Source organism: Streptomyces sp. NPDC058307 (assembly GCF_042880295.1).
Lineage (GTDB): Bacteria > Actinomycetota > Actinomycetes > Streptomycetales > Streptomycetaceae > Streptomyces.
The window spans coordinates 2,561-55,334 of the sequence record NZ_JBHVYZ010000057.1; the positions used below are offsets into that span (position 1 = coordinate 2,561).

Genomic DNA, 52,774 nt, shown 5'->3' on the forward strand with positions numbered 1-52,774 from the left:
GGGGGGGGGGGGGGGGGGGGGGGGGGGGGGGGGGGGGGGGGGCGGGGGCCCCGCGGGCTCGTCCCGGGGCGGGCGGGGGGCGCCGCCCCCCCCCCCCCCCCCGCGAGTCGCCCCCGGATCGGCCCCGGCGGAGCCCGCCCCAGCCACCGCGCGAGTCGCAGAGGAGCATGGCGCATGACAGTGATCGTCGACCTCAACCAGTGCCAGAGCTACGGCCAGTGCACCATGATGGCCCCGGGGGTCTTCCGCTTCAGCGGCGAGGAGTCACTGGAATACGATCACGTGCCGCCCGCCGCCGAGGAGGACGACGTCGCCCGCGCGGTGGCCGCCTGCCCCGTTCAGGCCATCACCGCCGAGTGGCCGAGCACCCTTGCGGGGGCGCGCGGACCGCAACGCGCCATGGCCGCGGGACGGGCCGGGCAGCCGCGCCGGATCGTGGTCGTCGGGGCCTCGCTCGCCGGGCTGCGCGCCGTGGAGGCGCTCCGCGACGAGGGCTTCACTGGGGACGTCACCGTCATCGGCGACGAGCCGTACGAGCCGTACGACCGGCCGGCGCTGTCCAAGGCGGTACTGACCGGCCGGCTGGACATCGAGCACGTGCTCATGGCCCGCCCCCGCGACACCGGCGCCCACTGGCTGCACGCGACCGCGGCCGGCCTGGACGCCGCTGGCCGCCGGGTGCTGCTGGCAGACGGCCGGACGGTGCCGTACGACCGGCTGCTGATCGCCACCGGGGTGCGCGCCCGGGAAATGCCCGGCCAGGACGCGGCGGTTCACGGTGTCCACCGGCTGCGCGGCAGGGACGACGCCGAACGGCTGCGGGCCGATCTGGCCGCCGGACCGCGGCGGGTCCTGGTCGTCGGGGGAGGCCTCATCGGTTCCGAGGTCGCCAGCGCGTGCCGGAGCCTGGGGCTGGCCGTGACGCTGGTGCACCGCGGCCCGTCGCCGCTGTCGGGTGCGCTCGGCACCATCGTCGCCGGTCATGCCGCCCGCCTGCAGCGGGACTGCGGGGTCGACCTCAGGCTGGGGACCACCGTCACGGCACTGGAGGCGGACGCGCGCGGGCGGCTGCGGCGCGCCCGGCTGTCGGACGACACATCCGTGGAAGCCGATGCCGCCGTGATCGCCCTGGGCGCGGTCGCCAATGTGGAGTGGCTGCGCGGCTCGGGGCTGGACGCGGGACCGCGCGGTGTGGTGTGCGACAGCGCGTGCCGGGTGCGCGGGACCGACGGCTCGGTCGCCGGGGAGGTCTTCGCGGCGGGCGACGTGGCCCGCTGGCCGCACCCTCTCTACGACGGGCAGCTGATCTCACTCGGCCACTGGGGCAACGCGGTGGCGCAGGCGCGGGCGGCTGCGCACAACATGACGTGCTCACCGTCGAGCCGCACTGACTACGCACCGCTTCCGGCGTTCTGGTCCGACCAGTTCGGCGCGAACATCAAAGCGGTCGGCCTGCCCTCGCTCGCCGACAGTACGGTCTTGACTCAGGGCACCTTCGCGGAAGGCCGATTCGTCGTCGCGTACGGGCGCCGCGGCCGGCTGATCGCGGCGGTCGCGGTCAACTCGCCGCGCGTCCTGGACGGTTACGCGGCGCTCATCGAGGCCCGCGCCCCGTTCCCGCCCCGGATCAACGCGGGCGACGGCCCGCCCGAACTGATTCCGCAGGACGCGGGATTCTCCGGTGCCGCGGGTGTCGCACCACGGTCCCTGGTGCCCTCGTCCCCGCCGCAATGAGGAGACCGACATGACGACGGCCACGGTTCACGACGCCACCGAGCTGTTCTCGTCGCTGCTGCAGCCGCGCAACCGCCCGGACCCGTACCCGCTGTGGGAGCGTCTGGCCCGCTATCCGGTGGCCCGCACCGCGGACGGCACCTACCTCGTCAGCGGCTATCACGACATCACGCGGCTGCTGCGCGATCCGCGCGTCAGCTCCAACCGGCACATCGAGCAGACGCCCAAGGGGCGCACCGTCGCGCGCGGCGCGGACGGCAAGCCCGCCGGCCGGCGGTTGCTGACCCAGGACCCGCCCGTTCACGACAAGCTGCGCCGGCAGATCATGCGGCACCTGATGCCCAGGATCACCGGCATACGCGGCCACATCGACCGCCTCGTCGCCCGCCTGCTCGACGCCCACGCCACGGACGGCCCCGGGCAGTTGGACGTGGTGGAGGACCTCGCCTATCCGCTGCCCGTCACGGTCATCTGCGAACTGCTGGGCGTCCCCCGGGAGGACGAGCCCGTCTTCCGCGAATTCGCCCGTCGGCTCACCCGGGGACTCGACCCCGCGGAGAGCCTGACCGAGCAGCAGCTCGACCAACTCCTGGGCGCCCGGCTGGCGATGCGCGACAACATGGTCGACCTGGTCGGGAAACGGAAGGCCAGCCCTCGTGACGACCTCGTGTCCGCCCTGCTCCAAGGGGGCGGTGAGGACGGCCCGATGGCCGTGCCGGACCTCATCTCGAACCTCGCGCAGCTGCTCGTGGCCGGGCACGAGACGACGGTGAACCTCATCGCCAACGGCGCGCTCGCCCTGCTCAGGCACCCGGACGTGCTCGGCCGGCTGCGGAGCGACCCCCGCACCGTCACGCTCCTGGTCGAGGAGGTGCTCCGGTACGACCCGCCGGTGCAGATGGTGGGCCGCAGCGCGCTGGCCGACATCGAGGTCGGCGGCACCGTCATCCCTCGCGGCTCCCGCATGCGTCTGCTGCTCGCCGCAGGCGACCGCGACCCCCGGCGCTTCGACGATCCCGGGGCGTTCCGGCCGGAGCGGGCCGGGAACGCCCACATCACCTTCGGGGGCGGCCTGCACTACTGCGTCGGCGCCGTGCTGGCCAGGACCGAGGCGCAGGTGGCGCTCACCGCGCTCGCCCGGCGCCTGGACGGCCCCCGCCTGGTGGCGGACCCGCCCCCTTACCGGGACAACGCGATCCTGCGCGGCCCCGACCGGCTCCTGGTGGCGTTCGAGAGCCTCAGGCGGTGATGTGCCCTCGCTTCGGAGCCGGCGGCCGTGAGGGAGCGGCTGTCAGCGGACGGGGTCCGGCGAGTCCGAGACCACACGGAAGCGGTTGATTTGGGCCTCGTGGCGGGCCCGGAACTCCGGTGCGTCCACCCCGGTGCCCTCCGTCGCGGCGAGGCACAGCACACCCACCTTGCCCTGGTGCCGGTTCCCGTGGACGGCCTCGGTGGCCAGGCCGACCTGCTCCAGCGGGTACGTCCGCGACAGCGACGGATGGATCCGGCCCCGGGTGATCAGCCTGTTCGCCTGCCACGCCTCGTAGTAGTTGGCGAAGTGCGAGCCGATGATGCGCTTGACCTTCATCCACAGGTACCTGTTGTCGAACTCGTGCAGATAGCCGGTCGTCGAGGCGCAGGTGACGATCGTCCCGCCACGGCGGGCGACGTAGACCGAGGCGCCGAAGGTGTCACGCCCCGGGTGCTCGAACACGATGTCCACGTCCTCCCCGCCCGTCAGCTCCCTGACGTGCTGGCCGAACCGCCGCCATTCGCGGGGGTTCTGCGTTCCGTCCTCGGACCAGAAGCGGTAGTCCTGAGCGCTTCGGTCGATGACCGCCTCCGCGCCCATCTCCCGGCAGATCTCGGCCTTTTGGGCGCTGGAGACCACGCAGATCGGGAAAGCACCGCCGGCCAGGGCGTACTGGGTGGCGTACGAGCCGAGGCCGCTTGCCGCACCCCAGATCAGGACGTTGTCCCCCTGCCGCATGTTCGCCCCGTTGCGGGAGACGAGCTGCCGGTACGCGGTCGAGTTGACCAGACCCGACACGGCGGCCTCCTCCCACGTCAGGTGGGCGGGCTTGGGCATCAGCTGATTCGCCTTGACCAGGGCGACTTCGGCGAGTCCGCCGAAGTTGGTCTCGAACCCCCAGATCCGCTGCTCGGGGTCGAGCATCGAGTCGTCGTGCCCCGCGGGGTCCTCCAGCTCGACGCTGAGGCAATGGGCCACCACCCTGTCGCCCGGGCTCCAGCGCCGCACGCCGGGGCCCGTCCGCAGCACGATCCCGGCGAGATCGGAGCCGACCACGTGGTACGGCTGGTCATGCCGGGCCGCGAGCCCCCCGGTGCGTGCGTACCGCTCCAGGAACGTGAAGGTGGGGATGGGCTCGAATATCGCACTCCACACCGTGTTGTAATTGATGGAACTCGCCATGGTCGCCACCAGGACTTCACCCGGACCCGGCGCCGGCAGGGGAACCTCCGTCAGATGCAGCGATTTGGTGGGATTACGATGCGCCACCGGAACACCGTCGAACATGTGCTGCTCCTCCTTCAGCAACACAGCCGCTCGATAGAACTCCGGTAAAGGAAGTGACGCAATGTCGTCTGGACCGGCTTCCGGCGATTCAATGGCCTCCACGAACGCACGGTCCACGAGTTCCCCTTCCACGAGTATTCACTGTTGCGCAGGCTAGGCATCTTGCCGAGCGCGGGCAACCCCTCACCGGGCGCTCCGGGCGGCGTTGCGGAAACCGGATGGGAAACTCCTCCGGAATGGAAGACTCAGTTACTCGGCAATGGCGGGCCGATGGCCGACCGCTCTTTACGCGGCCGCCGGGAGCCGGGAAGCATGAACGCCCTCGGCGATCGGGAGGGTGACCGAATGAGCCTGGCCTACGAAGCGAAGGCGCCGATCGGCTGGGCGGACCGCTTCTTCATCGGTGGACAGTGGGTGGCGCCGTCGTCCGCCGCCATGATCGACGTGATCGACTCGGCGACCGAGGAGCTGTACTTCAGGGTCGCGGAGGCGCAGGCCGCCGACATCGCGCGAGCCGTCGCGGCGGCGCGGGCGGCCTTCGACGAGGGCCCCTGGCCGCGGCTGACGCCAGTGGAGCGGGCCGGTTACCTGCGGGCGGTCGGCGCCGAACTCCGGCTGCGCGGCGAGGACATCGGCCAGGTCTGGCCGCGCGAGTCCGGGGTGCTGCACACCTATGCTGCGTACGCGGGTTCCGGCGCGGACGCCACCTTCAAGCGGTATGCCGCGATGGCCCGCACGTTTCCGTTCGAGGAGCCGGTCAAGCCCACGGCCGGCGGCGAGTTCGGCCTGATCGTCCGCGAGGCGGCCGGCGTGGTCGGCGCGATCGTCCCCTGGAACGCCCCGATGGGGCTGATCAGCAACAAGGTCGCTCCCGCGCTGCTGGCCGGCTGCACGGTGGTCCTGAAGCTGTCGCCCGAGGCACCGGGGGAGGGCTACCTGCTCGCGGAGGCCGCCGCGGCGGCCGGGCTGCCGGCCGGCGTGCTCAACGTCGTCACCGCGGACCGCGAGGTGTCGGAACTGCTGGTGCGCGATCCGCGGGTGGACAAGATCACGTTCACCGGGTCGACGGCCGCGGGCCGGCGTATCGCCTCGCTCTGCGGCGAGCGCGTGGCACGCTGCACGCTGGAGCTCGGCGGCAAGTCCGCCGCCGTGATCCTCGACGACATGGACCTGGTGACGGCCGCCCGCAGCCTCTCGCGGGCCGAGTGCGTCCTGTCCGGCCAGGTGTGCTCCTCGCTGACCCGGATAGTGGTCACCCGTCGGCGGCACGACGAACTGGTCGAGGCGCTCGCCGGCATGTTCTCCCAGGTACGGGTGGGCAACCCGTTCGACCCGCAGTCGCAGATGGGCCCGCTGGCGACCAGCCGGCAGCGGGACCGGGTCGAGAGCTACATCGCCAGGGGCATCGCCGACGGTGCCACGCTGGCCACCGGCGGCAGCCGCCCCAAGAGCCTGGTCCGGGGCTGGTACGTCGAGCCCACCGTGTTCGGCAACGTCGACAGCCGCTCGGTCATCGCCCAGGAGGAGATCTTCGGCCCGGTGCTGTCCGTCCTGCCCGCCGAGGACGAGCAGGACGCGATCCGGATCGCCAATGACACCATCTACGGCCTCAACGCCTCGGTGTTCACCAACGACGTCGACCGGGCCCGCGAGGTCGCGAGGCAGCTGCGGTCCGGGACCGTCGGCCACAACGCGGTCCGCAACGATTTCGGCATCGCCTTCGGCGGGTTCAAGCAGTCCGGCATCGGCCGCGAAGGCGGACGCGAGGGACTGCTGCCCTTCCTCGAGACCAAGACGGTGATCCTGGAGGGCCGGCCGACCGGGTACGAGGACACAGTGCTCTGAGGACGAATCCGCCCGCCAGGGGCGCCTGCCACGGGCTCAGCAACGGCCCTGTCCACTCATCGCACTCGAGAGGTTACGCAGCCATGGGTCACACGTTCACGCTGGTCCTCGACCGGAAGATCACGGATGAGGAATCCGAGAGCATGAAAAAGGCCGGGTGCGACGGTGCGGAATTTACGACCGGCGCACACCCGACGAACGCCGACATCCTCGTGACGCGACTGGACATCGATACGGAGGCGGCGTCACTCGCGGAGGCGATCCAGTCGGCCCTCGACGCGGTGAAAACGGTACCGGACCTCAGCGCGCCCGGCCTTTTCGTCCCGCCGCAGCGAAATGCCGCCCCGGGCCAGGACGAGAAGAATTCTGCGGCACCCCCGGAACCGCAGAAGTAGAGCGTGCTTCGCCTCCCGCGACAGGCATTCCGCGGCCGGTCTCCCGCGGCAGGAGGCGAATCACTCAACGGCGGCCCTCGGCCGCCAGGTCGAGGCGGTCGGTCACCACCGCCAGCACACCGGCGATCTCCTTGATGAGAAAGAAGTGCCCGCCGGGGAAGAGCGAGAACGCGAAGCCGTCCTTCGGCGCCTGCTCCTCCCAGTCCATGACCTCTTCCACACTGGCCTGCGGGTCCCGGTCCCCGACGATCGCCGTCACGGGGCACCGCAGCGGCTCGCCGGCGACGTAGCGGTACTTGCCCACTGCCCGGTAGTCCCCGCGGATCGCGGGCAGCACCATCTCCCTCAGCTCCGGCGATTCCAGCACCCGGGCGTCCGTGCCACCGCGCGAGGCGATCTCGGCGATGATCCCGTCGTCGTCGAGCAGGTGGAACGTCTCCTCGTGGTACCGGGTGGGAGCGCGCCGACCGGAGACGAACAGGTGCGCGGGCTGGTCCGGGTGGTCCCGCTGTAGCCGTCGAGCCACCTCGAAGGCGATCAGGGCGCCCATGCTGTGGCCGAACAGCGCCAGCGGGCGGTCCAGGGACCCCGCCAGTACGCGGGCGATCTGGTCCGCCATCAGCGGTATGTCGTCGATGCAGGGCTCGGCCCGCCGGTCCTGGCGCCCGGGATACTGCACCGCGAGCACATCCACGGCCGGAGCCAGCCCCTGCGCCACAGGACGGTAGAAGGCGGCGGAGCCTCCCGCGTGCGGGAAGCAGACCAGGCGGTACCCCGCGTCGTGGTCAGCGGGCTCGAATCGCCTGAGCCACAGGCCTTCCTCGTCCGATGCGTCATCGATGCCCATGCGGTCCCTCCTGGCCATGCCGGTCAGTGTGTCGGGCCCGCGAGAACGCGGACCCGTGGTTCGACCCGCCGGGTGGCGGGTCACAGGTCACAGGTCACAGGTCGTCGGGGTTCAGGTGACCTCCCGGAGTGTCCAGTCGCAGGTGTCGTCCGCGGGCAGCAGCACGCTGACGGTGACCTCGACCATCGCGTTCTCCGGGATGCCGCCACGACGACGGCTGATCGTCTCGATGAGCGGCGACGCGTGCTGCCCGCCGATGCCCGCGAGCAGGCCGAGCAGCTTCTGGATCTTGCCCGGGCCTCCGACGAGCATTTTCGCCGTGTCCGGCCGGCGCGGTTCCGAAAGGAGTTCCGCCGCCTCCCACGCGCCGTCGCCGACCCGCTCGTACCGGACGCAGCACTCGGTGGCGCGCTGGGTCTCCTCGCTGACCCAGACCCGTCCTGGCGGAGCGGCGCTGGCCAGCTGAAGGCACTGGCCGACCGTGGCGCTGTCGAGGCCGCGCAGGGTGCCGTCACCGGAAGGGAAGCTGAGGATCGCGTCGGTGGACACGACGGCGACCTTGACGGCCACCTGCGGCGCCCGGTTGTCGGCGGCGTCGCGGACGGAGCGGACGGGCTTCAGCGCGTCGCGTATCGCCAGCCCGGTCTTGATGGCCCGGTCGGGGGCATCGTCGGCGCCGTCGAAGACTATCCAGCTCACCGATGCCAGTGTGCTGACGACCACGCCGCCGTATCGGCCGGCCTCGCGGTTCACTGTCGCGGCCACCGCGCCGAGTGCGGATGTCGTCTCCGCGGCGTCCGCACCGGGCCGGCGTTCCACCTCGCCGACGACGGCCATCACGGTGGCCAACCGCCCCGGCGTCAGGGGGACGACGCGGCCGTTCGTGGCCGCGGGCTCCGAAGGCACCGGCCCGGCGGGCGCGTCCTCGGGCGAGGCGGCGGCCCTCGCGGCCGTGTCGGCCAGGTCGTCGGCGGTCGGCCAGGGAACCGCCGTGATGCGGCTGTCGCCGACAGCGGGCATGGCACCGCCGTGCCAGTCCAGCCGCACGTCCTGGTTGAGGATCAGGTGCTCGATCTCCTGCAGTTCACGGCTGGGCTCCAGGCCGTGGGTCTCGATCAGCGACACGCGCGCGCGGCGGTACACGCCGAGCGCGTCCAACTGCCGTCCACACCGGTACAGCGCGAGCATCAGCTGCGCCACCAGGCGCTCGTGGGAAAGCTCCCGTCCGGCGACGAGTTCGAGCTCCGCGACGACCTCGCGGTGCCGTCCGCAGGCGAGTTCGGCGTCGAAGAGCTCCTCGACCGCGACGAGATACGTCTTCTGGACCGCAACGGCCTCGGGCCACGCGGTACATGCCTCGGTCAGGTCGGCGAGGACCGGGCCCCGCCAGACGCCGATCGCCTCGCGCAGCTCGCGCCGCGCGGACTCCCAGTCGGTGTCGGCGGCGTACGAACGGGCGGCTTCGGTGTGGAGGGTGAACCGGCTGAGGTCGATGGTGCTGGGTTCGACGTGCAGCAGGTACCCCGGCGTGTGGGTGAGAAGTACCGGCGGGTCCGCACTGCTGCTGTCGCAGGCCAGTATCCCCCGCAGGCCGGACGCGGCGTTCTGCAGCATCTTCCGCGCGGTCGGCGGCACGCCGTCGACCCACAGCGAGTCCAGTAACTTGCTCGATGGCACTATCCGGTTGGCTCTCAGCAGCAGCATGCCCAGCATCGCGCGCTGCTTGATACCGCCGAGCGGCATCGCTCTATCCTGGGCAACGACTTCCAGAGGGCCGAGGATGTTGAACTGAATTGTTGCCTCCGGTCATCCGCGACGCAGTTCGTCAAACTGCTGGACGGGTTTGTAAGCGGGCAGAAGTCGAGGGTCTGCGGGCTCGGTTCAGGAAGCCTGCGGCGGTCGTGCCGCGGCTGCTGCGCACGTCGTCGGCGGAACGGATGGACGTATGCGGTGCCGGGGAGCCATCAGCTGTGGTGTTCGTGGAGAACACCATGGTCGGTCGGACCGCGTGTGATCCGATGCTCATCTGCCGTCCCCTCGCCAGTTGCCGGGGTTTCACGAAGGTGACGCGAAGGAGCGGGTTTATGCCCCCCGGCGATGCCGAACTCCATGCACCCTCTAGTACACCGCTACTCACATCCATCCCCACCTGCCCCACCCAAAAACCTCCATCCCGCGTAAGTGTTTGCAGCGCGGTTCACGGGAAAGGCCGCTCTTTATATCCAAATGAGTGCCAAAACTGGACCGCATTTTGACCGAACTTGGTCGAGGTGCGACCGAACCTTGGTGTATACATGAACCTTGTTTTGCGACAACCGCTGTTTCCGCCGTCCTGACCACCGCCCCTCCGCGGTTCCGGGCAATCTCCGGCGCTCGAAGGCGACAGCGGGGACTTGACGACTCTGGGTGGTCAACTACGCTCTGTCGAGGTTTTGCTGAGGTGTCGTGGTCGGCTTTGAGGTGGGGTTGCTGTGACGGTCAATGGTCGAGTGGTGCGGTTCGACAGCGCGCGCGGTTACGGGTTCATAGCTCCGGAGAGCGGCGGTGACGACGTGTTTCTGCACGTCAACGACCTGTTGTTCCCCGAGGAGCAGGTGCGCCAGGGGCTGACCGTGGAGTTCGAGGTCGAAGAGGGCGACCGCGGCCCCAAGGCGTTCTCCGTCCAGCTGGGCCCCGAGGTCGCCGGGAGGCGATCGGCGCTGCCGGCGCTGTCCGTGCCGCAGGAGTCGGGCGACCAGGACTTGTGCGATGTGCTGAGCGCCAAGGACTACCTCAGGGAAGTGACCGAGGTGCTGCTGCGCGTCGTGCCCACCCTCACCGGCGAGGAGATCCTGCTCGCGCGGGCGGGTCTCGCCGAGTGCGCCAAGGCCCACGGCTGGATCGAGAGCTGACAGAAGGACTCGCGGCGCGGCGCCGGGGCGCCGCGCTGTCCGGCCGCCGCCTGGCCAATGGAGGACGCGGGTTGCTGCCTCCTGTGCGGATCACATGCGCGGCCGCGACGGCAGGCCCGGCGCCCGCGGTAAACAATTGCGGGGCGAATTGTGCGGCCGCAGTCACCCATGGGAATTCGTGATTGACGGGTACTCACGCATTGACCCACAGTCGCACTCACACCCGTACTCACAACCGACCCTGCCCTTGCCGAATACCTCATCCACGCAGGCGGGATCGGGTTTGGGCATTGGCCGAGGCCGATCGAGTCGCCGGTATCGCGCCGCGCCGGTTGGCGCGGCATGATGATCGGCCCTGCTGCTGAGACCGGCGTACCTGGGTGTGACGAACGCGTTCGCGATGTTGCGACTGCTGCCGATGAGCGACCGGGACAAAGATGCCGAGATCCTGGCCCTGCGGCACCAGATCGGCGTTCTGGAACGGCAGCTGGACGGGCAGCGGTCCGGTTCCACGCGAGCGACCGGGCGTTTTTGGCGTCGCTCCTCCATGGCCTGCCACGGGAAGTGCTGCGCCGGATGCGGCTGCTGGTGCGGCCGTACACGGTACTGCGCCGGCACCGCAACGTCATCGCCCGCCGACACGCTTCCCAGTCCCGGCCGAAGCGCGGAGGCCGGCCCCGCACCGTGCACTCGATCCGGGCGCTGATGCTGCGCCTGGCCAGGGGAAATCGTAGTTGGGGCGATCGGCGCCTGGACGGTGAGCTGCTCGTACTCGGGGTGAAGGTGGCAGCACCCACGGTCTGGGAAATCTTGAAGGAGGCCGACGTCGACCCGGCGCCCGAGCGGGCCTCCAGCATGTCCGGGGCCCGCTTGTACGTTTTCGCCGTGATCGAGCATCACGGATCGGGCCGGGAAGTTCCCACGGCCGTTCGACGAGGTGCTCGAGGACTACATCTCCGCGTTGTTCAGCATCCGTCACCGCGAGGACTCCCGCCGGTTTTACGAACGCAAGCGCGCCGAAGGCAAGCGCCACATCCAGACCGTCCTCCCCCTGGCCCGCCGACGCGTCAACGTCTTCTGGGTCCCCTACACGACGGACGGCCCTACCAGGCTGTGCCTCCCACCGCCCTAGCCGCTTGACAATCGGCATGAGGAATCACGGATTACTCGCGCTGAGGCAACAGCTCCGTGAACGGCGTAGATCCACTCCGTGGACAATCGGCCCCGCCCAGGGAAGCCTGGTTGTACGACATCGGCGCCGGTACGGAGGACTGCGTCTCATGCCCGGCCGGCCGCAAGACCACCCGACCGAGACGAGGGCTCGAACTCGCGCTCACCCGGATTGGACAGAGCGAGTGCTTCTGACTGCTGTGCGTCTTCCGGTAGATCGCTCACGCAGAAATCAACGGCCCCTGCAAAATTCAGACAAGGTGCCAGTCATCACCTGGTCGGGAATGATGTGTTCCAGTATTAGCCGCTGGAATCCCGCCAGATTCCGTGGCCTCCCGAGGTGGCCATCCTTGAGTCGTATGGTGGGTGTTGGTGGCGGTGGGCGCAAAGGGGACGCCCGAGCGGGGATGTCGGTTGCCGATTGCTTTCAGTCATCTTTCTTCCGGTGGTTACTTCTCGGTCGCGGAGCGTGGGGTTACCCTGATAAATGGCTGACATATGTGCCTCGGTGTTTGTAGCGGCATGTTCGAGCGTGGTCACGGGGGGTATGGCGATGGTCGTTTCTGTGTATGTCTTAAGGCTCTCCTGTATGTGGTCCGAGGGTGCGTCATGAGTGGCACAACGCGGGAGAGCATAACTGTTCATGACGAAAGCCATGTCGTCGACGAGGAGGGTGTACGTGTCTTCGTCATCGATCGTGACCCGGTATTCCGCGCGGGAATCCGGGCCATGGTCGACATTAACCACGCACCCCGGCGCGTAATGCGGGGACAATCACGGCTTCCTCGTCGGCGCCGACGCGCGCCATGGCGAACAGGCGCCACCGGTTGAGAAGTTGATAGCGACGCAGCACCGGCAGGCTGCGGAGCGGGTGCCGGTGTGCCAGGGACCACAGGATGCTGGGCATGGTGCCGAAGAGTTCGTCACCGCGGCTGACCGACCGTACCGGTTTCGCACAGGCGGTCGGCGGGGCGGCGGACACCCTCACCTGTTCCAGACCTCCCGTCGGCCGACTCGCTCTGGGCTGGAGCATCGACCCGAGGATGCCGCCCTGGGCGACCCCCGGCACCGTCGACACGGTCCGGCGGCTGCTGCGGGAGACCGCGGAAACCGCTCCGGCGCCTCTCGACCCGGACCGGTTCCGGCACCGTGTGCTGGAGTCCCTTGTGATGGAGGGCTCGACCGTCCGGCAGCTGGGCCGGTACACGGAGCCCTACGGCGTCACGTGGGAGGCCCCGTTCCTGGACGACCGGGTCGTCGAGGCCGCGCTGTCGGTCCGGGTCGAGGACAGGGCCGTACCCGGTCGCTTCAAGCCCCTGCTCACCGCCGCGATGCGTGGTCTCGTCCCCGACGCTCTCCTCGACCGGCCGGACAAGGGCGAGTTCAGCGCCGAGATGTTCCGGGGGCTGAACGACAACAAACGCCGGCTGAGCGAGTTGTGTGCCGACCTGCGGGTCGCCGACCGGGGGCTGGTGATCGCCGGCGCCCTGCGGGAGGCGCTGACCCGGCCCGTGCCGGACGCCAGACATCTGGGCCCGTTCCAGAACACGCTGGCCTGCGAGTCCTGGCTGCGCACCCTGGCTTTGGCGCCCGCCGCGCACTCTGGAGGTGGATCACGATGACCGTCGCTCTGGCCCCCCATGTCACGCTGACCGAGGTCGAGGGCGGGATGGTGCTGCTCGACCAGCGCGTCGGCCGGTTCTGGCAGCTCAACAGGTCCGGCGCCGCCACCGTACGGCTGCTGCTGGAAGGCCGTTCACCGGAGGACGTCGCCACACCTCTCAGGGCAGTCCCCCGACGCGGCCGAGCGAGCCGTCGGCGACGTGCGTGCCCTGCTCGACGCGCTGACCAGGGCACGACTCGTGGTGAGCGCCTCATGAGCATCCCCGTTGCGGTCGAAGGCTCGGTTCCGCTGCCGTGGCGCAGACGTGTCACCGCCCGGTCCGCGGCCGGGGCGGCACGACTGCTGGTCCGGTTGCCGCCGCGGCGGCTGTGCCAGGTCCTGCGGTTCGTGAGCCGGGGAAGCCGCCCGGCCGACGCGGAGCGCGCGCTGGCCGCCCGACAGGCGGTGGTGACGGTCAGCCTGCGCTGCGCGGGCATCGCGGGCTGTCTGCAGCGCTCGGTGGCAACGGCGCTGCTGTGCCGCCTGGCCGGCCGCTGGCCCGACTGGTGCTCGGGGTTCCGCACCCGGCCGTTCGGCGCGCACGCCTGGGTCGAGGTGGACGGCACCGCGATCGGCGAGCCCGGTGACATGACGTTGTTCCACACGGTTCTGAGCGTGCGTCACCAAGACCGTGACCAACACCTTCACCAAGGCCGCCGTCAGGCACGTCGCCAGGCTCGAGCGCGCCGTCACGAGGGGAGGCAGCCGTGAGCGAACGCGACGGCATCGCCGTACGAACAGAGGGTCTCGCGAAGCGCTACGGAACCACCGAGGCGGTGTCGGGGCTGGACCTCACCGTCGAGTCGGGACAGATCTTCGGATTCCTCGGACCCAACGGCGCGGGCAAGACGACCACCATCGGTGTGCGAGGCCTGATGCACAGCCCCCGGGTGCTCTTCCTCGACGAGCCGACCACCGGTCGTCGACCCGCAGACCAGGAACGCGATCTGGGAGTACCTGATCCGGCTCCGGCGGGAGCAGGGGACCACCGTGTTCCTGACCACGCACCACCTGGAGGAGGCCGAGCACTGCGATCGCATCGCGATCATGGACCGTGGACAGCTCGTGACGCAGGGCGGCCCGGCGGAACTGAAGACGGTCGTCGGCGCGGATCTCGTCACCCTGCGCACCGGCGATGACGCGCTGACGACCCGGACACTGCGCGACACCTTCGGCCTGGAGCCGGAACACGGAGCCGACGGCGTACGACTGCGCGTCGCCGACGGTGCCGCGATGGCCCCCAGGCTGTGCACGGAGATCGGCGTGCCCGTGCACTCGGTCACGGTCACACCGCCCACTCTGGACGACGTCTTCCTGCACCACACGGGCCGCACCATCCGCGACACGGACACCGGCCCACGGGCACTGACCGACCACGTGGCAAGGAGATAGCGCCCATGCTCCGCACAGAACCCTCTTCCGGGACGACCGCACCCCGCCCACCCCGGGTGGACGGCCGCTCCGCCGTCCACCCGGGCCTCGTCCCACTCCAACCTCCGGGCCGTACGCGTGCTGTGGCAGCGCGAAGTGATCCGCCTGACCCGTAATCCGGTACGTCTGGCCATGGGGCTGCTCACTCCGCTGCTGTTCCTGGTCGTTCTCGGCACCGGGATGAGCTCCTCCCCGGGTTCGGCCGGTGCCGGCATGCGCCAGTACCGGACCTTCCTGTACCCCGGCGTCCTCCTGATGTCCGTTCAGGCACCGGCGATCGCGGCCGGCATATCGATCGTGTGGGACCGCAAGTCCGGGCTGCTGCGCCAGATGCTCGTCGCACCGGTACGGCGTGGTGCGCTGATCCTCGGCGTCTGTCTGGGCGGGGCCGCGGCGGGCACGGTCTACGGGGCGATGGTGGTGGCCCTGGCCTGGGTGGCGGACATCCCGTACGAGCCGCGGCTCCTGCTCGTCCTTCCGGAACTCGCGCTCATCTCACTGGTGTTCACCAGCCTGGCGGTGCTGGCTGCCGTGGCCATGAAACGCATCGAGCGTTCCAGGTCGCGGTCAGCCTCGGGATGATGCCGCTGCTCTTCACCTCGGGCGCGATGTTCCCGGTGGGCGGCCTGCCCGGCTGGCTCGGCTTCGCGGTCAACGTCAACCCGCTCACCTACGCCGTCGACGCGATCCGCCGCACCCTTCCCGGGATCGGCGCGGAGTACGGCGGCCGGGCGGCAGGGCCCACCTGGGGAGGCTGGTCCCCACCGGTCGCCCTGGAACTCGGCGTCATCGCGGCCATCGCCGCGCTCGCCGTACTGGTGGCCGCTCGCCGGTTCTCCCGCGCCGAGTAAGCCGAGTAGCGAGCAAGCCGAGTATGTCGAGTAAGGGGACACGAGTGAACGTCATCATCAGTACCGTGTGCCGACTGGGCCTCGCCGGCCTGTGGATCGCGTCGGGTGTCGCCAAGGCCATGGACCCGGGCCAGACTTACATCGCCGTGGCCGCCTTCGACGTGATGCCCGACCAGCTCACGAGCACGGTCGCCGCCGTACTGCCCTTCCTGGAGCTGGGGCTGGGGCTCCTGCTGCTCCTGGGCGTCGGCACCCGGGCCGCCGCGGCCCTGTCGGTGGGCGTACTCGTCGCCTTCATCGCGGGCATCGTCCAGGCCTGGGCGCGCGGACTCTCCATCGACTGCGGCTGCTTCGGCGGCGGGGGCCAGGTGTCCGCGGGCCGGACCGAGTACCCGATGGAGATCGCCCGGGACCTCGGCTTCCTCGCTCTCGCACTCGTCCTGGTCCGGCGCCCCGCGACGCGGCTGTCGGCCGACGGCCTGCTGGCCCGGCATTCGGCTCGTTCCGCGTCGTCCGTCACAGAAGGGAAGTAGACCATGGCTCTCACCCGCCGGACCGCCCTCGCGCGGCAGGCCGAACCGGGACAGCCGAGCGGACTCCGGCGCCCACCCCCTGCCCCGCGCCCGCCCCGCAACGGCCGGGTCGTCGCCCTCGTGGTGGGCGCCGTGCTCGCGCTCGCCGTCGCCGTCGGCACGGTCGTCCAGGGCAACGAGCGGGACAGGGTGGCGAACACTGTGATCTCGGCCAGTTCGCTGGCGACCGAGTCCTCCTACCCGGTCGAACTGGACAAGGGGACCGGGACCGTGCGGGTGGGACGGGAGGACGCCGAGGTGTCGATCGACATCTACGAGGACTTCCTCTGCCCGGTGTGCGGCCAGTTCGAGAAGCAGTACTTCACCGCCATCGAGCGGCAGCTGGAGGCCGGCCGTATCAAGGTCGAGTACCACATGCTCGACCTGCTCGACCCGCTGTCGGACCCACCGGGCTACTCGCAACGCGCGGCCAACGTGGCGCTCGCGGTGGCGGCGACGGACCCGAGGAAGTTCATGGACTTCCACTACAGCCTGCTGCGGACCCAGCCGAAGGAGGGCAGCGCGGGCTGGACCGACGGACAACTGCTCGACCTCGCCGAACGCCTCCAGGTTCCCGTCGACGACGTCACCGCTCTCGGCGACGCCGGCCGGTACGACGACCGCATCCACGCCAACAGCGCCAGGGCCGCCGCCGACAAGTCGCTGTGGCAGGGCACGGGCAGCGGCAAGGCCTTCGGCACGCCCACCGTCGTGTCGGGCGACCGGATCATCCCGTGGCAGCAGGACACCTCATGGCTACGGAGGCTCGTCGGGTCCGACTGACGGGCGACGCCCCGGCCTTCGGCCGCCCCACGCCCTCGCCCTGCTCGGCTCATGTCGCGCAGCTCGACGACGAGGAAGCGCCTCGGCCAGTCCGCGTCCAGGTCGCCGGCGTGGTCGGGCACGGTGGCCGCCTCGGCGATGTCGAGGTGGTCCGGGTCGCCGCCGTAGCGAGTCGGCCGCACCAGGTTCCCGCCCCGGCACCGCCCGGTGTGAGGCTTCACCACACCGGGCAGCCGGGAGCCCCAGGCCGTGTTCGTGCGGTTCGGCGACCCGGGATGGAACGCGAGGTGGGAGCGGGGGAGGGAACCGGTGCGGTCGGGATCGGTCTCCGGGACCACCTTCGGCTCCGGGGCCGGCAGCGGGCCCTTACCCAGTGTCTCGCGGGCCTCGGCCGTGTGTTCCGGGGGCACCGGGTACGGATGGAAAGCCGGCCGCCCGCTCGCGGGAGAGGCGGAGCATTCGCGGGCCCGGGGCGACCGGCACCCGGCGCCCGATGGGGACCCCGGCGGCGTCGAGCTACTCGGCCATCGCGGCGCACGTCCGCCGGTACTGCTCCGCGAGCTTCGCGTGGCTGACGCCGAGGCCGAGGAGGCAGCGGCCGGGGTGAATGGCGTCCACGTTGTTTTCTGGCTGGTGGGTCCGACCTTGGTGATGCGGTCGGCGAGAGAACGGAGGATGTCGTCGGCTGTCTTGGTCCAGGTGAAGGGCCGCGGGTTCTCGTTCCAGGTGTCGATCCACGCGGTGATGTCGTCCGCCAGCGCCTTCACGGAGGTGTGGACGCCGCGGGGGACGAGCTTGTCGGTCAGCAGGCCGGCCGAACCACCGCTGCACCTGGTTCATCCAGAAGGAGCCGGTGGGAATGACATGGACGTGGAAGCGGGGATGTTTGCCGCCCGTAGATGCCTACGTCGAACCGGCAGACGACGGCACAGACGGCCTGCGCTGACCTGAGCGCGCACACACGGAAGCGCCCCGGTGAGCGTCAGGGAAGTCGCAGGCTGAAATGTGGCTGCTGCCGCGTCGGTTACGGGCGCTTCGCTGTGCGGTCGCGCAGCAGCAGCCACTGACTCGCGTCGGTGCCCGCTGAGCGCGCGGCCGGTCCGTGCAGCAGCACGGCGTAGGCCGTCCTCTCCGCCTTGCCGGAGGCGGCAGGCCGGCCTGACGCCTCCGGGGTCGGGAATGACCTCGTCATGCCTTTCCAGGCCTTGTCCGCGTTCGGAGTGCTGAGCATCGGCCCTCCCGGGCTCAATAGGGTCATGCAGGGAAGTGCGAGCACGCGTGGGAGCAGCCGCGGGAGGGGTCCACCGTCCACTCGAAGGGCATGCGGGAGGCGCCGGGCACCCGGTTGATGACCGAGCGGGCCCGGATCTCGTGGAAAATGATCCCGGCGAACCCGGGTGCGTCGAAGGTACGGCTGACCACCGCGTCGGCGCCGAAGAGGGCGGCGTCGGCCCGTCGGTGTTCCGCGGACTCGGTGAGGTTCTCCCAGCGCATGAGGCCTCCTCGGTAGCACTGCCCTTCGAGTGAAACACTTGTTCGATTTTCTGCGCAACCCCGATTTGGGCACCCGCGGGCGGGGGTGGTTGGCTTGCTCCCAGCCCGAGAACACCCGAGAACCCGAAGTCCTGGAGGAAGTCGATGGCGCAGGTCGAGGCCACTACGGAGCGGATCGTCGCGGCGGACGCGGAGAAGGTGTTCGACGCCGTCGCCGACTACAGCGGCACGCGCGGGAAGGTGCTCCCCGAGCAGTTCAGCGAGTATGAGGTGCGCGAGGGCGGCGACGGCGAGGGCACCCTCGTCCACTGGAAGCTCCAGGCCACCAGCAAGCGCGTCCGGGACTGCCTCCTGGAGGTCACCGAGCCCACCGACGGCGAGCTCGTCGAGAAGGACCGCAACTCCTCCATGGTCACCACCTGGCGGGTCACCCCGGCCGGCGAGGGCAAGTCCCGGGTCGTCGTGACCACCACCTGGCAGGGCGCCGGCGGCATCGGCGGCTTCTTCGAGAAGACCTTCGCCCCCAAGGGTCTCGGCCGGATCTACGACTCCCTGCTCGACCGGCTCGCCGCCGAGGTCGAGAAGTAAGTCCCCGGCGCCCGGCGGACGTTGAACCCGGTCACCGGATCGAGTGGATCTCCGTACGGCCCACCGGCCTGCCGTAACTCGTCGCGCTTGCTCGTAGTTGTCGCCTTATGCGGGAAATGCGTGGCAGGCGCGACGAGGGGAGCGGGACGTGGGCGTGACGACTGCGACGCACGGGGAACGGGTCGAAGCGCCACCGCACGCCCCCGCCCCGGCCGTCGAACTCGGCCCGCGCCGGGTGCGGTTCGTCTTCTTCGGGCTGATGCTCGCGCTGCTCCTCGCCGCGCTGGAGCAGATGATCGTCGCCACCGCGCTCCCGAGGATCGTCGGTGAACTGCACGGCCTGGACCGGATGTCCTGGGCGATCACCGCCTACCTGCTCACCGCCACCATCGGGCTGCCGGTCTACGGCAAGCTCGGCGACCTGCTCGGCCGCAAGGGCGTCTTCCAGTTCGCGATCCTCGTCTTCGTCGCCGGCTCCGCGCTCGCCGGACGGGCCACGACCATGGACCAGTTGATCGCCTTCCGCGCGGTGCAGGGCGTCGGCGCGGGCGGCCTCATGACCGGCGTGCAGGCGATCATCGCCGACATCGTGCCGCCCCGGCAGCGCGGCCGCTTCATGGGCCTGATCGGCGCCGCCTTCGGCCTCGCCTCCGTCGCGGGCCCGCTGCTCGGCGGCTACTTCACCGACCACCTCTCCTGGCGCTGGTGCTTCTACGTCAACGTGCCCTTCGGGCTGCTGACCCTGGCCGTCGTCACCGCCGTACTGAAGTTGCCGAAGCCGCGGGTGCGGCCCCGGTTCGACGTTCTCGGCGCACTGCTGCTCGCCGCGGCCTCCACCTGCCTGGTGCTGCTGACGAGTTGGGGCGGCACCGAGTACGCCTGGGGCTCACGGGTGATCCTCGGCCTCGGGGCCGGAGCGGCGGCCGCCACCGCCCTCTTCCTGGTCGCCGAGCACTTCGCCGCCGAACCCCTCATCCCACTCCGGCTGTTCAGGGACTCCGTCTTCACCGTCACCGGACTGATCGGCCTGGTGATCGGGGTCGCGCTCTTCGGGGCCGCCAGCTACCTGCCGACCTTCCTCCAGATGGTCGACGGGGCGAGCGCCACAGAGTCCGGCCTGCTGATGCTGCCCATGATGGCCGGAATCGTCGGCGCCTCCGTCGTCGCCGGACAGCTCATCAGCCACACCGGCCGCTACCGGATCTGGCCGATCCTCGGCAGCGCCCTCTCCGTCGTCGGCATGTGGCTGCTGTCCCGGCTCGAGGTCGACACCCCCCGGCTGCACTACAGCATCTGGATGGCTGTCCTCGGCGCCGGGATCGGCATGGTGATGCCGGTGCTGGTCCTCGCCGTGCAGAACTCCGTCCGCCCGGCCGACCTCGGCACCGCCACCAGCGCCAACAACTACTTCCGGCAGATCGGCGGCAGCGTCGGAGCGGCGATCTTCGGCACCCTCTTCGCCGACCGGCTCGCGGACTCCCTGCGACACCGGCTCCCCACCGCGCAGGGGCTGCCCGACCCCGAGTCCCTCACCCCGCAGCTCGTCCACGCCCTGCCCCCGGCGCTGCGCGACGGCTACATCCGGGCCTACGCCGACGCCATGCCGAGGATCTTCCTCTACCTCGTGCCGGTGCTCGCTCTCGGCCTGCTCCTCGCCTTCTTCCTCAAGGAGAAACCGCTGGTGACCCACCACACCGTCGACACGGAGACCGCCCCGCTCCCGAACGCACGCCCGCCGCGCACCGCCGGGGCCCCCGTGTGCGGCACCGTGCAGCACACCGACGGGACCGTCGTGCCCCGGGCCGCCCTCACCCTCATCGACGTGGCCGGAGCGCAGATCGGACGCGGCAGCAGCGGCGAGGACGGGCGGTACGCGCTGTCGACGCCCGGCGCGGGCTCGTACGTCCTCATCGCCGCCGCGAGCGGCCACCAGCCGCAGGCCGTCTCCGTGACGATCGGCGAGCGCCCCGTGGAACTGGACATCGTCCTCGGCGGCGCCGGACGGCTCACCGGCCGCGTGCTCACCGACGGCACTCCCGTACGGGACGCCACCGTCACCCTCACCGACGCGCACGGCCAGGTCGTGGCCACCACCCGCAGCGGACAGGACGGCGGCTACGTCATCACCGAACTGGTTGCGGGGGAGTACACCCTCGCCGCCGGCGCGCCCGGGCTGCACCCCGTCGCGCTCCCCGTCACCGTCCGGGCCTCCCGGGAGACCCGCCTGGACGTCGAACTCGCCGGCGGCGCCGTGCTGCGCGGCACCGTGCGGGCCGGTGGCGGACGGTCCGTCGAGGACGCGCGCGTGACCCTTCTGGACGTCGCCGGCAACGTGGTGGACACCCTCACGACCGGCCCCGACGGCACCTTCCGCTTCGTCGACCTGTCCGGGGGCGAGTACACCGTCATCGCCGCCGGTTACCCGCCGGTCGCCGCCGTCCTCCAGGTCGCCGGAGGCGACCGCACGCAGCGGGATCTCCAGCTGGGTCACGAGGACTGACGGTCCGTCAGCGCTGGGCGCGCGCCGGGGTGAGGCGGTCCGTCCCAATTCCCGCGTTGCCGCACACCGTGACGGCCCGGCGCCGTACGGTGGAGCAGGCGGCACAGATCTTGCGGAGAGAGGGCCTGGGCCATGGACCGTGGCACCGAGAGGGGCGTACCTCCCAGCCGCGGAGCTGGGGACGGCGCGGCGGACGCACCCGCCGCCGGGCGCGTCCCGCTGGCCGTGGTCGTGGTGGACCGCGACGGACTGGTCTCCCACTGGAGCCGGGGCGCGACCCGACTGTTCGGCGCCGCCAAGGAAGAGGCCATCGGCCGTGCCGCGACCGACCTGCTGCCCGTCTCCGGAGCCCTCCCCGAGCAGGACTACGGCATGTACGCCGCCTACGACGGACTCGGACCCGATCTCGAGTCCTCCCTCGACGGCGGTCTGTCCTACCCGGCCGCAGGCCGCGCCCGTCTCACCGTGCCCGGCGCCGACCGCGTCGACGTCCTGTGGTGGGCCTACCCGCTGGTCGGCCCCGGCCCGGAGCGACTGCTGGTGCTGGCCGCCGACGCGGGCGGACTCCACCGGGACCCCGACCTGGACGAGCGGGGTGCGGCCGTCGAGCGGATCGCGCCCGCCTTCGCCCTGCACACCGACTTCCCCGGAGCCGACGCACTGGCCCACCGGCTCCCCGAGATCCTGCCCAGCATGAGCGTCGGCGAAAGCGCCCGCATCGTCGCGCAGATCCTCGAACTGGGCTATCCGGTGCTGGAGTTCAGCCAGAACGACCGGGTGCCCGTCACCCCCGACTGGGGCGTGCCCCGGCGCGCCGAGCGCAGAGCCCGCCGAGAGCGGGCGGCCCGGGCGGCCGCCCAGGGCCTGCCGTTGCCGCGGGACGAGCCGGACGAGGGCGAGGACCTCGAATACGTCGCCGTACGCGAGCGCCTGGAGTTCCTCAACGAGGTCAGCGGAAGGATCGGCACCTCCCTCGACCTCTCGCAGACCATCGTCGAGGTCAGCAAGGCCGTCGTACCCCGCTTCACCGACGTCGCCGGCACCTATCTGCGCGAACAGGTCGTCGCCGGCGAGGGCTTCCCCGACGGCGTGCCGGACACCACCACCATGTGGCACCGGGTGGCGCTGGAGCACACCGACGAACCCGGCCGCTGGGACGACGTGGTGCCGGTCGGCGAGGCCATGCCGTTCCCCGCGCACACCCCGTTCTTCCAGTGCATGACCACCGGTGAGCCCGTCCTCGTGCCCCGCATCAGCGAACAGATGGGGCACGCGATCGCCTCGCAGTTCGAGAAGCGGGACATCAGGCCGCTGATCACCGGCCGCTCCATGCTCGTCGTCCCGCTCAAGGCCCGCAATGTGGTCCTCGGCTTCATGATCCTGCTACGGCACCCCGAGCGCGTCGAGTTCAACGACATGGACCGGGTCACCGGCGCCGAACTCGCCGCCCGCGCGGGCCTCGTGCTCGACAACGCCCGCATGTACACCTTCCAGGAGTCCGTCGCCGAGACCCTCCAGGACAGCATGCTGCCGCACATCCCGCCGCGCATGGCGGGCTGCGACATCGCCACCCGCTATCTGCCGGGCACGCTCCTCGGGCGCATCGGCGGCGACTGGTTCGACTCCGTGAAGCTGCCCGGCGCGCGGACGGCACTGGTCGTCGGCGACGTCATGGGACACGGGCTCAACTCGGCCGCCATGATGGGCCAGTTGCGTACGGCCGTACAGACCATGGCCGCCCTCGACCTGCCGCCGGCCCAGCTGCTGCGCAACCTCGACGACCTCGCCCAGCGGCTCGGCGACACCTACCTCGCGACCTGTCTCTACGCCGTCTACGACCCGATCGCGAGCGAACTCCACCTCGCCAACGCGGGGCACATCCCGCCGGTGATCGTGCGGGCCGCGGACGGGCGCAGCGAGCTGCTCGACCTGCCCACCGGCGCGCCCATCGGCGTCGGCGGGGTGCCGTTCGAGGCGGTACGCGTGCGCGTGGCGCCGGGGGACCGGTTGCTGATGTGCACCGACGGGCTGGTGGAGGTGCGGGGCGAGGACATCGGAGTGGGGCTCGCGACGCTCACCGAGTCCGCCGCGCATCCGGCCGCGTCCATGGACGACGCCTGCGACGCGATCATCCGCGCGCTCAACCCGCGCGGGGGACGCAAGGACGACGTGGCGCTGCTCATGGCCCGGCTGGGCGGCATCGAGCCGGACGACGTGGCCGAGTGGCGGATCTCCCTCGACCCGGCCGAGGTGGGACGGGCCCGCGCGGTGGTGCGGGAGCAGCTGCACGACTGGGGGCTTGGGAAACTGGCCGACGGTGCGGAGCTTCTGGTGAGCGAGCTGGTCACCAACGCCGTACAACACTCGCACAGTCGGCCCGTCGAGCTGCGGCTGGTGCGGGAGGACACCCTGCTGTGCGAGGTGGACGACGACGACCACGAGCTGCCGAACCTGCTGAGCGCGGGGCCCGCCGATGAGCACGGACGAGGACTCAGGGTGGTCAGCACGCTGGCCCGGGAGTGGGGTGCGAGCCGTACGAAGGCCGGGAAGACCGTCTGGTTCGAACTGACGCTGCCGCGTCGCTGAGCGGCCCGCACGGGGCGTGTGTCTCTCGAACTGACAGTGAAGGAATGCGCCGCGCGCTTGTCCGCGTGATCTCGGCGCGATACACCGTACTGGCCCGTCAAGTGTGGCGGGTTCGTGTTGCACCTGGGGAGTTGGGCATGAGCGTGACTGGTCGGTACCGCGAGTCCTGGGAGGGCTTCTGGCGGGAGGCCCCGGGACGGCAGGGAGCCGTGTTCTGGGACGCGGAGCCGGTGCTCACCGCCGGAGTCCACCTCGCCCACTTCGAGCCGCTCCTGGTCGATCCGGGGCTGCCTCTCGTGGACCTGGGCTGCGGGAACGGCACCCAGAGCCGTTTCCTCGCCGCCCACTTCACCCAGGTGATCGGCGTCGACCTGTCCGCCGCCGCCCTCGACCGCGCCCGCGACGCCGACCCCGACGAGCAGGTGACGTACCGGCTGCTGGACGCCTCCGACAAGAGCGAGCCGGAGAACCTGCACGCCGAGATCGGCGACGCCAACGTCTATATGCGGGGCGTGCTGCACCAGGCCGCGCCCGAGGACCGGCAGCAGCTGGTCGACGGGATCGCCACGCTCGTCGGGGAGCGCGGCCGGGCCTTCCTCGTCGAGCTCTCCGAGGCCGCCAAGGCCGTCCTGGTGGGTCTTGCGCAGAGCCCCGACGGACCGCCCGCAAAGCTGGCCCCGATCTTCGCGCACGGCATCGCCCCCGGAGAGGTCGCCGACGAGGCGGTGCCCGTGTACCTCGGGGCGGCCGGGCTGACGATCGTGGCGAGCGGTGAACTGCCGCTCATGACCACCGAGTACCGCTCCGACGGCACCCGGATCGAGCTGCCGTCGAAGTGGTGGGCGGTGGGACGCACCGCCTGACCGGCCTAGCTGCGCACGTGGGAGGGCGCCCCGTCCGTGCCGGGCGGGGTGTTCCGGAACGCCCACTCCATCCTCGGCTCCATCACACACCGGAAGAGGCGCCGCACGGGCGCGGTGCACAGCGCGGTCACCACCGCCCCAGCCACGAGCGTGACGGCGATCTCGCCCAGCGGGGTGTGCGCCCACCGGTGGCCGGCCCAGTCGAAGTGGTTGCCGGCCTGCACGACGAAACCGTGCAGCAGATAGCCGTAGAGCGTGCCCGCGCCCAGGGTCGTGAACCACATGCGGCGCCCCGGCACCCAGGACAGGAAGCAGGCGACCAGGACGAGCGAGCAGGCGAAGAGCGCCAGCGTCATCGGCGGCCCGTACCAGGCCGGCACACCGAAGTGCTCGGCGGCGTCGCGGTGGAAGAACCAGGCGTAGTCCATGCGCGGGACCGCCCAGTACGAGAACACCACCGAGGCCGCGAAGACCGGAACCGCGAGCAGCCGCACCCGCCACCGGCGGACCAGCGAGAAGTGCTCCGGGCGCAGACACAGGCCGAGCACGAAGTACGGCAGGAACTGCAGGGTGCGCTGAAGGTCGAGGTCGTTGCCGATGGACGGGCTCAGGGTGGCGAGCGCGGCGATGGCGAGGGCGATCGGCAGCGGCCACCGCACGCCGCGCCAGATCGGCGTGGTCAGCCGCCAGATGAACAGGGCGGCGAGGAACCACGTCAGGTACAGCGGGTCCAGGAGACTGATCGCCCGGTCCGGGACCCCGTCCGACCACCGGGTGAAGTAGGTGTACGCCGTCTCGAACACGACGTAGGGGACGACGACCCCGGTGACCAGCCGCCTGATCTTCGCCGGGCTCGCGTCGAAGGAGCGGGAGAAGTAGCCCGAGATGATGATGAACGCCGGCATGTGGAAGGCGTAGACGATCATGTAGAGCGCGGTGACGGCACGGCTGCCGGAGCGCAGCGGCTCCCAGGCGTGTCCCATGGCCACCAGCACGATCGCCAGGTACTTGGCGTTGTCGAAGAACGCGTCGCGCTGCTTCGGGCGTCCGGGCGCGCTTCCCGGCGCGGCGGTCGCCGTCGCGGGCCCTGCCGACCGGACGGGCTGTGCGGTGTCGCTCACTCTTCTCCTCGACCGTCTCCTGTGGAACCCGCGAGGGAGGATACGCGTCTCCTGAGAGCCGCCTGTGCGGCAGGGGTGAGCGGCATGGGGCTCGCCTCACCGCGTGCGGGCGACGCAAACCTCCGCGACGCGTAACGTGGCGGACCATGAAGATCCTGATCAGCGCCGACATGGAGGGCGCCACGGGTGTCACGTGGCCCGACGATGTGATGCCGGGTGCGTCACAGTGGGAGCGGTGCCGCTCGCTGTTCACCTCGGACGTCAACGCTGCCGTGCTCGGCTTCTTCGACGGGGGCGCCGACGAGGTGCTCGTCAACGAGGCGCACTCGACCATGCGCAACCTGCTCCTGGAACAGCTCGACGAGCGGACGCAGATGCTCACCGGGCGCCACAAGGACCTCTCCATGGTCGAGGGCGTCCAGCACGGTGACGTCGACGGCATCGCCTTCCTCGGCTACCACGCGGGCGCGGGCCAGGAGGGCGTCCTCGCCCACACCTACCTCGCCAACTCCATCACCGGGGTCTGGCTGAACGACGTCCCCGCGAGCGAGGGGTACCTGAACGCGCAGGTGGTGGCGGAGTACGGCGTCCCCGTGGTCCTCGTCACAGGGGACGACGTGGCCTGCGACGACGCCCTCGGCTACGCCCCCGAGGCACTGAAGGTCGCCGTCAAGGACCACGTCTCGCGCTACGCCGCCGTGTGCCGCACACCGGCCCGTACCGCCGCCGACATCAGGTCCGCGGCCAAGGCGGCCGCACAGCTGGCGGTCCGTCAGGAACCCGTGCAGGCAGGGCCGTTCACGATCGCGGTCGAGTTCGACGCCGAGCACCTCGCCATGGCCGCCACCGTGGTGCCGGGCGTCGAGCGGATCGGGGCGCGGAAGGTGGCGTACACCAGCGGGACCATGTACGCCGGAATTCGTACGTTCAAGGCGGTCACCACCATCGTCTCGGCCGCCGTGGAGGAGCAGTATGGCTGATCAGCAGGCACTGGACGAGGTCGTCCGGTTCACCTCCGACCTCATCCGCATCGACACCACCAACCGGGGCGGCGGCGACTGCCGGGAGCGCCCCGCCGCCGAGTACGCGGCCGAGCAGCTGGCCGGTGCGGGTCTTGAGCCCCTGATGCTGGAGCGCACCGAGGGCCGTACGAACGTCGTCGCCCGCATCGAGGGCACCGACCCGTCGGCGGACGCGCTGCTCGTCCACGGTCATCTGGACGTGGTGCCCGCCGAGGCCGCGGACTGGAGCGTGCACCCCTTCTCCGGGGAGGTCCGCGACGGGGTCGTCTGGGGGCGCGGGGCGGTCGACATGAAGAACATGGACGCGATGATCCTGGCCGTGGTGCGGGCCTGGGCCCGGCAGGGCGTACGGCCCCGGCGGGACCTCGTGATCGCGTTCACCGCGGACGAGGAGGCCAGCGCCGTGGACGGCTCCGGGTTCCTCGCCGACGAACACCCCGAGCTCTTCGAGGGCTGCACGGAGGGGATCAGCGAGTCGGGGGCGTTCACCTTCCACGACGGCGCCGGGCAAGAGATCTACCCGATCGCGGCGGGGGAGCGCGGCACCGGCTGGCTCAAGCTCACCGCGCGCGGCCGCGCCGGGCACGGCTCCAAGGTCAACAAGGAGAACGCGGTCACCCGGCTCGCCGCCGCGGTGACCCGCATCGGCGAGCACGAGTGGCCGCTGCGGCTCACCCCGACGGTCAGCGCGGCCCTCACCGAACTCGCCGCGCTCTACGGCATCGAGACCGACCTCGGTGATGTGGACCGACTGCTGGAGAAGCTCGGTCCCGCCGCCAAGCTGGTCGAGGCGACCGTCCGCAACAGCGCCAACCCGACCATGCTGGAGGCCGGTTACAAGCTCAACGTGATCCCGGGCGAGGCCGTGGCCTACGTCGACGGCCGCTATCTGCCCGGCGGCGAGGACGAGTTCCGGACGACCCTGGACCAGCTCACCGGCCCCGACGTGGACTGGGAGTTCAGCCATCGCGAGGTCGCCCTCCAGGCGCCGCTCGACTCGCCGACGTACGCCAACATGCGTGCCGCGGTCGAGGAGTTCGCGCCCGAGGGGCATGTGGTGCCGTACTGCATGTCCGGCGGCACGGACGCCAAGCAGTTCTCCCGTCTGGGCATCACGGGGTACGGGTTCACGCCCCTGAAGCTCCCGGAGGGCTTCGACTACCAGGCCCTGTTCCACGGGGTCGACGAGCGCGTCCCGGTGGAGGCACTGCACTTCGGCGTCCGGGTGCTCGACCGGTTCCTGCGGACAGCCTGACCACGATGAGGGAGAACGTGCAGACGTCGCCATACGGTTCGTGGCCCTCGCCCATCGACGCGGCGCTCGCGGCCGCGCACGACGGGCACCCCGAATGGCTGGGCTTCGTCGGGGACGAGGTGTGGTGGACCGAACCCCGGCCCGCCGAGGGCGGCCGCCGCACCCTCGTGCGCAGACGCGCCGACGGGACGGAGGAGCCGGTGCTGACCGCGCCGTGGAACGTGCGCAGCCGGGTCATCGAGTACGGCGGTCATCCCTGGGTCGGTGCGGTGGTGGCCGGCGAACCGCTCGTCGTGTTCGTGCACTTCGCCGACCAGCGGCTGTACCGGTACGAGCCCGGTGGCGACCCCACCCCGCTCACGCCCGTCTCCCCGGTGGGCGGCGGACTGCGCTGGGCGGAGCCGCAGTTGAGGCTCGATCGCGGGGAAGTGTGGTGCGTCCTGGAGGAGTTCACCGGGGACGGGTCCACCGATGTCCGCCGGGTCCTCGCCGCCGTGCCGCTGGACGGCTCGGCCGCGCAGGATCGCGACGCGGTGCGCGAACTCACCGACGACCGCCACCGGTTCGTCACCGGCCCCCGTATCTCTCCCGACGGTACGCGCGCGGCCTGGCTCGCCTGGGACCACCCGCGCATGCCCTGGGACGGCACGGAACTGGTCGTCGCCGAGGTCCTGGGCGGCACGCTCCGGGAGCCCCGCACAGTGGCGGGCGGCCCCGAGGAGTCCGTCGCCCAGGCCGACTGGTCGCCCGACGGCCGGCTGCTGTACGCGAGCGACCGCACCGGCTGGTGGAACCTCTACCGCGACGGGGAGCAACTCTGCCCGCGCGAGGAGGAGTTCGGCGGCGCCCTCTGGAAACTGGGCCGCCGCTGGTTCGCCCCGCTGGACAGCGGACTGATCGCGGTGGTGCACGGCGCCGGCTCGACCGCCCTCGGGATCCTGGACCCGGAGACCGGCGAACTCGTCGACGCGGCCGGCCCCTGGACGGAGTTCGCCCCCACCCTCGCGGTGCACGGCGAGCGAAGCGAGGTGGGGGTCCCCCCGCCCGAAGGGTGGGGGAGAGTGATCGCCGTCGGTGCCAGCCCGCGCACCGCCTACGAGGTCGTGGAGCTGGACGCCCGCACCGGCCGGGCCCGGGTGATCGGCGCCGAGCACGACGACCCGGTCGACCCCGTGTACTACCCCGAGCCCCTGATCCGCGTCTTCACCGGACCGGACGGCCGCGACATCCACGCCCACGTCTACCCGCCGCACCACCCCGGGTACGGGGCACCTGGTGGCGAACTGCCGCCGTACGTCGTCTGGGCGCACGGCGGACCGACCGGCCACGCACCCCTCGTGCTCGACCTCTCCATCGCCTACTTCACCTCGCGCGGCATCGGCGTCGCCGAGGTCAACTACGGCGGCTCGACCGGGTACGGGCGCGAGTACCGGGGCCGGCTGCGCGAGCAGTGGGGCGTGGTCGACGTCGAGGACTGCGCGGCCGTCGCGCTCGCCCTCGCCGACGAGGGCACCGCCGACCGCGACCGGCTCGCCGTCCGCGGCGGCAGCGCCGGCGGCTGGACCGCCGCCGCCTCGCTCGCCATGACGGACGTCTACGCCTGCGGCACGATCGCCTACCCGATCCTCGACCTGGCCGGCTGGGGCACGGGGGAGACCCACGACTTCGAGTCCCAGTACCTGGAGAGCCTGGTCGGACCGCTCGCCGAGGTCCCGGGACGGTACGCGGAACGCTCGCCCGTCGAGCACGCCGACCGGGTCACCGTGCCCTTCCTGCTGCTCCAGGGCCTGGACGACGTGATCTGCCCGCCCGCGCAGTGCGAGCGGTTCCTCGCCCGGATCGCGGGACGGCAGCTGCCGCACGCCTACCTCGCCTTCGAGGGCGAGGGGCACGGGTTCCGCCGCGCCGACACGATGATCCGCGCACTGGAGGCCGAACTCTCCCTGTACGCCCAGGTGTTCGGGCTGAACCCGCCCGGCGTCCCGACATTGGAGCTCACCACGTGAAGGAACTCGTACGGCCGTCCAGGCTCGCGCCCGGAGCGCGCGTGGCCGTCGTCGCCCCCAGCGGACCGGTGCCGGAGGAGCGCCTCCAGGCCGGACTGGACGTGCTGCGCGGCTGGGACCTCGATCCGGTCGTCGGCCCCCATCTCCTCGACCGGCACGGCGAGTTGACCTACCTGGCGGGGACCGACGCCGACCGGGCGGCCGATCTCCAGAACGCCTGGTGCGACCCCTCCGTGGACGCCGTGCTGTGCGCCCGCGGCGGATTCGGCGGGATGCGCATGGTCGAACTGCTCGACTGGGACGCCCTGCGCGCGGCCGGGCCCAAGGTGCTGGTCGGATTCAGCGATGTCACCACCCTGCACGAGGCGTTCGCCGCCCGGCTCGGCCTTGTCACGCTGTACGGCCCGATGGCCGCAGGCATCGACTTCATCAAGAACGCACGGGCCCAGGAGCACCTGAGGTCCACGCTGTTCGCGCCGGAGACGGTCCGCACGATCACCTCCGGCGGCACGGCCCTCGTCCCCGGCCGGGCCCGCGGGGTCACCCTGGGCGGCTGTCTGTGCCTGCTCTCCTCCGAACTGGGCTCCCCGCATGCCAGGGCCGGTGCGCGCGGCGGGCTGCTCTGCCTGGAGGACGTCGGCGAGGAGACGTACCGCCTCGACCGCTACCTCACCCAACTCCTGCGCGCGGGCTGGCTCGACGGGGTGCGCGGGGTGCTCCTCGGGTCGTGGGAGAGGTGCGATCCGTACGAGAGGGTGCGGGCGCTGCTCCTGGACCGGCTGGGCGGCCTCGGCGTGCCGGTCGTCGAGGAGTTCGGGTTCGGGCACGGCGAGGGGGCGCTGACGATCCCGTTCGGGGTGTCCGCGGAACTCGACGCGGAGGCGGGCACGTTGACCCTCGACGAACCGGCTCTCCGCTGACGGGGGCACCGCTCGGGTCCGTGCCCCGATCGCCGGGGCCCCTCACCGCCCGGGTGGTCGTCCTGCTGCTCGCAGTCCTCGCCCTGATCTTCGTCCGCGAGAACACCCGGGCCACGAAAATCCGGCTGCCGCCCCCCGGCCAGGCCGGTCCGGCGGAGCATGCCGGTCCCGCTCGCCGGTGCCGGTCGGAGGCCCTCGCCGGGAGCCCGTTCATCCGGCGGTCCCGGTGGATCGTAGGGTGGCGGGATGCCGCACACCGCTTCCCGTTATCTCGCCGAAGGCCCCCGCGTGGGCATTCGTCCCTTCACCTACGAGGATGCCGCCGAGTTCACCGCCCGGGCCCGGGAGAGCAAGGAACTGCACCAGCCGTGGCTGTTCCCGCCGGACAGCGAGAGCGCGTATCGCGCCTATGCCGGCCGGCTGATCGAGGACCCGGCCAAGGCGGGGTTCCTGGTCTGTGAGAAGAACGCGGAGCGGGGCGACGGGGCCATTGCCGGATTCATCAACATCAACAACATCGTCCAGGGCGGCTTCCGGTGCGGGGCCCTCGGCTACGGCGCCTTCGCGCACGCCGCCGGGCGCGGGCTGATGCGCGAGGGGCTGGACCTGGTGGTCGACCACGCCTTCGGGCCGATGCGGCTGCACCGCCTGGAGATCAACGCCCAGCCCCGCAACACCGCCTCCCTCGCCCTCGCCCGCAGCTGCGGCTTCCGGCTCGAAGGGTTCTCCCCGAAGATGATCTACATCGACGGGGACTGGCGGGACCACGAGCGCTGGGCGATCACCGCCGAGATGCGTGCTTCCGGTTGACCTTCATGGTGTCGAGGTCCGTGACCGTCGACCTGAGGTCGCGGAAGCCGTAGCCGAGTCCCCGGAGTGCCGTTTCCGCGCGGTCCTCGGCGATCGCGCCCGCCATCTCCTCGCCGTCCGCCGCGTCCGACACCACCACGTACCGCATCGAGAAGTGCTTCAGCGGCGCCGGCTCGTACGACAGCGAGCCCTCCTCGGAGAACCGCATGCTCGCCATGCCATGGTCCGCCGCCTCGGCGAGCAGCCGGGCCCGCGCCTCGTCGGTGAGCCCCTCCCATGTGCCGCGGACGATCACCCGGTAGGTGTGCTGCTCACTCACTGTCGCTCCCTCGCGTATCTCCGTGGACGGTCGACTGTACGTCGGTGAGGATGATCCGCATGCGGAATATCGTCGTGCTGGACGCCCCCTCCAACCTCGGCCTGCGTCCGCCCGCTCCCGGCACCGTGCCCGGCTGCTACAAGCTTGCCGGCGCCCTCCGGGAGCAGCGGATCGTGCAGCGGTTGAATGCCCTGGAGGGCGGGGTGGTGGTGCCGCCGCGCTACGACCGGGGGGACTGGCAGGAAGGCGACGGCGTCTTCAACGCCGCCGCGATCGCCGCGTACACCGTCAGGCTGGCCGACCGCATCGAGCGCCATGTGCGCGCCGGGGACTTCCCCGTCGTCCTCGGCGGCGACTGCTCCATCCAGCTCGGCGCCTCCCTCGCCCTGCGCCGCATCGGCCGCTACGGACTGGCCGCGGTCGACGCCTCCCCGGACTTCCGGCACCCCGGCAACTCCGACCGGATCGGCGCGGCGGGCGGCGAGGAGGTCGCGCTGGGCACCGGGCGCGGGCAGGACGACCTGACGGACCTGGAGGGGCTGAAGCCCTATCTGAGGGACGAGGACGTGCGGTTCTTCGGGATCCGCGACACCTTCGAGGAGGACCGGGCCGAACTCGCCGCCCTGAAGATCCCGGTCGTGACCGTCGGCGACCTCCGGGAGTGGGGCGCCGACACCCTGGCCCGGGCCACCGCCCAGGCCTTCGAGACGCCCGAGATCGACGGCTTCTGGGTGCACCTGGACGCCGACTGTCTCGACCCGTCCGTCATGCCCGCCGTCGACAGCCCCGACCCCAAGGGGCTCCTGCCCGCCGAACTCGTCGCGCTGCTGCGGCCGTTGCTCGCCTCCCCCTCCTGCGCCGGCCTCAACATCACCATCTACGACCCCGACCTGGACCCCGAGGGCACGGCGGGCGCGCTGCTCACCGACATCGTCGTGGACGCCTTTGCGCAATCCTGACCGGCGGCTCCCCTGGCCGAGTCACCGCCGAGCGGTTTCCATGGTGATCGTGACGACGATCCGGCGAGACGTACTCACCCTGCCCGCCGCACCGCTGGGCGCCGACAACCCGCTGCCCCCGCTGCGGCTCCTGCACGAGGTACACCGCATCGACCCACGGGACCGGGACGAGCTGCCCCGGGACATGGCCCGGCAGGCCGGCTACGGGCAGCTCGGAAGCCTGCTGCCCGTCCGCGTCCGGGACGGCTACGGCAGGCAGCGCGCACCCCGCGAGCTGGAGACGATCGTGATCGAGAACGACCGGCTCAGGGTCACCGTGCTCCCCGGTCTCGGCGGCCGGGTCGCCTCCCTCGTCCACCAGCCGACCGGGCGCGAACTCCTCTACTGCAACCAGGTGTTCCAGCCCGCGAACTTCGCACTGAACGGCGCCTGGTTCTCCGGCGGCATCGAGTGGAACATCGGCGCCACCGGCCACACCACCCTGTCCTGCGCACCCCTGCACGCCGCCCGCGTGCCCGCCCCCGACGGGGGAGAGATGCTCCGCCTGTGGGAGTGGGAGCGCCTGCGCGACCTGCCCTTCCAGGTGGACCTGTGGCTGCCCGAGGGCTCGGACTTCCTGTACGCCGGCGTACGGATCCGCAATCCGCACGAGCGGCCGGTGCCGGGCTACTGGTGGTCGAACACCGCCGTGCCCGAGGGCCGCACGGTGCTCGCCCCGGCCGAGGAGGCCTGGCAGTTCGGCTCCGAGCGCCACCTGCGTCGGGTGCCCGTCCCGCCGGACCCTCTCGACACCCCTTACGCCACCGACTACTTCTACGACCTGCCCGACGCCCGGCGCCGCTGGATCGCCGCCCTCGACTCCGAGGGCCACGGGCTGGTCCAGACGTCCACCGACCTGCTGCGCGGACGCAAGCTGTTCGTATGGGGGACCGGCAACGGCGGCCGGCGCTGGCAGGAGTGGCTGACCGAACCCGGCACCGGCGGCTACTGCGAGATCCAGGCCGGGCTCGCCCGCACCCAGCTGGAGCACGTGCGGCTGGACGCGGAGAGCGAGCTGGCGTGGTTGGAGGCCTACGGGCCGCTCAGCGCGCCGCCGGTACCCGCCGAGGCGGAGGCGCGCCTGGAAGCCGTACTGCCGCGGGCCGCCGTCGACGAGGCCTACGCCGCCTGGAAGCCGTACGCCGACACCGAACCCCGCGAGATCCTGGCCGTGGGCTCGGGCTGGGGCACCCTGGAAGTGCTGCGCGCCGACCTGAAGCTGTCCGGCACACCCTTCGACGAGAGCACCCTCGGCCAGGACCAGGCGCCCTGGCTGGAGCTGGTGCGGGCCGGGGCCTTCCCCGAACCGCGCCGGGTACGGCCGCCCGGGGAGAGTCTGGTCGCGCCGCACTGGCGGGACATGCTGGAGACCGCGCCCGCCACTCCGCTCACCGAGTACCACCTGGGCGTGGCCCAGTGGCATGCCGGTGACCGGGCGCAGGCGGTGCGCAGTTGGGAGCGGGGGCTCGAACTGGCCCCCTCCCGCTGGCCGTTGCTGCGCTGTCTCGCCGTCGCCGACCAGGAGACCGGCAACCGCGAGCGGGCCGCCGACCGGTACGCGGAAGCCTTCGACGACCTGTGCCACGAGCGGCGCGACGACGGCGAGTCGTGGACGGCGGCCACCGCCGCGCTCGCCCGCGAGACGCTTCAGGCGCTTCTCGCGGCCGGGCGCACGGCCGAGGCGCGTGACGTGTGGGAGGGGCTGTACCCGGCGATCCGGGCACGCGGCGCCTTCCGGCTGATCGAGGTCCGGCTGCTGCTCGCCGAGGAACGGCCCGAAGCGGCCCGGGCCGTCTTCGACGAGGGCTTCGAGGTCGCCGACCTGCGGGAGGGCGCCGAGGCGATCGGTGACCTGTGGAGCCGCGTCAGCTCCCCGGGAGAACCGCTTCCGCCGCACTACGACTTCCGGATGCGACCCGAGACCCAGGAGCCGCGGCCCCTCTAGCCGACATTGCGGTCCACGTACTCGTACACCACGCCGTCCGGGTGCATCGCGATCAGATTGCGGCCGACCGGTGTGGGCACCGGGCCCGCGACGACACGGGCGCCCAGCTCGCTGAGCAGCCGGTGGGCCTCGTCGACGTCCTTCACCGCGATGGTCGCCGCGACCTTGCGCAGCACCTCCAGCTCGGCCTCCGGGCCGCTCATCAGCAGGAAGCAGCCCACCGCGGCCACCTGGACGCCGCCGCGCTCGAAACGCAGCGCCTTGGCGCCCGCCAGCCGTTCGTAGAAGACGACCGCGGCCTCGAGATCATCGACACAGACACGCAGCGTGGTTCCCAGAATGTCCATGCGGACGAGCCTAATGGGGCGGCGTTACCCGCACGCCCGTGCGGGTACCCGGCGGCCATGGAGCGCTTGGAGCACCTGGAGCATCTGGACAGGCACCTCGTCGACGAACTGGCGCAGGTGGCGCGCGAGACCGTACGGGACGAGCTGCGCGAGCAGACGCGCAAGCAGCGCCGTACGGCCATGCTGTACGGCGCGTCCGGCGCCGTCGCGCTGTACGCGGGAGCGGCCCTGGCACTGGCCGTGGGCCTCGCCCTCGCCCTCGGGCTGCCCGACTGGGCGGCAGCCCTGATCACCGCCGTGATCCTGGCGGCCGTGGCCTACGTCCTGCGCGGGGCGGCCAGGCCCACCGCGTCCCGGCCGACGGCCGGACGGGAGGCGGAGACGGTGGCCACGCCGCCGAGCGGGGCCGGGACGCCGATTCCGCCCATGCCGCCGGTCGCCCCCGGGACGACGGGCACCCCGCGACCGGCCGCGGCACCGCGGCAGGACACCGACCCCGAGCAGCCGCACCACCGGGTTTGACGCGTGGTGCACGGCGCAGGAAGGACACTCGCGTGAAGCAGGGCAAGGTCGTCGTGGTGACCGGGGCCAGCGGCGGCGTGGGACGGGCCACGGCCCGGGCCTTCGCCGAACGCGGGGCCCGCGTCGCCCTGCTGGCCCGGGGCCGCGAGGGCCTCGCGGCCGCCGCCGACGAGGTGCGGCGGGCGGGTGGTGAGGCGCTCGTCGTGAGCGTCGACATGGCCGACCCCAAGGCGGTCGACGACGCGGCCCAGCAGGTCGTCGACGCCTACGGGCACATCGACGTCTGGGTCAACAACGCCTTCTCCGGGATCTTCGCCCCGTTCACGGAGATCAGCGCGGACGAGTTCCGCCGGGTGACCGAAGTAACGTACCTGGGCTATGTGTCCGGCACCCGGGCCGCCCTGCGCCACATGCTGCCGCGGGACCGCGGCACGATTGTGCAGGTGGGGTCCGCGCTGGCCTACCGGGGCATTCCGCTGCAGTCGGCGTACTGCGGGGCCAAGCACGCCATCCAGGGCTTCAACGAGTCCCTGCGGTGCGAGCTGCTCCACTCGGGCAGCGGTGTCCGTACGACGATGGTGCAGATGCCGGGCCTGAACACACCCCAGTTCGACTGGGTGTTGAACCGGATGCCCGGGAAGGCCCGTCCGGTGGCGCCGGTGTACCAGCCGGAGGTCGCCGCGCGCGCGATCGTGCACGCCGCCTCCCACGCACGGCGGCGGGAGTACTGGGTCGGCGGGTCCACGGTGGCCACACTCATCGCCAACGCCGTCGTGCCCGGGGTACTGGACCGCTACCTCGCCCGCACCAACTTCGAGGCGCAGCAGGAAGCGGGCGAGCACGGCGGCCCCGGGAACCTGTGGGCGCCCGTGGACGGGCCGCACGGGCGGGACTTCGGGGCGCACGGGCGGTTCGACGAGGAGGCCGTGGCCAGGAGCCCGCAGGACTGGCTGTCCCGGAACCGGGGACGCGTGTTCGTGGCCGCAGCGGTCGGCGGGCTGGGCGCCGCGGTGACCGCCGGGCTGCGGCGCCGGGGCTGAGCCCTGAACGGGGCCCTGACCAGGGGCCCTGAACGGCAGGTTTCTCAGGCCACCCGATACTCCTCCACCTCGTCCGTGCGCAGCGTCAGGCCGTGTCCCACCCCCGCCACCGGACGGACCGTGCCGCCGGTCGGGTCCAGCGCTCCGTCGAAGAACATGTCCTCGATGCGGACGTGGTCGTGGAACCACTCCATGTGCCGGATGTTGGGGATCGCGGCGGCCGCCGCGGCGTGCGCGTGCGGGGCGCAGTGGGTCGAGACCTCCAGGCCGTGGGACTGGGCCAGCGCCGCCGCGCGGAGGAATTCCGTCACTCCGCCGCAGCGGGTCGCGTCCACCTGGAGACAGTCCACCGCGCCGGCCGCGATCATGCGGGCGAAGTACGGCAGGTCGTAGCCGTACTCGCCGGCCGTGACGTCACAGACGAGTGCGTCACGGACCAGGCGCAGGCCCGTCAGGTCGTCCGAGGACACCGGTTCCTCGAACCAGCCGACCCCGAGTTCCGCCAGGGCGTGGCCCACCCGGACCGCCTGCTTGCGGGTGTACGCGCCGTTCGCGTCGACGTACAACTCCGCGTCGGGGCCGATGACTTCACGGGCCGTACGGACCCGGGACAGGTCGCGCGGGACCGCCCGGCCCCAGCTCTCGCCGATCTTCAGCTTGACGCGGGGGATGCCCTGACCGTGCACCCAGCCGTTGAGCTGCGCGGCGAGATGCGTGTCGTGGTACGTCGTGAAGCCGCCGCTGCCGTAGACGGGAACGCGCTCGCGGACGACGCCGAGCAGGCGTGCCAGCGGGAGTTCCAGGAGGCGGGCCTTCAGGTCCCACAGGGCGATGTCCAGCGCCGAGATCGCGCACCCGGCGATGCCCGGACGGCCCGCGTTGCGGACCGAACGGCACATCGCGTCGTGCAGTGCGGGGATGTCCAGCGCACTGCGGCCCTCGACCAGCGGTCCGAGCTGCTCGATGAGGAAGTCACCGACCGCGGCCGGGCCGTAGGTCCAGCCGGTGCCGGTCGCCTCGCCGGTCGTCACCTCGGCGATCACCATGGTCGTGGTGTCCCAGGCGAACGTGCCGTCGGCCTCGGGGGCGTCGGTCGGCACCGTGTACACCGAGACGGCCGGCCGGTGCAGTCTCATCGGTCACCCCTGCTGTAGCTGGGGCAGCACCTTCGTACGGTAGAAGTCGAAGAAGCCGCGCTGGTCGGGGCCGATCTGGTTGACGTAGACGCGGTCGAAGCCCGCGTCGGCGAAGGCGTTCAGCGCGGAGACGTGTTCGTCGACGTCGTCCCCGAACACCCCGTTCTCCCTCACCATCTCCTCGGTGACCAGCGGCTCCAGCTGTTCGAAGTGACGCGGCGACGGCAGGATCTGGGCCATCTCGCCGGGCAGGAACTCGTTGAACCACAGCTTGCGGACCGTACGGACGCACTCGTCGCGGTCGATGCCGTAGCAGACCTTCGTGCCGCCGATGACCGGCTTGCCGGCCCCGCCGCCCTTGCGGAACTGCTCCACCATCGACTCGTCCGGCATCATCGTGATGAAGCCGTCGCCGACCCGGGACGCGAGCGCCGTGGCCGCCGGACCGAAGCCGGAGATGTCGATCGGGACGGGCTCGTCGGGGACCGTGTACAGGCGGGCGTTCTCCACCGTGTAGTGCTTGCCGTGGTGGTTGACCTCCTCGCCCGTGAAGAGGCGGCGCATCACCTGGATGGACTCCTCCAGCATTTCCAGCCGGATGTGCGCGGGCGGCCAGACATGGCCGAGCACGTGCTCGTTGAGGGCCTCGCCGGAGCCGACGCCGAGGCGGAAGCGGCCGTTCGTCATCACGGCCGAGGTCGCCGCGGCCTGCGCCAACACCGCCGGGTGGATCCGTACGGTCGGACAGGTCACCGCTGTCTCGATCGGAAGGGACACCGCCTCCGAGAGCGCGCCGATCACCGACCACACGAAGGGGCTCTGGCCCTGCGCGTCGTTCCACGGGTGGTAGTGATCGGAGATCCACAGCGAGCTGAAGCCCGCCTGCTCGGCCATCCGGGCCTGTTCGACGAGGTCGGCGGGACCGAACTCCTCGCACGACAGGAAATAGCCGTATTCGGGCATGGGGGGTACCTCCGGCGGTTCTGGCGGTTCCGTGATGAGAGGGGCCGTGTCCGAGTACCCGGCGACCCGTACGGAAACCGGCGTTTGGGTGCTCCGGCCGGGGGGACGCGGAAGGCTCCCGAGGTACGCGACAGCCCCGGAGGCGAACCGTGAGTCGACCCCGCATAGTGATCGTCGGTGCCGGCTTCGCCGGGTACCGGACGGCCAAGGAACTGTCCCGAAAAGCCCGCGGCAAGGCCGACATCACCCTGCTCAACCCGACCGACTACTTCCTGTATCTGCCCCTGCTGCCCCAGGTCGCCGCCGGGATCCTGGAACCCCGACGGGTGACCGTCTCCCTCTCCGACACCCTGCCGCGCGTGCGGCTGGTGCTCGGCGAGGCCGACGGCATCGACCTGGACGCACGCACCGTCCACTACACCGACCCCGAGGGCACAGGCGGCACGCTCGACTACGACCGGCTGGTCCTGGCCGCCGGAAGCGTCAACAAGCTGCTGCCCATTCCCGGGGTCGCCGAGCACGCGCACGGCTTCCGGGGCCTGCCCGAGGCGCTGTAACTGCGCGACCACGTGACCCGGCAGATAGAACTCGCCGCGACCGCCGACGACCCCGCGACCCGCGCCGCCCGGTGCACCTTCGTCGTGGTCGGCGCGGGCTACACGGGCACCGAGGTGGCCGCGCACGGGCAGCTGTTCACCGAGGCGCAGGTGCGTAAGCACCCGTTGCGGGAGGGCATGCGGCCGCGCTGGATCCTCCTCGACACCGCGGAGCGGGTCCTGCCCGAGCTCGACGAGCATCTGTCCCGCACCGCCGACCGCACGCTGCGGGAACGGGGCGTGGAGGTGCGGATGGGCACCTCCGTGAAGGAGGCCACGCCGGACGGAGTGCTGCTGACCGACGGCGAGTTCGTCCCGACGCGGTCGCTGGTGTGGTGCGTGGGCGTACGGCCCGATCCGCTCGCCGAGTCGCTCGGACTGCCCCTGGAGCGCGGCCGGCTGCTCGTCGACCCGAACCTGCAAGTGCCGGGACGGCCCGAGGTGTTCGCGTGCGGTGACGCGGCGGCGGTGCCCGATCTGGACAACCCCGGTCAGTACACGCCGATGACGGCGCAGCACGCCTGGCGGCAGGGCCGTACGGCGGCCCTCAACGTCGCCGCCTCGCTGGGCGCCGGGGTGCGCCGCCCCTACGAACACCGGGACCTGGGATTCGTCGTGGACCTCGGTGGAGTGAAGGCCGCGGCCAACCCGCTGGGGGTTCCGCTGTCCGGCCTCGCCGCCGGCGCCGTCACCCGCGGCTACCACCTCGCCGCGATGCCGGGCAACCGCGTCCGGGTCGCCGCCGACTGGCTCCTGGACGCCGTACTCCCGCGCCAGGCCGTCCAGTTGGGCCTCGTACGGTCCTGGTCGGTACCGCTGGACACGGCCTCCCCGGAGCTGACACGGGCCCCGGGGCGACCGCAGCCCCGCCAGGAGGCCGAGGCCCGCTCGGGACCCGGGGCGGCGACGGAGGAGGAGACGCGGCCGGGGGGAAGGGTGCCTGAGGGGGAGGGCGCGGCGGCTGGTGGGGAGGGCCTGGAGGGGGCGGCTGCCGGCCGGGGTGGGCCGGTGGCGGGGGCTGCCGGTCAGGCTGAGTCGGAGGGAGCGGCTGCCGGTCGGGGCGGGCCGGTCGAGAGCGATGCCGGGCGGGCCGAGCCCGAGGAGGTTGCTGCCGGGCATGCCGAGTCCGCGGAGGTGGCGAGCGCGGGCGAGGCGGTGATCGCGGAGGCGAAGGCACGCGAGGCGGCCGACCGGGAGTCGCCTGAGCGGCGGGCTTCGGGGCAGGAGCACTCTGAGGGGCGGGCGCCCGAGCAGCAGGCTCCCGGGCCCGCGAAGAGCAGGCCCGGCGCTGAACCGGCAACGCAGCAGCCGGTCCCCGAACCCGCCAAAAACCGACCTGGCTCCGAGCCCGCCAGGAATCAGCCCGTTCCCGAACCTGCCAAGAACCAGCCCGGCGGCGAACCCGCAAAGCAGCAGCCCGCTCCCGAACCCGCGAAGAACCAACCTGGCCACGAACCCGTGAAGACCCGGCCAGGCGAAGAACCCGCCCAAAACCAGCCCGGCGAAGAACCCGCCGAGAAGCAGCCCGGCGGGGAGCCGGGCCAAGCCCCCGGCCCCCTCGAGCGCACTGACGCGGACCCCGCAGAAGGAGACTCATGAACACCGGTGAACTCGTCGAACTCGCCCAGCAGTTGCGCGTGGACAGTGTCCGCTCGTCGGCCGCCGCGGGCTCCGGGCACCCGACCTCATCGATGTCCGCCGCCGACCTGATGGCCGTACTCCTCGCGAACCACTTCCGCTACGACTTCGACCGCCCCGAGTACCCCGGCAACGACCGCTTCGTGCTGTCCAAGGGGCACGCCTCGCCGCTGCTGTACTCCGCGTACAAGGCGGCCGGCGCCGTCGACGACGAGGAGCTGCTGACCTTCCGCAAGATCGGCAGCCGCCTCGAAGGACACCCGACCCCGCGCCAGCTGCCCTGGGTCGAGACGGCGACCGGATCGCTGGGCCAGGGACTGCCGGTGGGCGTCGGCATCGCGCTGTCCGGGAAGCGGCTGGACCGCGCCGACTACCGCGTGTGGGTGCTGTGCGGCGACAGCGAGCTCGCCGAGGGCTCGATCTGGGAGGCCGCCGAGCACGCGGGCCACGAGCACCTCGACAACCTCACCGCGATCGTGGACGTCAACCGGCTCGGCCAGCGCGGCCCCACCCGGCACGGCCACGACCTCGACGCCTACGCCCGCCGCTTCCAGGCCTTCGGCTGGCACACCGTCGAGGTCGACGGGCACGACGTGGACGCCATCGACCGCGCGTACGGCGAGGCCGAGTCCACCAAGGGCCAGCCCACCGCGATCCTCGCCCGCACCCTCAAGGGCAAGGGCGTCGCCGACATCGAGGACCGCGAGGGACTGCACGGAAAGCCGCTGAAGAACGCCGACGACGCCATCGAGGAGCTCGGCGGTGTACGCGACCTCCGCGTCCAGGTGCAGGAGCCGCCGGCCGCCCGCATCCTGCACTCCGTGAGCGCCGGACACCTCGAACTGCCCCGCTGGGACACCGGCGAGGAGGTGGCGACCCGCGACGCCTACGGGCAGGCCCTCGCCGCCCTCGGCACCGGCCGCGGCGACGTCGTCGCCCTGGACGGCGAGGTCGGTGACTCGACCCGTACCGAGTACTTCGCCAAGGAACACGCCGACCGCTACTTCGAGTGCTACATCGCCGAGCAGCAGATGGTCGCGGCCGCCGTGGGACTCGCCGCGCGCGGCTGGGTGCCGTACGCCGGCACCTTCGCGGCCTTCCTCACGCGCGCCTACGATTTCGTGCGCATGGCCTCCATCAGCGGGGCCGGCCTCAACCTCGTCGGCTCGCACGCGGGCGTCGCCATCGGGCAGGACGGACCCAGCCAGATGGGTCTGGAGGACCTGGCGATGATGCGGGCGATCCACGGCTCGACCGTGCTGTACCCGTGCGACGCCAACCAGACGGCCCGGCTGATCGCCGCGATGGCCGACCTGGACGGCATCCGCTATCTGCGCACGGGGCGCGGCGAGAGCCCGGTGATCTACGGGGCCGACGAGGAGTTCCCGATCGGCGGCAGCAAGGTGCTGCGCTTCTCCCAGAGCGACCGGCTGACGATCGTCGCCGCGGGCGTCACCGTGCACGAGGCACTCGAGGCCGCCGAAGCGCTGGACCAGGAGGGCATCCGCGTCCGGGTCGTCGACCTGTACTCGGTCAAGCCCGTCGACCGGGAGACCCTGCGGCAGGCCGCCGAGGACACCGGCTGCCTGCTGACCGTGGAGGACCACCGCGAGGAGGGCGGTCTCGGCGACGCCGTCCTCGACGCCTTCACCGACGGCCGGCCCGTACCGCGCCTGGTGCGCCTCGCCGTCCGTACGATGCCCGGCTCGGCCTCGCCCGACGAGCAGCTGCACGCCGCGGGCATCGACGCCGAGTCGATCGCGGCCGCCGCACGGCTGCTGGTGGAGCAGGCGATCGTGCCGTGAGCGGGGACGACGTACGGACCGTACGCGCGGGGAAGCACACCGTCGAGGTGCACCGGCCGGACAAGGTGCTCTTCCCCGGCGGTGACGGCGCCAAGGAGTACACCAAGGGCGATCTCGTCGACTACTACCGGTCCGTCGCGCCCTTCATGCTGCCGCACCTGCGGGGCCGTCCGCTGATGCTGGAACGGCATCCGGACGGTGTCACGGGCCCCCGGTTCATGCAGAAGAACACCCCGGACTCCTACCCGGAGTGGATCGGCCGCGTCGAGGTGCCGAAGGAGGGCGGCACCGTCTGCCACACCGTCTGTGACGACACCGCCACCCTCCTGTACCTCGCCGACCAGGCCTCCCTCACCCTGCACCGCTGGCTGTCCCGGGTGGGGAGCGTCGAGCGGCCCGACCGGATGGTCTTCGACCTCGACCCGGCCGGGGACGACGACTTCGCCGCGGTGCGTGAGGCGGCCCAGCTGCTCGGGGAACTGCTCGACGAGCTGAAACTTCCCTCGGCGCTGATGACCACCGGCTCGCGCGGGCTGCATGTGATCGTGCCCCTCAACGGCCGGCACGGCTTCGACGAGGTCCGGGAGTTCGCCAAGGACGTCGCCGACACCCTGGTCGCGGGGCACCCCGACCGGCTCACCACCGCCGCCCGTAAGAAGGAGCGCGGCGACCGCCTCTACCTCGACATACAGCGCAACGGCTACGCGCAGACCGCCGTCGCACCCTTCACCGTACGTGCGAAACCCGGGGCGCCGGTGGCGACCCCGATGGCCTGGGCCCAGCTGGACGATCCCGGCCTGGACGCCCGTCGCTGGACCATCGCCGACGCGGTCGAACAGGCCCGCGCCAATCCCTGGGCCGGGGTCATGGCCAAGGGGCGCGCCCTCGGTCCCGCCCGGCGCAGGTTGAACGCCTTGATGTCCGCTTGAAGGTTTGGCGGAGGAACGAGCGGCCACCCGAGGTGAGAGGTGCCATGTCGAACACAAACAACTCAGCGAAAGCACAGGATTCACGAAACTCCCGCAAAGGGACTGAAGAGGACGCGGAAGAGAACGTGGCGGAGAACAGGCGGGCCAAGCCCATGGAGGTGCTGCGCAACGCGCGCACCCAGCTGGCCGAGCTGACCGGCATGGACGCCGAGAACGTGTCGTCCTTCGAACAGACCGAGGACGGCTGGTCGCTCGAGATCGAGGTCCTCGAGCTGTCCCGCGTGCCCGACACGATGAGCCTGATGGCGAGCTACCAGGTCGAACTCGACCCGGAAGGCCAGCTCACCGGTTATCGGCGCGTTCGCCGTTACGAACGCGGGCGCGCGGACGCGCAGAGGCAGGGCGGCCGCTAGACCGCTCCACCACGCAGACATCCGCAGACATCCGCAGACATCCAGACATCTGTTCACCAGCACACAGAAAAGGAGGCGCGGTCGACATGACCGTTGTCCCGGCACAACAGGGCGGTGGCGGAGGCGGCTCCAGCGGCCTCTACGACGTTCTGGAACTGGTCCTCGACAGGGGTCTCGTCATCGACGCGTTCGTACGCGTTTCCCTGGTCGGCATCGAAATACTCAAGATCGACGTACGGGTCGTAGTGGCCAGCGTCGACACGTATCTGCGGTTCGCCGAGGCGTGCAACCGGCTCGACCTGGAGGCCGGGCCGCGCAAGGACCCCGGCCTGCCCGACCTGGTCGGCGAGATGACCGAGTCCGGCGCCCGCGGCAAGTCCAAGGGAGCGCTGTCCGGCGCCGCCGAGACCATCTCCGACGCCTTCAAGCAGGCGCGTGAGGGAGACGGTCAGGGCGAGTCCAGGCCGCGTGCCCGCAAGACCACCGCCTCGCGCAGGAAGGAGGAGCAGGAGTGAGCACGTACGTGTACGGGATCACCGACGCGTCCCACCCCACGCTGCCCGAGAACCTGGTGGGGGTCGGTGACCCCCCGCTTCCGGTGCGGGTGCTGAAGGAGGGCGGCCTGGCGGCCATCGTCAGTGACGCCCCCGAAGGGCTGCGGCCCAAGCGGCGTGACCTCCTCGCCCACCAGAACGTGCTGAGCGAGGCGGGCGCGGAGGGCTGCATCCTGCCCATGCGGTTCGGCAGCGTGGCCCCCGACGACGACACCGTCACCGGGGTGCTCGCGGAACGCTCCGAGCACTACCAGGAGCGCCTGCGGACCCTCGACGGCAAGGTCGAGTACAACGTCAAGGCCACGCACGACGAAGAGGCCGTACTGCACCGCGTGATGTCCGACAACCCGGACGTCCGCGCCGTGGCCGAGGCCAACCGGAAGGCGGGCGGCGGCAGTTACGACGACCGTCTCCGGCTCGGCGAGATGGTCGTGGCCGCGGTCAAGGCCCGCGAGGCCGAGGACGCCGGCGAGGTGCAGCGCGCCCTGGAACCGGTCGCCGACGCGATCAGCGTGGGCCCGGAGTCCTCGGGCTGGCTCGCCAACGTGTCCTTCCTCGTGGAGCGGGACTCGGCCGCGTCCTTCGTGGAGGCGGTGGACCAGCTCCGCAAGGCCCATCCGCACCTGGACCTGCGGGTCAACGGCCCGCTCCCGCCGTACAGCTTCGTCGAACCGGGCCCGGGCGAACCCGCGGGCACCACGGTCGGCATCGACCACGCGGAGGAGTGAGGCGGCCGTGGGTCTCATCGGAGAGGTGCTGCTGCTGCCGTTCGCCCCGGTGCGCGGCAGCGGCTGGGTGATTCGGCAGGTGCTGAAGGAAGCGGAGCGCCTCTACTACGACCCGGCGACGGTCCGGGCCGAGCTCGGCCGGCTCGAGGAGCGACTGGAGGCGGGCGAGATCAGCGAGGAGGAGTTCGACCGACAGGAGGACGAGCTCCTCGAACGACTGGAGATCGGCCTGCGCGGCGGCGCGGGGACTGGCGACGGGACGATGCGATGAACCGAACAGGACTGGGCCTCGCCGTAGGGGCCGGATACCTCCTCGGACGTACGAAGAAACTGAAACTGGCGTTCGCGGTCGGCACGCTCGTGGCCGGCAAGCGGATGCATCTGAGCCCCAAGGCGGTGGCCGACCTGGTCTCCCAGCAACTGCTGAAGAACCCGCAGTTCAAGGAGATAGGCGACACGCTCCGCGAGGACCTGCGAGGCGTCGGCAAGGCGGCCTCCGGTGCCATGGTGGAGCGGCAGATCGACGCGATCGCCGACCGGCTGCACGGCCGTACCGCCCAGGTCCGCGACCAGCTCTCGGGCGTGGCGCCCGAGGTGCCGGGCCTCTCCGACGACGAGGACGACGAGTCCGAAAGGGACGAGGAGCCCGAGGAGGAGGAGACTGGGACCGCGGAGGACGAGGCCGACGAGGAGCCCTCGGACGAGGACGAGGCCGACGACGAGGCCGACGACGACGAGGCCGACGACGAGCAGGACGAGGCTCCGGCCCCGGCGAAGAGGACCGCCAAGAAGGCCCCGGCCAAGAAGTCGGCCGCGAAGAAGGCGCCGGGCCGCACGCCGCCCGCGAAGAAGACGGCGCAGAGCCAGGGCGGCACGGCCGGCAAGAAGACCGCGGCCAAGAAGACCGCAACGAAGAAGACGGCCGCCAAGAAGGCGACCGCGGCCAGGGGCGCCGGCCGGAGCACCCGCGCCCGGCTGCCGAAGGGAGGCGGTGAGTGATGACCGAAGCACTCGGGTCCGCCCGTGACGCCACCGACAAGGCGAAGAGCAACCCGCTCACCGACATGGCCCACAGCGAGGCGGCGGACCGGCTCAAGTCCGAGCTGCAGGAGTACGTCTCCGCACAGGCCCAGCGCCTGCTGGTCGGTGTCGGGCGCAAGCTGGGCGAGACCACCGGCAAGCTGAACGACATCGCCGAGGGCAACAGCCCCGGATTCGCCAAGCTCGCCCTGGACGGCGGCCGCAAGCTCGCCGAGGGCAAGGGGCCCGTGCGCAGCGCGGTCGAGGTCGGCGTCTCGAACGCCAAGGACAAGGTGGTCGGCGCTTTCAAGAACCTCGGCGGCGGCAAGGGCAAGCGCAAGGGCGGGGCCGGTCAGAAGCCCACGGTGATCATCGAGTTCATCGATGTCGGCGTGGATCTGCGCACAGCCTACGACCAGTGGACGCAGTACCAGGACTTCTCCACCTTCGCGAAGGGCGTCAAGAGCGCGAACCGCGCCGACGACACCCACACCGACTGGCAGATGAAGATCTTCTGGTCCAACCGCAGCTGGAAGGCCACCACCACCGACCAGATCCCCGACGACCGGATCCACTGGACGTCGGAGGGCGCCAAGGGCACCACCAAGGGCGTCGTGTCCTTCCACCGGCTCGCGGACAACCTCACCCGCGTCCTGCTGGTGATCGAGTACTACCCCAAGGGCCTGTTCGAGAAAACCGGCAACATCTGGCGCGCCCAGGGCCGCCGGGCCCGGCTGGACCTCAAGCACTTCGCCCGCTTCATCACCCTCAAGGGGGAGGCGGAGGACGGCTGGCGCGGCGAGATCCGCGACGGTGAGGTCGTCAAGAGCCACGACGACGCGGTGGCGGAGGAGGAAGAGGCCGAGGGCACCGAAGAAGGGGCCGAGGACTCCGAGGACTCCGAGGACTCCGAGGACACCGAGGAAGAGGAAGAGCAGGAAGGCCCGTACGCCGAGGACGAGACCGAGGAGGAGCCCGAGGAAGAGGGCGAGCCCGAGGACGAGTACGAGGAGTACGACGAGGAGGAGCCCGAGGAGGAGGCCGAGGAAGAGGCACCCGCGGGCGAGGACGACGTGGCCGAGGAAGACGTACCCGAGGAAGAGGAAGAGGAGTACGAGTACGCCGAGGGCGGGAGCCGACGATGAGCATGCCCAGCCGGCTCCCGGATCCCTACGGCCAGGGAGGCGGAGCCAATCTGGCCGACATCCTGGAGCGTGTGCTGGACAAGGGCATCGTCATCGCGGGCGACATCCGCATCAACCTGCTTGACATCGAGCTGCTCACCATCAAACTGCGGCTCATCGTCGCCTCGGTCGACAAGGCCAAGGAGATGGGGATCGACTGGTGGGAGGACGACCCGGCGTTGTCCTCCCGCGCCCGCCGTGACGAACTCGCCCGCGAGAACAGCGAGTTGCGTGAGCGGCTCGCGCGTCTGGAGGAGCTGGAGCCCAGTCGCCGTGCCGAGGAGGAGAGTTCATGACCGGACTGCGGTACGTGTACGCCGTCTGCCGGCCCTTCGGCACCCCGTTGCAGGCCCAGCTGGCCGGGGTGGCCGGCGATCCGCCGAGACTGCTGCACCACCACGGCCTGGTGGCCGTCGTCAGCCATGTGCCGGAGCGGGACTTCGCCGAAGAGCCGCTCCGCAGGCATCTGGAGGACCTGGAGTGGCTGACCGCGACCGTGCGCGCGCACCAGAGCGTCATCGACGCGCTCACGGTCGTCACCACCCCGCTGCCGCTCCGGCTCGGCACCGTGTTCCGTGACGACAGCGGCGTCCGCGTGATGATCGAGGAACGCGAGGAGGGCTTCCGGCGGACCCTCGACCGGCTCCAGGACCGGGTCGAGTGGGGCGTCAAGGTGTACGCCGAGACGTCGGCCACGGACCGTGCGGAGCCCGCCGAGACACCCGAGAAGCCGGTCTCGGGCCGGGACTATCTGCGGCAGCGGCGCCAACGGGTGCGTTCGCACGAGGAGATGTGGCAGCAGGCGGAGGCCTTCGCGACCCGGCTGCACGAAGCGCTTTCCCGGTACGCGGAGGACGCGCGGCTGCACGCTCCGCAGAATCCCACCCTTTCCGGGGCCTCGGGGCAGAACATTTTGAATGCCGCCTATCTCGTGCCGCGCGGCGATTCCGAGGAATTCGTGGAAATGGTCGACCGTACCAAGGGTGAGGTCCCGGGAATGCGGGTGGAACTCACAGGACCCTGGGCGGCCTATTCCTTCGCGGGGGAGGAACAACAGCCGTGACCGTCATCGAACGCCGCGAGGTGGCCCTCGTCGACCTGCTCGACCGGCTGCTGGCCGGCGGGGTCGTCATCACGGGGGACATCACCCTGCGCATCGCGGACGTCGACCTCGTCCGCATCGACCTGAACGCGCTGATCAGCTCGGTCAACGCTCAAGTCCCCTCACCGTGGGAGGAGTTGCTGTGACGACCCGACGCAACCGGCTGGACCTGGAGCCCGACACGGTCGAGCGCGACCTGGTCAAGCTCGTCCTGACCGTCGTGGAGCTGCTGCGGCAGCTCATGGAGCGCCAGGCGCTGCGCCGGTTCGACGAGGGCGACCTGAGCGAGGAGCAGGAGGAGCGGATCGGGCTCACCCTCATGCTCCTCGACGACCGCATGACCGAGCTGCGCGAGCGGTACGGACTGCGGCCCGAGGACCTGAACCTGGACCTCGGGCCGCTGGGACCGCTGCTTCCCCGGGAATGAGATCCCGGGAAGGTCACCACCTGTACCAGCGACCCCTGCTTCCGCCCGACGTCGTCCCACGCATCAGGAACCCCAGCAACCACAGCACGAGCACGGCCAGTGCGATCCACCAGAGAATCTTCACTGCGAAACCGGCGCCGAAAAGAATCAGTACCAGAAGCAGCACGAGCAGGATGGCAATCATGATCTGAACCTCCTGCATTCCGGGTTTCCCGGAATCTGCGTTTCAGACTTCCTTTCTGCACAGAATTTCTCCGTGCAGCACACAGAACCAGCCGTCGTCCTGCACGCCCCACTCCCGCCAGGCGTCCGAGACGGCCCGCAGCTGCTCCACGGTGGCGTGACCGCCCTCGGTGGCCCGCTCCGCGTACGCCGAGGCCAGCGTGCGGTCCGCCCACAGCCCGCTCCACCACTCCCGCTCCCCGGCGGTGGAGTAGGTCCAGGTGCTTGAGCTCGCGGTGACGTCCGTCAGGCCCGCCCGCAGCGCCCAGGACTTCAGCCGCCGGCCGGCGTCCGGCTCACCGCCGTTGGCCCGGGCCACCCGACGGTACAGGTCGAGCCAGTCGTCCAGCCCCGCGGACGCCGGGTACCAGGTCATGGCCGCGTAGTCCGAGTCGCGGACCGCGATGTACCCGCCGGGCCTGGTGACCCGCCGCATCTCGCGCAGTGCCCGCACCGGGTCCCCGACGTGCTGGAGCACCTGGTGGGCGTGGACCACGCAGAAGGTGTCGTCCGGGAAGTCCAGCGCGTGCACGTCGGCGACCGCGAAGTCGACGTTCGTCAGCCCTCGTGCGGCGGCCGTGGCGCGGGCCTGCTCCAGGATGCCGGGCGCGTGGTCGACGCCGGTGACCTCTCCGTCCGGGACCAGTGCCGCGAGGTCTGCGGTGATCGTGCCAGGGCCGCAGCCGATGTCCAGGATCTTCATGTGGGGCTTCAGCGAACCGAGCAGATAGGCCGCCGAGTTGGCGGCGGTGCGCCAGGTGTGCGAACGCAGCACGGACTCGTGGTGACCGTGGGTGTAGACGGCGGTCTCCCGCGGTGTCGTCATGACAGGGCTCCCCTTTTCGACAGGTCCGTCGGTACGCAGAACGCTACGCCCGCATGTCGAATGGTGAGACCCCTGTATTGCCATATGGACTGACGGGCAATCAGTTTCCGGCGTGGCGCGCCTCCACCAGCCCGGTCGGCCGGGACGGCCCGGGGTCCCCGCGGAGTGGTTCAGGGCCCCGCAGGGCATCCCGGTTCGCACAGAGCGGGAACCTCCCGGCGACGCGACCCGGGCGCACGTCGGTACCAGGCCCCGTAAGCGAACGCGGCGCCCGCGTCGGTCACAACGTCGCGTCGACCCGGGAGAGCGCCACCGACCAGGCGAGGTAGGCCAGGGCGGCGCCTCAGGCCGGGAAGGGTTGCGAAGGCCGCTGCGGACGCGGCCTGAGAGGAACGTCAGCTGCAGGGCCAGGGGGGCCGGGTCCAGTGAACGGCGGGTGCGCCCGCCCGAGCGGGGTGCGGCTCGCAGCCGTCGCGGCGGCGGTGGCGAAGGAGAGGACGCCTTGGTTCGCGCTTGTGTTCAGCCGGGCCGTGACGTGGCGGGGACCCGCGCAGGAGCGCGCGGTCGGCGCCGGGTCCTCGTGACCGAGCCATAAGCGTTTGCCCAGGTGCCGCCGTCGCACCGACAATGCGCCCCATGGGACATCTGGAAGCCGCACATCTCGAGTACTACCTCCCCGACGGGAGGGCGCTGCTCGGCGATGTGTCGTTCCGGGTGGGCGAGGGGGCCGTCGTAGCCCTCGTCGGGCCGAACGGCGCCGGCAAGACGACCCTGCTGCGGCTGATCTCCGGCGAGCTGAAACCGCACGGCGGGACGGTCACCGTCACCGGCGGCCTGGGAGTGATGCGCCAGTTCGTGGGGTCCGTACGGGACGAGACGACCGTACGGGACCTGCTCGTGTCGGTCGCGCCGCCCCGGATCCGGGAGGCCGCGCAGGCCGTCGACAGGGCCGAGCACCTGATCATGACCGTCGACGACGAGGCCGCCCAGCTGACGTACGCGCAGGCCCTGTCCGACTGGGCCGAGGTGCGCGGATACGAGTCCGAGACGCTCTGGGACATGTGCACCATGGCCGCGCTCGGGGTGCCGTACGACAAGGCGCAGTTCCGGCAGGTGCGGACCCTGTCCGGCGGTGAGCAGAAGCGGCTGGTGCTGGAGGCGCTGCTGCGCGGCACGGACCAGGTGCTGCTGCTCGACGAGCCGGACAACTACCTCGACGTGCCCGGCAAGCGCTGGCTGGAGGAGAAGCTGAAGGAGACCCGCAAGACGGTTCTCTTCGTCTCCCACGACCGGGAACTGCTCTCCCGGGCCGCCGAGAAGATCGTCTCCGTGGAGCCCTCGCCCACCGGTGCGGACGCCTGGGTGCACGGCGGCGGGTTCGCCACCTACCACGAGGCGCGGCGCGAACGCTTCGCACGCTTCGAGGAGTTGCGCCGACGCTGGGACGAGAAGCACGCGCAGCTCAGGAAACTGGTGCTGAGTCTCCGCCAGGCGGCCAGCATCAGCCATGAGCTGGCGTCCCGCTACCAGGCGGCCCAGACCCGGCTGCGCAAGTTCGAGGAGGCCGGGCCGCCGCCCGAGCCGCCGCGCGAGCAGGACATCACCATGCGGATCAAGGGCGGCCGCACCGGGATCAGGGCCGTCACCTGCAAGGGACTCGAACTGACCGGCCTGATGAACCCCTTCGACCTGGAGGTCTTCTACGGCGAACGCGTCGCCGTCCTCGGCTCCAACGGCTCCGGCAAGTCGCACTTCCTGCGGCTGCTGGCCGGAGACGCCACCGTGGCGCACACGGGGGAGTGGAAGCTCGGGGCGCGGGTCGTGCCCGGCCACTTCGCGCAGACGCACGCCCACCCCGAGCTCTTCGGCCGCACCCTTCTCGACATCCTCTGGAAGGAGCACGCCCAGGACCGGGGCGCCGCGATGTCCCGGCTGCGCCGCTACGAACTGACCGGCCAGGCCGAGCAGAGCTTCGACCGGCTCTCCGGCGGCCAGCAGGCCCGCTTCCAGATCCTCCTGCTGGAGCTCCAGGGCGTCACCGCGCTGCTCCTGGACGAGCCCACCGACAACCTCGACCTGGAGTCCGCGGAGGCCCTCCAGGAGGGCCTGGAGGCCTTCGACGGCACGGTGCTCGCGGTCACCCACGACCGCTGGTTCGCGCGGTCCTTCGACAC

At 71.3% G+C, this 52,774-nt stretch carries 48 protein-coding genes and 5 pseudogenes; 40 read left to right on the plus strand and 13 right to left on the minus strand.

The features are described 5' to 3' along the window. The first annotated feature begins 174 nt into the window (after window positions 1-174). Window positions 175-1,734, plus strand: a complete 1,560-nt coding sequence (locus ACFVYN_RS31565) for an FAD-dependent oxidoreductase (RefSeq protein ID WP_390004724.1) — start codon at window positions 175-177, stop codon at window positions 1,732-1,734. Window positions 1,735-1,744: 10 nt separating this feature from the next. Next, window positions 1,745-2,983, plus strand: coding sequence for a cytochrome P450 (locus tag ACFVYN_RS31570; protein ID WP_390004726.1), 1,239 nt, complete (start codon window positions 1,745-1,747; stop codon window positions 2,981-2,983). 42 nt (window positions 2,984-3,025) lie between these two features. Here the strand turns inward: ACFVYN_RS31570 and ccrA are convergent, their stop codons facing one another. Then, a complete protein-coding gene (ccrA, locus tag ACFVYN_RS31575) occupies window positions 3,026-4,390 on the minus strand; it encodes a crotonyl-CoA carboxylase/reductase (protein ID WP_390004728.1) in 1,365 nt (454 codons plus the stop codon). A gap of 228 nt (window positions 4,391-4,618) precedes the next feature. On the opposite strand from ccrA, the gene ACFVYN_RS31580 reads away from it, so the two are divergent. Both ACFVYN_RS31580 and ACFVYN_RS31585 read left to right on the plus strand, forming a co-directional pair. Then, window positions 4,619-6,118, plus strand: a complete 1,500-nt coding sequence (locus ACFVYN_RS31580) for an aldehyde dehydrogenase (protein WP_390004731.1) — start codon at window positions 4,619-4,621, stop codon at window positions 6,116-6,118. A gap of 83 nt (window positions 6,119-6,201) precedes the next feature. Continuing rightward, window positions 6,202-6,513, plus strand: a complete 312-nt coding sequence (locus ACFVYN_RS31585) for a hypothetical protein (RefSeq protein ID WP_390004734.1) — start codon at window positions 6,202-6,204, stop codon at window positions 6,511-6,513. 64 nt (window positions 6,514-6,577) lie between these two features. Here the strand turns inward: ACFVYN_RS31585 and ACFVYN_RS31590 are convergent, their stop codons facing one another. Both ACFVYN_RS31590 and ACFVYN_RS31595 read right to left on the minus strand, forming a co-directional pair. Continuing rightward, entirely contained in the window at window positions 6,578-7,360 is a 783-nt protein-coding gene (locus ACFVYN_RS31590) for a thioesterase II family protein (protein ID WP_390004737.1), read from the minus strand. Between the two features lie 111 nt (window positions 7,361-7,471). Further along, window positions 7,472-9,103, minus strand: a complete 1,632-nt coding sequence (locus ACFVYN_RS31595; protein ID WP_390004740.1) for a BTAD domain-containing putative transcriptional regulator — start codon at window positions 9,101-9,103, stop codon at window positions 7,472-7,474. Between the two features lie 728 nt (window positions 9,104-9,831). Here ACFVYN_RS31595 and ACFVYN_RS31600 point away from each other — a divergent pair. The 3 genes and pseudogenes from ACFVYN_RS31600 to ACFVYN_RS31610 form a co-directional block, all read left to right on the plus strand. Next, window positions 9,832-10,251 carry a cold-shock protein gene (locus ACFVYN_RS31600; RefSeq protein ID WP_390004743.1) on the plus strand — a complete coding sequence of 140 codons (420 nt, stop codon included), beginning with the start codon at window positions 9,832-9,834 and terminating at the stop codon, window positions 10,249-10,251. A 355-nt stretch (window positions 10,252-10,606) separates the two neighbouring features. After that, a pseudogene (locus ACFVYN_RS31605) lies at window positions 10,607-11,148 on the plus strand (integrase); the annotation flags it as partial. A 52-nt stretch (window positions 11,149-11,200) separates the two neighbouring features. Continuing rightward, a pseudogene (locus ACFVYN_RS31610) lies at window positions 11,201-11,391 on the plus strand (IS110 family transposase); the annotation flags it as partial. 769 nt (window positions 11,392-12,160) lie between these two features. Here ACFVYN_RS31610 and ACFVYN_RS31615 read toward each other — a convergent pair. Beyond that, window positions 12,161-12,328, minus strand: a complete 168-nt coding sequence (locus ACFVYN_RS31615; protein WP_390004746.1) for a hypothetical protein — start codon at window positions 12,326-12,328, stop codon at window positions 12,161-12,163. On the opposite strand from ACFVYN_RS31615, the gene ACFVYN_RS31620 reads away from it, so the two are divergent. The 6 genes and pseudogenes from ACFVYN_RS31620 (at window position 12,327) to ACFVYN_RS31645 (ending at window position 16,721) form a co-directional block, all read left to right on the plus strand. Further along, complete coding sequence (locus ACFVYN_RS31620) at window positions 12,327-13,043, plus strand: asparagine synthase-related protein (protein ID WP_390004748.1); 717 nt, start codon at window positions 12,327-12,329, stop codon at window positions 13,041-13,043. The genes ACFVYN_RS31615 and ACFVYN_RS31620 overlap by 2 nt on opposite strands. Further along, window positions 13,040-13,795 carry a lasso peptide biosynthesis B2 protein gene (locus ACFVYN_RS31625; RefSeq protein WP_390004750.1) on the plus strand — a complete coding sequence of 252 codons (756 nt, stop codon included), beginning with the start codon at window positions 13,040-13,042 and terminating at the stop codon, window positions 13,793-13,795. The genes ACFVYN_RS31620 and ACFVYN_RS31625 overlap by 4 nt, the downstream gene beginning before the upstream one ends. Window positions 13,796-14,074: 279 nt before the next feature. After that, window positions 14,075-14,476 carry a DUF4162 domain-containing protein gene (locus ACFVYN_RS31630; RefSeq protein ID WP_390004753.1) on the plus strand — a complete coding sequence of 134 codons (402 nt, stop codon included), beginning with the start codon at window positions 14,075-14,077 and terminating at the stop codon, window positions 14,474-14,476. Between the two features lie 135 nt (window positions 14,477-14,611). Beyond that, window positions 14,612-15,366: pseudogene (locus ACFVYN_RS31635) on the plus strand (ABC transporter permease). Between the two features lie 44 nt (window positions 15,367-15,410). After that, the gene (locus tag ACFVYN_RS31640; RefSeq protein ID WP_390004756.1) at window positions 15,411-15,899 is read left to right on the plus strand and encodes a MauE/DoxX family redox-associated membrane protein; all 489 of its coding nucleotides are present in this window, start codon (window positions 15,411-15,413) and stop codon (window positions 15,897-15,899) included. A gap of 3 nt (window positions 15,900-15,902) precedes the next feature. Further along, entirely contained in the window at window positions 15,903-16,721 is an 819-nt protein-coding gene (locus ACFVYN_RS31645; protein ID WP_390004759.1) for a DsbA family protein, read from the plus strand. 1,024 nt (window positions 16,722-17,745) lie between these two features. Here ACFVYN_RS31645 and ACFVYN_RS31650 read toward each other — a convergent pair. Next, complete coding sequence (locus ACFVYN_RS31650; RefSeq protein ID WP_390004762.1) at window positions 17,746-17,952, minus strand: hypothetical protein; 207 nt, start codon at window positions 17,950-17,952, stop codon at window positions 17,746-17,748. Window positions 17,953-17,993: 41 nt separating this feature from the next. Then, window positions 17,994-18,215 (minus strand): annotated as a pseudogene (locus ACFVYN_RS31655) (radical SAM protein); the annotation flags it as partial. Between the two features lie 144 nt (window positions 18,216-18,359). Between ACFVYN_RS31655 and ACFVYN_RS31660 the strand changes: the two are divergent. The 4 genes from ACFVYN_RS31660 (at window position 18,360) to ACFVYN_RS31675 (ending at window position 24,752) form a co-directional block, all read left to right on the plus strand. Next, complete coding sequence (locus tag ACFVYN_RS31660; protein WP_390004766.1) at window positions 18,360-18,803, plus strand: SRPBCC family protein; 444 nt, start codon at window positions 18,360-18,362, stop codon at window positions 18,801-18,803. Window positions 18,804-18,951: 148 nt separating this feature from the next. Next, on the plus strand, window positions 18,952-21,303 hold the full coding sequence (locus ACFVYN_RS31665) for an MFS transporter (protein WP_390004769.1): 2,352 nt from the start codon (window positions 18,952-18,954) through the stop codon (window positions 21,301-21,303). Window positions 21,304-21,435: 132 nt separating this feature from the next. Beyond that, entirely contained in the window at window positions 21,436-23,889 is a 2,454-nt protein-coding gene (locus ACFVYN_RS31670) for a SpoIIE family protein phosphatase (RefSeq protein WP_390004772.1), read from the plus strand. Between the two features lie 137 nt (window positions 23,890-24,026). After that, on the plus strand, window positions 24,027-24,752 hold the full coding sequence (locus tag ACFVYN_RS31675) for a class I SAM-dependent methyltransferase (protein ID WP_390004774.1): 726 nt from the start codon (window positions 24,027-24,029) through the stop codon (window positions 24,750-24,752). 5 nt (window positions 24,753-24,757) lie between these two features. Here ACFVYN_RS31675 and ACFVYN_RS31680 read toward each other — a convergent pair whose 3' ends face one another. After that, the gene (locus tag ACFVYN_RS31680) at window positions 24,758-25,873 is read right to left on the minus strand and encodes an acyltransferase family protein (protein WP_390004776.1); all 1,116 of its coding nucleotides are present in this window, start codon (window positions 25,871-25,873) and stop codon (window positions 24,758-24,760) included. A 146-nt stretch (window positions 25,874-26,019) separates the two neighbouring features. Here ACFVYN_RS31680 and ACFVYN_RS31685 point away from each other — a divergent pair, with 146 nt between their 5' ends. From ACFVYN_RS31685 to ACFVYN_RS31705, 5 genes are all read left to right on the plus strand, one after another. After that, a complete protein-coding gene (locus tag ACFVYN_RS31685) occupies window positions 26,020-26,853 on the plus strand; it encodes a M55 family metallopeptidase (RefSeq protein WP_390004778.1) in 834 nt (277 codons plus the stop codon). Continuing rightward, window positions 26,846-28,150 (plus strand): M20/M25/M40 family metallo-hydrolase, encoded by a 1,305-nt coding sequence (locus ACFVYN_RS31690; RefSeq protein WP_390004781.1) that lies wholly within the window; start codon window positions 26,846-26,848, stop codon window positions 28,148-28,150. Before ACFVYN_RS31685 ends, ACFVYN_RS31690 begins: the two co-directional genes overlap by 8 nt. 5 nt (window positions 28,151-28,155) lie before the next feature. After that, window positions 28,156-30,156: an LpqB family beta-propeller domain-containing protein gene (locus ACFVYN_RS31695; protein ID WP_390004783.1), complete on the plus strand. Its 2,001-nt coding sequence runs from the start codon at window positions 28,156-28,158 to the stop codon at window positions 30,154-30,156. Further along, window positions 30,153-31,076, plus strand: a complete 924-nt coding sequence (locus tag ACFVYN_RS31700) for an LD-carboxypeptidase (protein ID WP_390004786.1) — start codon at window positions 30,153-30,155, stop codon at window positions 31,074-31,076. The genes ACFVYN_RS31695 and ACFVYN_RS31700 overlap by 4 nt, the downstream gene beginning before the upstream one ends. A 246-nt stretch (window positions 31,077-31,322) precedes the next feature. Then, a complete protein-coding gene (locus ACFVYN_RS31705) occupies window positions 31,323-31,886 on the plus strand; it encodes a GNAT family N-acetyltransferase (RefSeq protein WP_390004789.1) in 564 nt (187 codons plus the stop codon). On the opposite strand, the gene ACFVYN_RS31710 is transcribed toward ACFVYN_RS31705, so the two are convergent. Next, on the minus strand, window positions 31,858-32,205 hold the full coding sequence (locus ACFVYN_RS31710) for a DUF6204 family protein (protein ID WP_390004792.1): 348 nt from the start codon (window positions 32,203-32,205) through the stop codon (window positions 31,858-31,860). The genes ACFVYN_RS31705 and ACFVYN_RS31710 overlap by 29 nt on opposite strands. Window positions 32,206-32,264: 59 nt before the next feature. Here ACFVYN_RS31710 and ACFVYN_RS31715 point away from each other — a divergent pair, with 59 nt between their 5' ends. Together ACFVYN_RS31715 and ACFVYN_RS31720 are read left to right on the plus strand one after the other, a co-directional pair. After that, complete coding sequence (locus ACFVYN_RS31715) at window positions 32,265-33,164, plus strand: arginase family protein (protein ID WP_390004794.1); 900 nt, start codon at window positions 32,265-32,267, stop codon at window positions 33,162-33,164. 40 nt (window positions 33,165-33,204) lie between these two features. Then, window positions 33,205-35,148, plus strand: a complete 1,944-nt coding sequence (locus ACFVYN_RS31720; RefSeq protein ID WP_390004796.1) for a DUF5107 domain-containing protein — start codon at window positions 33,205-33,207, stop codon at window positions 35,146-35,148. On the opposite strand, the gene ACFVYN_RS31725 is transcribed toward ACFVYN_RS31720, so the two are convergent. After that, window positions 35,145-35,495 carry a VOC family protein gene (locus tag ACFVYN_RS31725; protein ID WP_390004798.1) on the minus strand — a complete coding sequence of 117 codons (351 nt, stop codon included), beginning with the start codon at window positions 35,493-35,495 and terminating at the stop codon, window positions 35,145-35,147. The genes ACFVYN_RS31720 and ACFVYN_RS31725 overlap by 4 nt on opposite strands. Before the next feature lie 57 nt (window positions 35,496-35,552). On the opposite strand from ACFVYN_RS31725, the gene ACFVYN_RS31730 reads away from it, so the two are divergent. Beyond that, window positions 35,553-36,017: a phage holin family protein gene (locus ACFVYN_RS31730; protein ID WP_390004800.1), complete on the plus strand. Its 465-nt coding sequence runs from the start codon at window positions 35,553-35,555 to the stop codon at window positions 36,015-36,017. Window positions 36,018-36,049: 32 nt separating this feature from the next. Then, on the plus strand, window positions 36,050-37,057 hold the full coding sequence (locus ACFVYN_RS31735) for an SDR family oxidoreductase (RefSeq protein ID WP_390004802.1): 1,008 nt from the start codon (window positions 36,050-36,052) through the stop codon (window positions 37,055-37,057). Between the two features lie 44 nt (window positions 37,058-37,101). Here ACFVYN_RS31735 and ACFVYN_RS31740 read toward each other — a convergent pair whose 3' ends face one another. Further along, entirely contained in the window at window positions 37,102-38,193 is a 1,092-nt protein-coding gene (locus ACFVYN_RS31740; protein WP_390004804.1) for an enolase C-terminal domain-like protein, read from the minus strand. Between the two features lie 3 nt (window positions 38,194-38,196). Continuing rightward, entirely contained in the window at window positions 38,197-39,156 is a 960-nt protein-coding gene (locus ACFVYN_RS31745) for an LLM class F420-dependent oxidoreductase (protein WP_390004807.1), read from the minus strand. A gap of 149 nt (window positions 39,157-39,305) precedes the next feature. Between ACFVYN_RS31745 and ACFVYN_RS31750 the strand changes: the two are divergent. The 13 genes and pseudogenes from ACFVYN_RS31750 to ACFVYN_RS31810 all read left to right on the plus strand — a co-directional run bounded on the left by ACFVYN_RS31750 (window position 39,306) and on the right by ACFVYN_RS31810 (window position 49,552). Continuing rightward, window positions 39,306-41,351 (plus strand): annotated as a pseudogene (locus tag ACFVYN_RS31750) (FAD-dependent oxidoreductase). Further along, window positions 41,348-43,195, plus strand: coding sequence for a transketolase (locus ACFVYN_RS31755; RefSeq protein WP_390004809.1), 1,848 nt, complete (start codon window positions 41,348-41,350; stop codon window positions 43,193-43,195). The pseudogene ACFVYN_RS31750 and the gene ACFVYN_RS31755 overlap by 4 nt, the downstream one beginning before the upstream one ends. After that, window positions 43,192-44,124 (plus strand): non-homologous end-joining DNA ligase, encoded by a 933-nt coding sequence (gene ligD, locus ACFVYN_RS31760; RefSeq protein ID WP_390004811.1) that lies wholly within the window; start codon window positions 43,192-43,194, stop codon window positions 44,122-44,124. The genes ACFVYN_RS31755 and ligD overlap by 4 nt, the downstream gene beginning before the upstream one ends. A 44-nt stretch (window positions 44,125-44,168) precedes the next feature. Further along, a complete protein-coding gene (locus tag ACFVYN_RS31765) occupies window positions 44,169-44,537 on the plus strand; it encodes a gas vesicle protein (protein ID WP_390004814.1) in 369 nt (122 codons plus the stop codon). Window positions 44,538-44,623: 86 nt separating this feature from the next. Further along, complete coding sequence (locus ACFVYN_RS31770; protein WP_390004816.1) at window positions 44,624-45,052, plus strand: gas vesicle structural protein GvpA; 429 nt, start codon at window positions 44,624-44,626, stop codon at window positions 45,050-45,052. Continuing rightward, window positions 45,049-45,819, plus strand: coding sequence for a GvpL/GvpF family gas vesicle protein (locus tag ACFVYN_RS31775; protein ID WP_390004818.1), 771 nt, complete (start codon window positions 45,049-45,051; stop codon window positions 45,817-45,819). The genes ACFVYN_RS31770 and ACFVYN_RS31775 overlap by 4 nt, the downstream gene beginning before the upstream one ends. A 7-nt stretch (window positions 45,820-45,826) precedes the next feature. Then, window positions 45,827-46,090: a gas vesicle protein GvpG gene (locus ACFVYN_RS31780; protein ID WP_390004821.1), complete on the plus strand. Its 264-nt coding sequence runs from the start codon at window positions 45,827-45,829 to the stop codon at window positions 46,088-46,090. Then, window positions 46,087-46,818: a DNA primase gene (locus tag ACFVYN_RS31785; RefSeq protein ID WP_390004823.1), complete on the plus strand. Its 732-nt coding sequence runs from the start codon at window positions 46,087-46,089 to the stop codon at window positions 46,816-46,818. The genes ACFVYN_RS31780 and ACFVYN_RS31785 overlap by 4 nt, the downstream gene beginning before the upstream one ends. Then, window positions 46,818-47,984, plus strand: a complete 1,167-nt coding sequence (locus ACFVYN_RS31790) for an SRPBCC family protein (RefSeq protein WP_390004825.1) — start codon at window positions 46,818-46,820, stop codon at window positions 47,982-47,984. Before ACFVYN_RS31785 ends, ACFVYN_RS31790 begins: the two co-directional genes overlap by 1 nt. Beyond that, on the plus strand, window positions 47,981-48,319 hold the full coding sequence (locus ACFVYN_RS31795) for a gas vesicle protein (RefSeq protein ID WP_390004828.1): 339 nt from the start codon (window positions 47,981-47,983) through the stop codon (window positions 48,317-48,319). Before ACFVYN_RS31790 ends, ACFVYN_RS31795 begins: the two co-directional genes overlap by 4 nt. Further along, complete coding sequence (locus tag ACFVYN_RS31800; protein WP_390004830.1) at window positions 48,316-49,086, plus strand: GvpL/GvpF family gas vesicle protein; 771 nt, start codon at window positions 48,316-48,318, stop codon at window positions 49,084-49,086. Before ACFVYN_RS31795 ends, ACFVYN_RS31800 begins: the two co-directional genes overlap by 4 nt. Continuing rightward, window positions 49,083-49,271 (plus strand): gas vesicle protein, encoded by a 189-nt coding sequence (locus ACFVYN_RS31805; protein ID WP_007385868.1) that lies wholly within the window; start codon window positions 49,083-49,085, stop codon window positions 49,269-49,271. The genes ACFVYN_RS31800 and ACFVYN_RS31805 overlap by 4 nt, the downstream gene beginning before the upstream one ends. Beyond that, window positions 49,268-49,552, plus strand: a complete 285-nt coding sequence (locus ACFVYN_RS31810; RefSeq protein ID WP_266391822.1) for a gas vesicle protein K — start codon at window positions 49,268-49,270, stop codon at window positions 49,550-49,552. The genes ACFVYN_RS31805 and ACFVYN_RS31810 overlap by 4 nt, the downstream gene beginning before the upstream one ends. 13 nt (window positions 49,553-49,565) lie before the next feature. Here ACFVYN_RS31810 and ACFVYN_RS31815 read toward each other — a convergent pair whose 3' ends face one another. After that, complete coding sequence (locus tag ACFVYN_RS31815) at window positions 49,566-49,736, minus strand: hydrophobic protein (protein WP_069760366.1); 171 nt, start codon at window positions 49,734-49,736, stop codon at window positions 49,566-49,568. A 42-nt stretch (window positions 49,737-49,778) separates the two neighbouring features. Further along, window positions 49,779-50,600 (minus strand): class I SAM-dependent methyltransferase, encoded by an 822-nt coding sequence (locus ACFVYN_RS31820; protein WP_390004833.1) that lies wholly within the window; start codon window positions 50,598-50,600, stop codon window positions 49,779-49,781. A 636-nt stretch (window positions 50,601-51,236) separates the two neighbouring features. Between ACFVYN_RS31820 and ACFVYN_RS31825 the strand changes: the two genes are divergently transcribed. Further along, the coding region (locus tag ACFVYN_RS31825) for an ATP-binding cassette domain-containing protein (protein ID WP_390004836.1) at window positions 51,237-52,774 on the plus strand (1,538 nt) is incomplete at its 3' end.

Bases quoted from the DNA above. Each gene is read 5' to 3' on its own strand.
- ACFVYN_RS31685 (WP_390004778.1), top strand. From the start codon at position 26,020: ATGAAGATCCTGATCAGCGCCGACATGGAGGGCGCCACGGGTGTCACG.
- ACFVYN_RS31755 (WP_390004809.1), top strand. From the start codon at position 41,348: ATGAACACCGGTGAACTCGTCGAACTCGCCCAGCAGTTGCGCGTGGAC.
- ACFVYN_RS31565 (WP_390004724.1), top strand. From the start codon at position 175: ATGACAGTGATCGTCGACCTCAACCAGTGCCAGAGCTACGGCCAGTGC.
- ACFVYN_RS31580 (WP_390004731.1), top strand. From the start codon at position 4,619: ATGAGCCTGGCCTACGAAGCGAAGGCGCCGATCGGCTGGGCGGACCGC.
- ACFVYN_RS31795 (WP_390004828.1), top strand. From the start codon at position 47,981: ATGAGCATGCCCAGCCGGCTCCCGGATCCCTACGGCCAGGGAGGCGGA.
- ACFVYN_RS31670 (WP_390004772.1), top strand. From the start codon at position 21,436: ATGGACCGTGGCACCGAGAGGGGCGTACCTCCCAGCCGCGGAGCTGGG.
- ACFVYN_RS31650 (WP_390004762.1), bottom strand. From the start codon at position 17,952: ATGCTCAGCACTCCGAACGCGGACAAGGCCTGGAAAGGCATGACGAGG.
- ACFVYN_RS31725 (WP_390004798.1), bottom strand. From the start codon at position 35,495: ATGGACATTCTGGGAACCACGCTGCGTGTCTGTGTCGATGATCTCGAG.
- ACFVYN_RS31585 (WP_390004734.1), top strand. From the start codon at position 6,202: ATGGGTCACACGTTCACGCTGGTCCTCGACCGGAAGATCACGGATGAG.
- ACFVYN_RS31620 (WP_390004748.1), top strand. From the start codon at position 12,327: ATGGTGCCGAAGAGTTCGTCACCGCGGCTGACCGACCGTACCGGTTTC.
- ACFVYN_RS31800 (WP_390004830.1), top strand. From the start codon at position 48,316: ATGACCGGACTGCGGTACGTGTACGCCGTCTGCCGGCCCTTCGGCACC.
- ACFVYN_RS31645 (WP_390004759.1), top strand. From the start codon at position 15,903: ATGGCTCTCACCCGCCGGACCGCCCTCGCGCGGCAGGCCGAACCGGGA.
- ACFVYN_RS31765 (WP_390004814.1), top strand. From the start codon at position 44,169: ATGTCGAACACAAACAACTCAGCGAAAGCACAGGATTCACGAAACTCC.
- ACFVYN_RS31595 (WP_390004740.1), bottom strand. From the start codon at position 9,103: ATGCCGCTCGGCGGTATCAAGCAGCGCGCGATGCTGGGCATGCTGCTG.
- ACFVYN_RS31790 (WP_390004825.1), top strand. From the start codon at position 46,818: ATGACCGAAGCACTCGGGTCCGCCCGTGACGCCACCGACAAGGCGAAG.
- ACFVYN_RS31570 (WP_390004726.1), top strand. From the start codon at position 1,745: ATGACGACGGCCACGGTTCACGACGCCACCGAGCTGTTCTCGTCGCTG.
- ACFVYN_RS31660 (WP_390004766.1), top strand. From the start codon at position 18,360: ATGGCGCAGGTCGAGGCCACTACGGAGCGGATCGTCGCGGCGGACGCG.
- ACFVYN_RS31695 (WP_390004783.1), top strand. From the start codon at position 28,156: ATGAGGGAGAACGTGCAGACGTCGCCATACGGTTCGTGGCCCTCGCCC.
- ACFVYN_RS31615 (WP_390004746.1), bottom strand. From the start codon at position 12,328: ATGCCCAGCATCCTGTGGTCCCTGGCACACCGGCACCCGCTCCGCAGC.
- ACFVYN_RS31675 (WP_390004774.1), top strand. From the start codon at position 24,027: ATGAGCGTGACTGGTCGGTACCGCGAGTCCTGGGAGGGCTTCTGGCGG.
- ACFVYN_RS31745 (WP_390004807.1), bottom strand. From the start codon at position 39,156: ATGCCCGAATACGGCTATTTCCTGTCGTGCGAGGAGTTCGGTCCCGCC.
- ACFVYN_RS31705 (WP_390004789.1), top strand. From the start codon at position 31,323: ATGCCGCACACCGCTTCCCGTTATCTCGCCGAAGGCCCCCGCGTGGGC.
- ACFVYN_RS31625 (WP_390004750.1), top strand. From the start codon at position 13,040: ATGACCGTCGCTCTGGCCCCCCATGTCACGCTGACCGAGGTCGAGGGC.
- ACFVYN_RS31820 (WP_390004833.1), bottom strand. From the start codon at position 50,600: ATGACGACACCGCGGGAGACCGCCGTCTACACCCACGGTCACCACGAG.
- ACFVYN_RS31740 (WP_390004804.1), bottom strand. From the start codon at position 38,193: ATGAGACTGCACCGGCCGGCCGTCTCGGTGTACACGGTGCCGACCGAC.
- ACFVYN_RS31715 (WP_390004794.1), top strand. From the start codon at position 32,265: ATGCGGAATATCGTCGTGCTGGACGCCCCCTCCAACCTCGGCCTGCGT.
- ACFVYN_RS31785 (WP_390004823.1), top strand. From the start codon at position 46,087: ATGAACCGAACAGGACTGGGCCTCGCCGTAGGGGCCGGATACCTCCTC.
- ACFVYN_RS31690 (WP_390004781.1), top strand. From the start codon at position 26,846: ATGGCTGATCAGCAGGCACTGGACGAGGTCGTCCGGTTCACCTCCGAC.
- ACFVYN_RS31770 (WP_390004816.1), top strand. From the start codon at position 44,624: ATGACCGTTGTCCCGGCACAACAGGGCGGTGGCGGAGGCGGCTCCAGC.
- ACFVYN_RS31730 (WP_390004800.1), top strand. From the start codon at position 35,553: ATGGAGCGCTTGGAGCACCTGGAGCATCTGGACAGGCACCTCGTCGAC.
- ACFVYN_RS31590 (WP_390004737.1), bottom strand. From the start codon at position 7,360: ATGGGCATCGATGACGCATCGGACGAGGAAGGCCTGTGGCTCAGGCGA.
- ACFVYN_RS31720 (WP_390004796.1), top strand. From the start codon at position 33,205: ATGGTGATCGTGACGACGATCCGGCGAGACGTACTCACCCTGCCCGCC.
- ACFVYN_RS31815 (WP_069760366.1), bottom strand. From the start codon at position 49,736: ATGATTGCCATCCTGCTCGTGCTGCTTCTGGTACTGATTCTTTTCGGC.